The following is a 57,671-nucleotide window of genomic DNA, read 5'->3' on the forward strand; positions in this document are numbered from 1 at the left end:
GAGGGTCCGCGCTCGCGAAGCCCTGGAGCGCGGCGGGACCGTCGAGCTCGACCGTCACCTTCCGGTCGGCGCTCGTGTCCGTCGTTCCCTGCTCGTCGACGAGCGTGAGCGTGACGAAGGCCAGGTCGGACGGGTCCGCGCCGATCTCGTCGCGATCGACCTCCGCGCGCAGTTGCAGTCGCCCTGACGCGGAGCGCAGCGACGCGCGCCCGATCTCCGCACCGCCACGGAACGCGACGGCCTCCAGCGTCCCCGGCTCGTAGCGCGTCTCGATCTCCGCGCGGTACCGGCGAGCGGGACCGACCGCGGCACGGGCGAGCGACCGGCCGTTCACGAGCAGCTCGACCTCGTCGGCGTCCGCGTACACCTCGACGACGACGGGCTCCTGCTCGAACCCCGGCCACGTCCAGCTCGCGACGGCATCGCTCCACGACCACGGCGTCGACGCCGCGATCGGCTCGCCGTGGTGCGCGGGCGGCCGGACCGCGACGTACGGGTCGGCGCGCAGGCCGAAGACGATCTCGCGGTAGTACGACTGCGGTCGCCGGTGACCCGTGATGTCGAGATCACCGCACCACGCCGTGAGCCACGGATAGGCGCCCTGGAACGCCGCCATGCCGAACGCGCTCGGTGGCTCGCCGTACTCGACTCGCCCGATGCCGGCCTCACCGAGGTAGTCCCAGCCGGTCCACGTGAAGTCCCCGATGACCTGAGGAATGCGCGTCACGGCCGACCAGCCGGTGTCGATAGCGGGCGGATGCGTCTCCGTCGCGACGATCACGCGCTGCGGGAAGAGCTCGCGATCCAGCTCGAAGCGCGTCTCCATGTAGTTGTACCCGGCGACGTCGAGGCACGAGAACGCCTCGGCCGTCTTGTCGGTCACGAACTGCGCGCGCATCGCCCGCGTCATCGCGTCGCCGAGCACGGTCGCCATGGTGTTGACGCCCGTCTCCTCGCCCGCGGGCACGGACACGGTTCCGTCCGTGAACGTCCGCCGGATCTCCTCGCCGATCTCGCGCCCCGCGACGAGGAACCCGGTGACGGCTTGCGTCACGAAGCGCGTGTCGTCGAGCGATCGGACCTTCTCGGCGATCGCGCGCCCGCGTCGCGCACCGGCAGGGGCCGAGCCGTCGGGGATCTCGTTGCCGATGCTGTAGAGGATCACGGACGGATGGTTGACGTCCTTGCGCACCATCGCCTCGACGTCGGCCTCCCACCACTGCTCGAACCGCAGCGCGTAGTCGTCGTCGGACTTCGAGACGGTCCACATGTCGAACGTCTCGTCCATGACGAGCATGCCGAGCCGGTCGCACGCGTCGAGCATCGCCGAGCTCATCGGGTTGTGCGCGCTGCGGATCGCGTTGAAGCCGGCCGCCTGCAACAGCTCGACCCGCCGTTCCTCGGCGCGCGCGATCGTCGCGGTGCCGATCGGCCCGTTGTCGTGGTGGATGCACGCGCCGCGCAAGAGGACGGGCTCGCCGTTGATCCGCAGCCCGCGCTCGGGGTCGAGCGCGAGCGAGCGGATCCCGAACGCCGTCGAGTCGTCATCGAAGACGTCACCGCCATCGAGGAGCGTGACGCGGCAACGGTAGAGGTACGGGTCGTCCGGGCTCCATCGGTGGGCGCGCGGGACGAACAGTCGCTGCCTCACCGTGAGGCAGTCGCCGGGGAACGTCGTCACCGGTGTTTCGGCGGTCGTGACGAGCCGACCGTCCGCGTCGATGACGTCCGCGCGCAGCGTCGGGTGCGAGGTCGCGACGGATGCGTTGCGCACGACCGCCGCGACGACCACGACCGCACCGTCGTCGTCGATCTCGGGAGTGCGGACGTCGAGGCCGTCGGGTGTGAGATGCACGCGCCCCGCCTGCAGGAGCCACACGTCGCGGTGGATGCCGGCCCCCGGGTACCAGCGCGAGTCGTCGTGCGCGCGCGCCTCGACGCGGATCTCGTTCGGCTCGCCGACGCGCAGCAGATGCTCGATCGCGACGAAGAAGTTGGAGTACCCGTACGGCCGGTGAGCGGCGACGGTGTCGTTCACGCAGACGACGGCGTCGCGGTACACGCCCTCGAACGCGAGCACGACCGTCGTGCCGGCATCCCCGGCCGGGAGGTGGAGCGTGCGGCGGTACTCCCAGACGCCGGGCCTGAAGAAGCCGGTTGCCGCGCTCGCGGACGGCGACCGCGGGGTTCCGATCATCGCGTCGTGGGGGAGCGTGACCGGCGTCCACGGTGCGGTCTCGCCGGCGAGCTCGGCGAAGCGGTTCGTCTTCGGCCGGACGGACCAGCCGTCGTCGAACGGAGTGCGGCGCACGAGCCGGACGCTACCGGTCCGTGCACGGTTTCGACCAGTGGTCTATATTCCAGCGGTCGAAACACGCCGGGCCGACGTACGAGGACACCCCAGTGCCGGTCACACCGCATGCCACCCGCCGGGCGTTCGTCCCGCCGGACCCGCCCCGCACGCCGAAGTCGGCGTCGACCCGCCGTCGCCTCGTCGACGTCGCCGCGCGCCTGTTCGTCGAGCGCGGCTACAGCGCGGTGTCGACGCGGGACATCGCGGCGGCCGCGAAGCTGACCAAGGGCGCGCTCTACGGGCACTTCCGGTCGAAGGGACAGCTGCTCGTCGAGGTGATCCGCGCGAAGGTCGCCGAGCGGGACCACGCGGTCGACTTCGAGGCGGCGGCGGCCGATCCCGCGGCCGGCATCGCGCTCATGTTCGACGAACCGGGACGCGAGATCCGTGTGCTCGAGGTCGACGCCGCGGCCGCGGCGCGCCACGACCCCGACGTCGCCGCGGGCCTCGCCGCGCTGTACCTCGACCGGCACGCGCGGATACGTGACGCCGCGTCGGAGACACGCGATCCCGACACCGCGGCGTGGCTCATCGCCGCGCTCAACGCCGGGATCGCGATGAAGGAATCGACGGGCGTGCCGTTGCCCGACGCCGACCGCTTGCGCGTCGCGATCGACGACGCGCTGCACGGTCTGCTCTGACTCACGTCTCGCGACGACCTCGGGGGAGGGTCCGCTGATGTCCATTCGATCCGGCCGGCGGTGGGTGGTCGTGCTCGCGCTCGCGCTCGCGGCGCTCGTCGGTGCCGCGTGCTCGAGCAAGAGCTCGAGCCAGGGTTCCTCGAGCGCGACGTCGGGTGCCGTCGCGGCATCGACGTCCGCGACGGGCGTCACCGCGGGCGCGATCCGGATCGGGTTCTCCTATCCGGATCTCGCCGCGCTCGCCAAGACGGGTGTCATCAAGGTCGACAACGGGCCGTACGACAAGGTCATCAAGGCGCTCGTCGACGACGTGAACGAGCGCGGCGGGATCAACGGTCGCAAGCTCGAGCTGTTCACCGCCAAGTACGACGTGCTCTCGAACACGCCGCAGATCACGGCGTGCACGCAGCTCACCGAGGACGACAAGGTGTTCGCGGTGCTGGGCGGCTTCATCGGTGACAACAACCTGTGCGTCACCCAGCAGCACGCGACGATCCTCGTCGGCGCGTACAGCGGGTTCAACCAGGCGACGCTGGCCAAGGCGCGCGCGCCGTGGGTGATCCCGGGCGCGAGCGACGAACGGTCGATCAAGGCCCTCGTCACGCTGCTCGCGCAGCAGGGACGGCTGAAGGGTCACACGGTCGCGATCGAGGGCCAGACGCCCGACTCGAAGCCGCTCGTCGACCTGACCGTCAAGGCGTTGGACGCGGCCGGCACGAAGGCGGTCAGCACCGCGGTCATCGACGTCCTCGCGTCGGACACGCAGGCGTTCAACGCGCAGGAGCGCGTCGTCGCGCAGCGGTTCCGCGACGAGCACGCGGACGCGCTGATCCTCGTCGGCGGCACGCCGCAGGCGGCGAACTACGACGCCGTCGGCTGGCATCCCTCGATCTACGTGCCGAGCACGTCGTACGTCACGCCCGGTGCGTACACGAACCCGTTCGACAAGTTCCCGTTCATCGGGGGCCTGAGCGTGTCGGCGGACCCCGACGCCGGGTTCAACACGCCGGAGATGCAGCGCTGCCGCGCGGTCTACAAGCAGGCGACCGGCATCGATATCAAGACCCAGCGCGAGGAGACCGCGTTGGGCCACTCGACGGGGAACGCCGCGATGCAGGCCGCATGCTCGACGATGCAGATCTTCGTCGACGGCGCGAAGGCGGCCGGCAAGGACCTGAACCAGCAGACGTGGCTGAAGGGCGTGGAGTCGATCGGCAGGTTCTCCTCGCCGGTCGCGCCGGTGGCGTCGTTCGGTCCCGGCAAGCTCGACGCGCAGGACACGTTCCAGCTGGAGCAGCACGACCCCAGGTGGAAGCCGAACTCGAACATCGACGAGTTCATCCCGATCGGCGCGCCGCTCACGCTCCGATGACCGCCCGAGGAGGCCTCATGGTCACGGTCGACTTCCGCACGCGCTTCGACGGCGACGCCGTGGCGCTCGATCCGGCCACGTTCGTACGGGAGCAGCTCCCGCTCCTGCGCGACGCGAACGGCATCGACGCGGCCAGGGCCGCCGACCGGCTCGGGCTGGTCCCGCTGACGCTGGTCGTCGACGAGGAGCCGTTCACGTTCGCGGTGGCGGACGACGGACGGCTCGACCTGCGTCGTGCGGGCGGCGACGCGCTGGTCGTGGCGCTCGACCGGGACGCCTTCTCCGACCTGGTGCAGGACGTCGCGTCGACGTTCGGGCTGCAGATGACGGGTCGGGCCACGATGCGACAGGGCGCGGTCGACGACTTCGTCGCGTGGGAGCCGGTGTTGCGCGCGCTGCTCGACGGCCGCGCCGTCTACGAGACGGGCACGATCGACGTTCGCGACCGCGGCGGTCGAGCGCTCGACCTGGACCGCGCCTTCACGCTCGACGACTCGCCCGAGGAGATTGGTCACTTCCTCGCCCAAGCCGGCTTCCTGCACATCGCGAACGTCTTCACCGAGGCCGAGATGGCCGCGGTCTCCGCCGACCTCGACGACGCGATCGCGAGCGCCGAACGCGACGACGGCGCGTCCTGGTGGGCGCGCACCGCGGACGGGGAGTGGTACGCGTCGCGCATCCTCGGCTTCAACCAGAAGTCGCCCGCGCTCCGTGAGCTGCTGCACGACGAGCGGTTCCGCACGATCGGGACGTTCACCGACGACCGCTTCGTCCCGCGCGACCCCGATGTCGGCGACTCGGCCGAGGGTCTGCACAAGAAGGTCGGCGTCGTCGAGGGCATCTCCGACGTGAGCTGGCACAAGGACTGCGCGATGGGCGGTCACAGCCGGCACTGCTGCGGCCTGACGGTCGGCATCTCGGTGACCGGGGCGACCCAGGAGAACGGCGAGCTCGGCGCGGTCGCGGGTTCGCACCGCGCGAACGTCGCGCCGCTCGGTGTGGACGGGCTCGACCTGCCGCGCGTGCCGCTGCCGACGCGCACCGGCGACCTGACCGTGCACTGCTCGTGCACCCTGCACATGAGCCGCCCGCCGGTCTCGGCCGAACGGCGCGTCGTGTACACGGGCTTCGGTCTCGCGCCGCGCCCCGGCGACCACCGGCCGGACGTCGACGCTGTGCAGGTGCGCCGCGATCGTGCCGCGCTCAACGACCACGTCGTCGGTCGTCAGCGCGAGGGTCACCTGCCCGGGCGGATGGCGACCCACGAGCTCTGACCCACGCCGTCGGGAAGCGTCCCGCCGTGTACGGTGGGCCGATCTCGATCCGGGTGGGAGGCGGACCGTTGCCGAACGTGAGATTCCGCCGGCGGAGTCGTTCGCGTACGGAGCTCGTGCAGGCGGTCCACGACGAGATGGGCCGGGCCCGGGCGGAGATGCGCGCGAGCGTCGTCGACGCGGTCGCGATCGTCGAGGGGCGGCTGCGCAAGGACCTCGACGTGCGCGACCAGATGGCCGATCTCGTCCGGAGGTTCGAGGCATCACGCGCGGAGATCGACGCGCGCGACGCCGATCTCGTCCGCGCGCTCGACCGCTTTTCCGACGCATACGACCTGCTCGCCCGGCGCATCGAGGAGGACCGCGTGGAGCGGCGCGCGCTCAGCGAAGCGATCGAGCACCTGGCGACGACGCTCGACGCCGTCGCGTCGCCGCGTGCCGTCGGTCCGGCGCGTGACCAGGTGCTCGGCGGCACGTTCGATCCGACGCGGGGCCAGGACCGAGAGGTCGACCTCAACGAGGCCGAGCGGCGCGACGCGACCGTCGACGACCCCGAACGAGCCGTCTGGTAGTCGGGCCGCTCAGCTCGCCCGACGCCGGCCCCGGAGCAACGCCTCGTTCGGCTCGTCCGGGAGCTCCGTGAGCGGCTGCGCGATCTCGCCGACCGTCGGCCCGTACTCACGTGCGAGCGGGTCCAGGGCGTCGAGGTCGAACCCGTAGAGGCTTGCTGCGGTAACGGCCAGGACCTGTTGGAGGGCGTCGGGATCCCAGTCGTGGAACTGCTGGCGCAGGTGCTCGCGCGTGTAGGGACCGGTGCCCTCGTTGTGCGGGTAGTCGCTGCCCCACATCATCCGGTCGAGCCCGAGCGTGCGCATCGCGTCGACGTCCGCCGGACCGGGCTGGCTCACGCCGATGTAGCAGCTCTGCGCGAAGTACTCGCTCGCGAGGCGCGGCAGCTTGTGCTCCTCGCCGTACGCGAGCTCGCCCGTGCGTCCGGTCTTGCGGATGCGGTCGATCGTCGCGTCCATCTGCTTGAGCAACGGCGGCACCCACGCGCAGCCGAGCTCGGTCATCACGAACCGCATGCGTGGGAACCGCTCGAACACGCCCGACAGCATCAGCTGCACGAACGGCCGCTGCGAGTAGAAGAGTGCCTCCATCACGTAGAGCAGGTTCGCGACGGGGTAGTCGCCGTAGTCGGGGAGGCCGGTGCCGCCGTGCGAGTGCACGGGGATCTCGAGCTCCTCGCAGGTCCGCCACACGGGGTCGTGCACCGGGTCGTACAGCGGCTTCACGGAGTCGGCGTCCGGCGGGACAGCCGAGATGAGCACGCCGCCACGCAAGCCGTGCTCCTTGATGAAGTGGAGGTCCTCGATGGCGTCGTCGACGTCGTTGAGGAAGATCTGCCCGATGCCCGCGCGCTCGTTCGGGTACTCGGCGCACCAGTCGGCGAGCCAACGGTTGTGCGCGCGGATGCCGGCGAGGCGGTGCTCGTACTGGTCGGGCCGAGGTGGACGCGCGAACAGCACGAAGCTCGGGAAGAAAGGCGGGACGGTGTTCGGGAACACGACCTCCGCGACCTGACCGTCGGCGTGCAGATCGCCGCGGCGGCGCTCGTTGTCCCAGTTGCGCACGCGCCCCCCGTCCTGGAGATCGCGGAACGGGTTCTTGTACCTGGCGCGCCAGGCGTCGAAGTCGTCCAGGTACTTCGACTCGAGGTACGACCGGTACGTCGCGTGGTTGGCGCCGGCGTGACAGTCGGCCGAGATGATCGTGTAGTGGTCGTCCGTCGCCATCACCATGGCGCTACCTCCGAGGGGAGCACATGACCCGCGCGCGGCGTCCATGTCAACGTAGCGGTCCGGATCGGGAGGATGACGGGCCGTGCCGTTGAAGATCGACATGCTGCTCGCGACCTCGGTGCTCGACGCCGCGGAGCGTGCCCGCGCGCTCGAACGCGTCGGGGTCGACGGGGTGTTCACGTTCGAGAACGCGCACGACGTGTTCTTCCCCCTCGTCGCCGCGGCGCCCGTCTGCTCGCTGGACCTGATGACGAACGTCGCGATGGCGTTCCCGCGGAGCCCGATGCACATGGCGCACGCCGCGTACGACCTGCACCTGCTGTCGCAGGGCCGGTTCCGGCTCGGGCTCGGATCGCAGGTCCGCGCGCACGTCGAGAAGCGCTACGGCGCGCGCTGGGGATCGCCCGTCGCGCACATGCGGGAGAGCGTGCAGGCGACGAAGGCGATCCTGCGGAGCTGGCAGGACGGGACCCGGGTCGAGTTCCGCGGCGAGTACACGACGCACACGCTGATGACGCCGGCGTTCGACCCCGGGCCGAACCCGTTCGGCGTCCCCAAGGTGCTCGTCGGCGCGCTGGGACCCCGGATGTGCGAGATGGCGGCCGAGGTCGCCGACGGCGTCCTCGTCATGCCGTTCAACAGCGCCCGGCACATGCGCGAGCGGACCTGGCCCGCGATCGATGCGGGCCTGCGGGCGGCCGGCCGGACGCGCGACGACGTCGAGGTGACGGCGGAGGTGATCGTCGGCGTCGGCCGCGACGACGAAGAGCTCGCCGCCGCGCGCAACGTCCGCTGGCTCCTGGCGTTCTACGGGTCGACACCCGCGTACCGTCCCGTCCTCGACGTCGAGGGATGGGGCGAGCTGCAGCCCGAGCTGAACGCGCGGTCGAAGCGGGGCGAGTGGGCGACGATGCCGTCGCTGATCACCGACGAGATGGTCGCGACGCTCGCCGTCCACGGCACGCCCGACGCCGTGGCGGCCGAGATCGTGGCGCGCTACGGCGACTGCGACCGCGTGTGCGCGTACTTCCCGGGCTACCCGGCCGGCGACGACCTGCTCGCGGACTTCGTCGCGGCGATGAGGGCAGCGTCGTGAGCGGCGCGCAGACCGGGCTGCCCGTCGACGTCGACGACCTGACCGCGGCGTGGTTCTCGCAGGTGCTCGAGCGCGACGTCACCGACGCGACCGTCGTCGACGCCAGCTCGGGCACGACGGGCCGCGCGCGCGTCGCGTTGCGCGGCGAGCCCGGCGTGCCCGCGACGGTGTTCGTGAAGCTCGCGCCGTTCGGCGCGCGGCAGCGCGCGTTCGTGGAGCGGACGGGTATGGGCGTCGCCGAGGCGCGGTTCTACCGCGACGTCGCGGGCGAGGTCCCCGTGCGCGTGCCGGGCGTCTGGTACGCAGAGACCGACGGGCGCGACTACGTGATGGTCCTCGAGGATCTCGTGGCGGCGGGCTGCGCCTTCCCGAGTCCCGACGATCGAGACATCGCCGCGCGTGCGCGCGACATCGTCGAGCAGCTCGCCGCGCTTCACACCCGGTACTGGGAGTCGGCCCGCTTCGACGAAGGGGGCGACCTCGAATGGCTCGCCGGACGCGCGATGCGCGGCGGCGAAGGTGGTGGACGGTTCATCGAGCGCGCGGTCGACGTGCTGGGCGACCGGATCGACGAGTCGTTCCACCGGATCGCGCGCATCTACGTCGCGCGCACGGCCGACATCGTCCAGCTCTGGCGTGAAGGCCCGGGCACGCTCGTGCACGGCGACTCGCACCTCGGGAACCTGTTCGTCGACGGGAGCCGGACCGGCTTCCTGGACTGGGCGGTCGTCTGCCGCGCCCCCGGCGTGCGTGACGTCGCGTACGTCCTGTGCAACTCGATACCGGCCGACGTGCGCGAGGTGATCGAGCGCGAGCTCGTCGATCGCTACTGCGAGCTGCTCGCGCGCGGCGGCGTCGCGCTCGACCCGGCCGTGGCGTGGGACCAGTACCGCCTCCACGCGGTGTACTCCTGGGTCGCGGCGACCTCCACGGCCGGCATGGGCTCGCGATGGCAGCCGATCAGCGTCGGGCTGGGCGGGACCGTCCGCGCGACCGCGGCGTGCGCGCACCTCGACAGCGCGGGGCTGCTCGAGTCGCTCCTCGGCTGACACGGCGCGCGCCGGTGTGGTTACGAGCGGGTGGTGCATCGCCCGGCGGGCACGCGGGTAGAGGGCACCGACACGGATCGCCGGACGAGGGACGAGAGGAGGCGGGCCAGCGCCATGCCTTTCCGTCGCCGTACACGGGACAGGACGTCACGGGTCTCCGCCGACCTCGTCTCCGAGGTCCCCGACCGCGCCTCGACCTCGGTGCGCGTGCTGCGAACGGACGCGGACCTGAACGCCGCGCCCGAACGCGCGCGGGCGGCGGAGACGCTCGTCCGCAACCAGGTCTCGCAGTGGACGAGCCGCTACACGGCCTGAGAGCAGCTCGACGGGTCGCGGTCGGTCAGAGGTCGGGCGGTCGCCACGGGTCGAGCCGGCGCAGCGACAGCGCGCTCGACTGGGCGAACCCCGAGAACAGCACGAGGAAGTTGACGAGCGCGAGCGACGACCCGACCGCGCCGCCGACGATCACCCACCCGGCCCACGCGGGTGCGTGCCATCCCGCGCCGAGGTACGCGCCGAGCACGACCGCCGCGAAGACCGTCGTGCACGCGGCCAGCACGCTGAAGAAGGCGAGCGACCTGATCGCGATGCGGTCCGCGAACGGCATCAGCATGCGGACACCGTGGTTGAGCAGCTTCTCGATGCCCATGTGCGACTGCCCGGCGTAGCGCTCGCCGCGCGCGCACGGCACGTACGTGGGTGACGGGTTGAGGCTGATGAGCGTGGCGGAGTAGCAGAGATCGAAGTACGGGTGCTTGATCATGCGGCGCACGTACTCGCCGTGGAGCGCCGCGTAGTTGCCGGACCGGACCTCGCGGCCGGTGAGGAGGCGGAACAGCATCCGGAACCCGAGGTAGAGCGCCTTGAAGGACGGGCTCTCCTTGCGGTGCGTCCGGCGCGCGATCGACACCGTCCAGGGGTTCTCGGGGTCTTGGAGGAGCGGGCGCACCAGCCGGACGACGTCCTCCGGACGGTCCTCGCCGTCCGAGTCCATCGTGACCACGATCTCGTCGGGCTTCACGTGATCCGCGAGCGAGCGCAGCCCGTACACGATCGCCCGTTGGTGGCCCAGGTTGAACGGAGGCGACACGACGGTCACGTCGTCGAAGTCGGACAGGCGGGCGATCGCGGGGTCGTGGCCGGCGGAGTCGTCGACGACCGTGAAGCTGGTCCGGTCGGGCGCGGGGACGCCGTCGCGTGCCGCCGGGTCCTGCAGCAGCTCCACGAGCCGGGCGCGGAGCTGGAGCAGGCTCTCGACGTCGAAGTACGTCGGGGTGAGCACGCGGAGGCTCCAGCCCGTCGTCATCCCCGGGCCCCCTCCTCGTGACCGCCCGGGCGCGCGAGGGACACGCGACACGCGGTTCGATAGTGTCCCTGCTCCATGGCGCACGTCGTCGGCGTGACCGAGGACGCGGCACCCGACGAGCTCGCGCCAGGCCGGGCCGCACACGGGTTGCCGGATCGGATCGACGTCGCGCTGCTCGGCGTCATCGTGCTCGCCGCCTTCCTCCGGTTCTGGAGGATCGGTGCACAGAGCCTGTGGTTCGACGAGTACCTGACGACGGTCGACGTGTCCCACGGGCTCGGCCGAATGTTGTTCACGACACTAGGGCACGTCGAGGGCACGCCGCCCCTGTACTACGTGCTGGAGTGGGGCTGGGTCCGGGTGGTCGGTCACGGCGACGCGGCGGTGCGCTCGCTCTCGGCCGTCTTCGGCATCGCGACCGTCCCGATGGCGTACCTCGTCGCCCGGCGGCTCCACCAGAGCGCGCGGGTCGCCCGGATCGTCGCCCTCCTCGTGGCGGTGAGCCCGCTGTTCGTCTGGTTCTCCCAGGAGGCCCGCTCCTACGCGCTGCTCGTGTTCCTCGCGTCGGTGTCGCTGTACTTCTGCGCCCGGGCGGTCGAGGCCGAGACGGACACCGACTTCCTCCTCTGGGGGCTCGCGTCCGCCGCGGCGCTCGCGACGCACTACTTCGCGGCCGTCCTGATCGTCCCCGAGGCGGTGTGGCTCCTGCTCGCGCACCGGCCGTGGCGCCGGGTCGCGCTCGGTGCCCTGCCCATCGTGGTGGCCGCGGTCCCGCTCCTCGTGCTCGCCGAGGTCCAGAGCAAGAAGCACAACTGGATCGCGGACTGGCCGCTGAGCCAACGGCTCGCGGAGACGGGCCGGCAGCTCCTGCTGGGCATCCCCGAGCCGCTCGACCACTGGTGGCCGCTCGTCGCCGCGCTCCTCGTGGCTCCGATCGTGCTCGTCGTGTGGAGGGGTCGCCCCCGCGAGCGTTCTACGGCCCTCGTCATGAGCGCGCTCGTGGTGGGCGGGCTCGTGCTCGCGCTCCTGCTCGCCGCGATCGGGACGGACCTCGTGCTCGGCCGGTACCTGATCGCGCTGGTGCTCCCGCTCTTCCTCGCGGCCGCGATCGGGTTCGGCGCCCGTCGCGCCGGCTGGGTCGGCGTCGCCGCGGCGCTCGCGCTGTGCGCGCTGTGGACCGGGCTCGTCGTCGACAGCGCCACCGGCTCGACGCTCCACAAGCCCGACTGGCGCGCGGTGTCGAAGGTGCTCGCCACCGGCGGCGGCGACCGGGTGGTCGTCGTCGACGACTATCTCGGGCAGCCGCTGCTGCGCTACGCCCACCATCCCGACGTCGTCGCCCGGAACAAGACCGTCCGGGTCCGCCGCATCGACCTCCTGTACCACGTCCCGCCGCCGAAGCAGCGGTGCGGTCGGTGGTCCGGCCTCGCGTGCGAGGTGTTCTTCTTCCCGCTGCTGCCGAAGTCGCTCCAGCCCCACTTCCTCCTCGTGGCGAAGATCGAGTTCGACGGCTTCACGCTCAACCGGTACGCGGCGGCGCAGCCCGTGCCGGTGCGGCCGCGCCAGCTGCTCAGCAAGGGGCGCTTCGGCGGCATGGTGTACTTCCCGAACGGGCGATGAGGCTCGTCCCGCCTCCCGAACCTGCGCACGGAGCGCGCGGGCTTGCGACGGCACGTGGTCGGTGTGGGAGCATCGACGACGTTGCGGACCAGAGCCGACGGGGGGCGGACGGCACGATGCGCAGGCGCGATGCACCCGAGATCCAGGCCATCGGCCAGCTCTGCGGGAACCTCGTCGCGCTCGGTGCCGGGCTCGGCGTCGTGTGGTCGACGGCCGTCGCGTTCGCGGGCGGAAGGTTCCCGTTGACCGCCGTCCACGTCGCGGGCGGGATCCGGACCGGGCTGCTGTGGACGTTCGTGGCCGATCCCGTCCTCGTCTCGGTCGCGGTGCTGGTCGCCTACGTCCTGGTCGGTGTGGCGAGCTTCGTCGTACCGGTCGCGGCGACTGCCGACGACGGCGACGGCGTGCTCGAGCGGGGGACGGGCTCCATCCACGGCGTCTCCTGAGGGCCGGCCGGAGCCGGCACCGCGGGGAGCGCGATCGGGGCGACGGTCGACACGAGCGCGCCGAGCGCGGTCGCTCCGACCGCCGCGCCCGTCGCCGTCGCCCATCCCACCGGCCCGAGCGGGGTGCACCCGAAGAACCTGCTGATCCCGGGCGTCTGCACGACCGCGACGAGCGCGGCGGCGGATCCTCCCATCGACGCGATCGCGCGGACGTCGCGGCCCGCGATCGCGGCGGTCTGGGCGAGCTGCGTGCCGACGAGCGCGGCGAGCCCGATCGAGCGCGCACGCGCCGGCCGCCCGGTGAGCCGTCCGATCACGTACGCGGTCGTCGCTCCGAGTGACGTCGTCGCCGCGCGCACGAGGACGTCACGCGTCAGCGCGCCGCCGAGCGACGAGTCGGGACCCTCGCGCAGCAACGTGGACGCTTCGCCGGGCGGCCGCGTCGCGAGCACGAGCGCAGGCGCGAGGTCGGTCAGGAGGTTGACGAGGAGCAGCTGACGCGCATTCAGCGGCGGGCGCCCGCCGACGAGCGCGCCGGCAACGGTGAACGCGATCTCGCCGAGGTTGCCGCCAAGCAGGATCGCGAGCGCGTCGCGCACGGACGCCCACATCGCCCGTCCTTCGACGAGCGCGGCGACGATCGTCTCGAGCCGGTCGTCACCGACCACGACGTCCGCCGCGGCGCGTGCGGCGGATGTCGCATGGGGACCGAGCGCGATCCCGACGTCCGCGAGCCGGATCGCGGGCGCGTCGTTCGCGCCGTCCCCCGTCATCGCGACGGCGCGACCGGTCCGCTGGAACGCGCGCACGATGTCGACCTTCTGGGTCGGGCTCACGCGCGCGAAGACCGCGACGTCGGGGAGGAGCGCGTCGAGCGCCGCGCGGTCGAGCGTCGCGACGTCGGCCCCGGTGAGGACGACTCCGCCGTCGAGCAGGCCGATCTCGCTCGCGATCGCCTGCGCGGTGCTCGGGTGGTCACCGGTGATCATGACGAGCTGCACGCCACCGTCGCGCAGCCGCTGCAGCGCCTTGGTCGCGCTCCGCCGCGGCGCGTCGGCGATCGCCAGGAACCCGAGCAGCTCCAGGTCGCGCGCGTCGTCGTCGGACAGCATGCCGTCGGACGAACTCTCCGGCGATCGTCGCTCGCTCCGCCGGGCCACGGCGAGGACGCGGTGGCCCAGCCGCGCGAGTCGCTCGACCTCGCGACCGACCGTCTGCCGCGCGCGTGTGTCCAGCTCGCGCGTGTCGCCGCGTGTCGTCCATCTCGTGCAGCGCGGCAGGACGACCTCCGGCGCACCCTTCACGAAGACGAACGCACCCGCAGTCGTGCCGACGAGCGTGGCGTGGAACCCGCGCGCGGGTTCGAACGGCAGGACGGCGAGCGGGTGCGTGCCCGCGATGTCGATGCCCGCGCGGCGCCCGCCGTCGACGACGGCCTGGTCGGTCGGGTGCGCGAGGACGTCACTGCCGTCGGGTCGGGGCGTCGCGCACGCCGCGGCGACCAGGATCGTCGCGAAGCTCTCGCGCATCGAGCGTCCGACGCCGACGCTCGTGATCCCGTCCGACACCTCGCGGAGCCGGAGCCGTCCCTCGGTCAGCGTTCCCGTCTTGTCGAAGCACAGGACCTCCGCGCGGCCGAGGGCCTCGATGCTGCGCGGGTTCTTCACCAGCGCGTTCCGGGTCGACAGCCGGCGCGCCGCGGCGAGCTGGGCCGCGGTGACGAGGAAGGGCAGTCCCTCCGGCACGGCCGCGACCGTCAGGCCGACGCCCGTGGCGAGGGTGCGCGCGAGCGACGACCCGCGCAGGATGCCGTTCGCGGCGACCACCGCGCCGGCGCCGAGCGCGACGGGCACCGTCTGCGCAGTGATCGCGTGCAGCCGGCGGTCCACTGCCGACCCCTGCGACGCCCCCCGGCTCATCGCGAGGCTGCGGCCGGCCTCGGTCGCGGTGCCGGTCGCGACGACCACCGCGCGACCGCGCCCGGCTGCGACGGTCGTGCCCTCGTAGAGCATCGAGCGTCGGTCGGCGACGTCCTCGGCCGCGACGGGATCGGACCGCTTCGCGACCGGGCTCGACTCGCCCGTCAGGCTCGACTCGTCCGTCTCGAGACCCGTCGACGACAGGATCCGGCAGTCCGCCGGGACGATGTCGCCGGGGTCGAGCGCGACGACGTCGCCCGCGACGAGCTCGTCGGCGGTGAGCTGCACGGGCCGGCCGTCCCGTTCCACCCACGCGCGGGTCGCGGTCCGCTCCGCGAGCCGCGCGACCGCCCGCTCGGTCGCCGACCGCTGGATGCCGCCGAACAGCGCGCTGAGCCCGGTCACGCTCGCGACGACCGCCGCGTCCGCCAGGGAGCCGATCGCCGCGGACACGCCGGCACCGACCGCGAGGACGGGTGTCAACGGGTTCGACAGCTCGTCGAGAAACGCGCGCCCGAGCGTGACCTGCGGCGGCTGGACGGTCCGCTCGTGCCGCGCTGCAGCAGCCAGGCGACGGCGCGCCTCGGCCGTGGCCAGCCCGTGCTCGGACGACCCGAGGACGTGCAGGACCGCGCTCGGCGGCATCGCGTGCCACGGCGTCCGGTCCACCGGCGGGCTCAGCGGGCGGTGGGACAGCTCGAGCGCGGACCACGTGCCGGACGCGAACGAGAGCACGGCCGCGCCGTTGACGACGGACAGCGTGCGCGCGCCGGCCCGGAACGGCGGCGCGGTGAGCGCGACGGTCGCCGCGACGCTGGCGCCGCCGAGCGCGACGCGGACGCTCCGGCGGCTGACGTCGCGCGCCGTGCCGATCGCCTCCACGACGAACGCACACGTCGCGAGGTCGTCGACGAGCAGGTGCGCGCCCCACGGCGGCGGCGCGCCGGGGACGGTCAGGCCGATCCCGCAGTCGGAGCGCGCGAGCGCGTCGCGCCGCGCGGCGCTCACGACGGCGACCACGTGCCCATCGCGCTGCAGCGACGCGACGACGGAGGCGAGCGCGTCACCGCCTGCGACGACGTCGTCCGCGAACGGGCGCGCGTACTCGTCCGGCTCGCCGGCGAGCACGAGTGCGCACGACGCCCGCCGGGCCGACGCCGCGAGCGTGTCGAACGCGGGGTGGACGTGACGTGTCAGCGGCACGACCGCGACGAGACGCCGTCCGCGCGCGAGCCCGAGCACGTCGCGGTCGGCGACGCCGAGTCGCGTCGTCAGGCCCGCGGCGTCGCGCACGAGTCGGGCGAGCGGCCCGAGCATCCATCCGTCGTCGGCGCGGACGCGGTCCGCTCGTTCCGGGTCGAAGAGCCGGTAGAGCGCACCCGTGATCTCGGAATCGGGGACCTTGGTGAGGGGAACGACGCGCGCGGGCGCAGGGCGCCGAGCCCACGTGGCGTCGACATCGACGACGAGCGTGTCGACACGATCGAGTCGCCGGAGCGCGTCACGGTCGCACACGACCGCGCGCCGCTCGGCCAGGATCCGGCCGAGCTGGGTCGCGAATCCCTCGCGCCCGATCCCCGCGGCCTTCGGCATCGCGGCGAGCGCGACGTCAGACGCGCGCCTCCACCGCCGTGTGGCCGCGAGCGTGGCCGCGAAGCCGGTTCCGGCCGCGATCGTCGCCCGGTCTGCGTAGGTCTCGACCGGGCCGCGGGGGAGGGCCGCCGCGCGTTCGCACGGCACCGCGCCGGCCGCCGCGCGCTGCGGCGTCGCGGCGAGCTCGGGTTCACGCGCCGTCCAGGTCCGGCGCTCGGCCGCCGTCTCGCCCATCGCCGCGACCCGGTGCGCGGCGTCGACGGCGAGTCCGAGCTGTCCTTGCGCGAGCCCCTGCCCGAACGCGTTCGCGAGCGCCAGCAGGGTGTCGGTGGACGCGCCGCCGACGACGTCTGCGACCATCCGACGCAGACGCGGCTGGCTCTCGATGAAGGCCACGAGCGACGCGAGCTCGATCGGGAACGGCACAGCGCGCAACAACGCGCCGGACACCGCGGCGGCGATGCCTCCGACGTCGGCGAGCAGCGCGATCCCGTGCGTCCGGAGCGCGTCGACGTCGCCCGGGAAGGACGGCCGCGTCGGCGAGCGGGTCCGCGCGGCACCCGCGTCGCGTTCGGTCTCGTCGACCACCGTGACGAGTGTCGCGACCGCTACTCGCGAAGGGTCGAACGCGACGACGAGCCGACCGAGGGCGGCGTTGACGCGCGCCCACTGCACACCGGAGACGGCTGCGACGCGCTCCTCGAGGCCGTCCGGCGGTGGCTGCACGATCTCGACGTACGCGCGGTTCGCCGAGCACCACACCCGGGGCCGACGCGCGTACGACGCTCGAACGGCACGGTTGACACGGGCGAGGAGTGGGAGCGCCGGAAGGGTCACGTGCCGTCCACGGGTCGACAGAGTCTGTCTCGCGTGTTACCCGGCGGCGCTCGATGGGGAATCGACCCCGACGTCGCGCCGTCGCCCCGTGGGAACCGCTGCGCGACCATCGCGATAGCAGATCCCGCGCAGGGAGGGGACGGCATGGCGACACCGAAGGCCGCGGCGCGCAGCACGACCCCGAAGAAGACGACCGCGAAGAAGACGACTGCGCCGCAAGCGGCGGCCGGCGACCATGCTCGCGGGCAGCGGGCGGCGGCGCACCGCGCCGTCCGGCGGATCAACCTGGACGTCCACCTGCCGGTGATCGGCGAGGTCGTCCTGCCCGAGCCGGCCCATCTCGCGTGGTACGCCGGTCTCGCGACGCTCGCCGCGCTCGAGATCGTCGAATGGCCGATCGCGGTCGTCCTCGCGATCGGCAAGGCGCTTGCCGACAACCACGGCAACCACGCGTTGGAGGAGTTCGGTCAGGCCCTCGAAGAGGGCGGATGACGAACTGCTCCGACGTCAGGCCGAAGGGCCGCGGCGGCGGACGACGAACACGCAGCAGTCGTCGACCCGCGCGGACCGGTTCGCGAGTCGCGAGACGAGCGCGTCAACGAGCCGCTCGGCGTCCACGTCCGGCGCGGCCCGGGCGAGCTCGACCGCCGTCTCGCGCAGGCGTTCCAAGCCGGTCTCGAGGGGCGTCTCACGGTCCTCGACGAGCCCGTCCGTGTAGAGCACGACCGACGCGTCGTGGGGGAGGACGACGTCGTGCTGGGGGCGCGTCGCCCACGTGACCCCGACGGGTGTGCCGGGGCGACCCTCGAGGAACCGCGCCTCGTCGGCCGTCACGAGCAGCGGCGGGGGGTGGCCCGCCGACACCCACGTGCACGCGCCCGTCGCCGGATCGACCGTCGCGCAGATCGCGGTCGCGAACGTCGACGGGTCGTCGCTCGCCGCGACGACGGCGTCCGTCCCCGCGACGGTCTCGAGGGGCGTGCGATGGTCCAGCGCGAGCGCCCGCATGCTGTTGCGCAACTGCGTCATGACGCGCGCGGCCGCGACGCCGTGACCGGCGACGTCGCCGACGACGACGGCGAGTGACTCGTCGATCCGGAACGCGTCGTACCAGTCACCGCCGACCTCGGCGCCGCGCGCAGCCGGGAGATAGCGCGCCGCGAGCTGCCAGCCCGGCGGCTGCGGGAGCGACTGCGGCAGTGCGGCGTGGGACAGCGTCTCCGCGACGGATCGCTCGAGCTCGTACGCGCGCGCGTGCGACAGGCTGACCGCGACGCGCACGGCGAGCTCCTCGGCGAGCGCGATGTCGTCGTCGTCGAAGGGTCGCCGCCCCGCGAGCCGGGCGAACGTCAGCACGGCGATCGTCCGGCCGCGCACGTTGACGGGCACGAAGAGGCCTGGCCCGAGGCCGAGCGACTCGATGAGGTGCACCGCGTCGTCGGGCAGCACCCGCCTGACGTCGGACAGCGTGTCGCCCGCGAGCAGCGTCCGGCCCGTCCGCCACACACGCATGACCGGCGCGGCGGAGTCGTGCCCGAAGCGCAGGAGGCCGAGCAGTTGGCGCGACGCGGCGTCGGCCTCGGGCGACGACACGCAGCCCGCGACGCGCTCGAGCGCGCCGTCCCGGTCGCGGTAGACGGACGACCAGTCCGCGAACGCGGGAACGACCAGGCGCGCCATGGCGTCGAGCACGGCGTCCTCGTCGAGCGACGCGACCACGCGGCTCGCCTCCGCGAGAAGCGTGATCCGCGCCTGCGCTGCCTCCGCAGACGCGCGTGCGTGCCGCTCGGCCGCGAGGAGCGAGGAGCGCTCGAGGCTCCACGCCACGCGCTCCGCGACCGCGGTCAGCTGCTCGACGCGCTCGTCGTCGAAGCCGGTCGCCTCGCGATTCGTCGCCGTGAGCACGCCGATGACCCGCGCCCCCGCGAGGAGCGGCACCGCTGCGGTCGCCTTGCCGACGACCGCGCGCCGCGTGCGGACCACCTGGGCGGCGACCGTCTCGGCCGCCCTGCGCGCCTCGCTGCCCGTCGACGCCCGCGGGACGAGGACGTCGTCGGACACGACGAACAGCGTGACGTCGTCGGCGTCGACCAGCGTGCAGACGCGCTCCAACACGTCTTCGAGCGCGACCGCGGCGGTGCCGCGACCGTCGTCGCCCACCTCGGCGTCGTCGTTCGCCAGCAGGATCGCTTCGGCCGCGAGGCGTGCCGTCTGCTCGGTCGTGAACCTCCGCTCGAGCTGCTCGCGCGCCCGCGCGGTCGCCGCGAGCGCGGCCAGCGTGCCCGCGTTGAGGTCGACGCGGTGCAGCGCGACCGCGGCCTGGTTCGCCACCGCGGTGAGGAACTCGCGCTCGCGGGGGACGAACCGCCGCGCCGTCCGGAACCCGATGTGCAGCACGCCGAACGGGGGCTGGCCCTCGACGGCCAGCGGGAGGTTGGCGATCGCGTTGGTGTCCGGGTTGACGGGCAGCGAGCGGAACAGGGGATACCGCGTGTACAGCTCGTCGCGTGTCGACACGAAGACCGGCGCGCCGCTGCGGATGACGTCGGTCGTCGGTACGTCGGCGTCAGCGGGGAACTCCGACCATGCCTGCACGACGTCGTCGTGGTAGCCGGCGGTCGCGTGGAGGACGAAGCGGTCGTCGTCGAGGAGCGCCACGCTGGCCGACGCCGCACCCGTCAGCGACAGCGCGTCGACGAAGAGCGTGTGCACCACGTCGTCGCGCGTGCGCGCCGCGGCGAGACCGGCCGTGATGCGCTGGAGGGCGTCGACGTGCGAGCTGCTCGTGTCGACCGAGTCGACGAGCCGCGCGCGGCTGAGCGCCTGCGCGGTGACGTCCCCGATCGCCTCGAGCAGCGTCCGCTCCTCGAGGGCGAGCTGGCGGACGGAGACGAACGCGACGGCGAGCGTGCCCACGCGCCCGCGCTGCGTGCTGAGCGGGACGCTCGCGACGCTCGGCCACCGAGCGCTCACGGGTGCCGCGCCGCTCGACGCAGGGCTCCCCGCGGGCCACCGCGCGTGCACGGCGGTGAGCGCGCCGACGAGGGCGCGGTCGCGCGCCGCGATGACGTCGGCGTCGTCGACGTCACCGGACGCCGCGCGCGCGACGACCTTCCCGTCCGTGTCGAACAGCGCGACCGCGCCGGCGCCCACGGCCTCCAACGTCTCCTTCACCGCGACGTCGCCGACGTCCTCCGCGCTCGACGCGCCGGCGAGACGCGCGCCGACGCGCTGCAACGCGGTGAGCGAGGCCGCGGTGTCCGATGCGCGCAGCGCCGCCGCGTGCTGCGCCACGGCTGCCCGCAGCCATTCGGCCGTCGTCGCGTCCGGTGTCCCCACCGGGCCGTCGACGTCGCCGGCCGGGAGCCCCGCGCCGACCAGCACGGGCGCGCCGTCCTCGAACGCGCGACCGACGCACGTGACGAGCTCGAGGATCGAGCCGTCACGACAGCGGACACGCGTGCGGCGCGGCGTGATGTCGCCCGCGACGCGTAGCGCGGTCACGCGGCGCGCGTCGTCCACGGTGTCGGGCGGTGCGAGTAGCGCGGCGATGTCGGCACCGCGCGCCTCCTGCGCGGTGTACCCGTAGAGTCGCTGCGCCTCCGTGCCCCACCGGCGGATCGTGCCGTGCTCGTCGGTGACCACGACCGCGACGGGCTCGGACGCGAGCCGCCGGGCCCACCACTCGCCGCTTCCCCTCGGTGCTTCGCCGGCGCGGTTGGTCGTCACCTCGGACCAGCATGCCGCGGGCCGGCTGTGATTACTCGTGGCGCGGCCCAGGGCCTCCGGACGGTGAGCGATCGTGACGCGGCGTGGCGAACAGGGTCCGGACGGCTACGCGCGCGACTCCAGGACCTCGCGGACGTGTCGGACGACGCGCAGGCTCGCGCGGACGTCCTGGTCGCGCAGGTCGCCGAGGAGCTCGTCGGCGAAGCGCAGCAGGCCGGTGCGGAAGTCGCGTGTGAGCCGGCGGCCCGACGCCGTCAGCTCGACGAACGTGGCGCGCCGGTCGGACGGGTGCTCGACGCGGCGGGCGAGCCCGTCGCGCTCGAGGGCGTCGACGAGCCCGGTCACCGCACGGGGCGTCACGTCGAGCGCCCGGCTCAGCTCCGACATGACGAGCGGCCCCGAGTCGGCGAGCACGTTGAGTAGCCGGGCCCGGGCCTGGGTGAGACGGCGCCGGCGGAGCGCGTCCGTCCGGAGGTGCTCGAGCAGCGGCGCGAGGTTGACGAGCTCCACGAGCACCTGATCGCGGGCGTCGTCGCGCGCCTCCTCGGGGACGGTTCCGGCCGGCGTCGCGGTGCGCATTAGTGAAGAAGCTACACCATGTTGTAGATTCAGCGTCCGTGTCCGGAGGCGTCGTCGCGGAGCAGCTCGTCAAGCGGTTCGGCACGTTCACCGCGCTCGACCGCGTCGACTTCACGGCGCGCGAGGGCCTCGTCACCGGTCTTCTTGGGCCGAACGGCGCGGGCAAGACGACGACGATCCGCATCCTGACGACGCTGCTGCATCCCGACGGCGGCCGCGCGTCCGTCGCGGGTTACGACGTCGTCACCCAACCGCAGCTCGTCCGGAGCGTGATCGGGTTGACCGGTCAGTACGCGGCCGTCGACGAGGAGCTCACGGGACGCGAGAACCTCGTGCTGATCGGCCGGCTCGGTCGGATGCCGAAGCGTGCCGCGCGCGAGCGCGCCGCCGATCTGCTCGGCATCTTCCAGTTGACGGACGCAGCCGACCGTCTCCTGCGCACGTACTCGGGCGGCATGCGCCGCCGGCTCGACCTCGCGGCGAGCCTGATGTTCGCACCGCCCGTGCTGTTCCTCGACGAGCCGACGACCGGTCTCGATCCCCGCAGCCGGCTCGAGCTGTGGGACGTGATCATCGAGTTGAAGCAGCGTGGCACGACGATCGTGCTGACGACGCAGTACCTGGAGGAGGCCGATCAGCTCGCGGACACGATCAGCGTGATCGACGCGGGCGGGATCATCGCCGAGGGGACGGCGGACGAGCTCAAGACCAAGGTCGGTGGCGACGTGCTCGACCTGCGCGTCGCGGATCGCGCGTCCACGGCACGCGCCGCGCTCGCGCTCGCGCGCGCGTTCGAGGTGTCGGAGGGTGAGCTCACGATCGACCGCGACCTGGGCAGCGTCGTCGTGCCCGTCGCGGCAGGCTCGGCCGCGCTCGTCGAGGCGGTCCGTGCGCTCGACGCCGCCGACGTCGAGGTCGCCGACCTCGGCCTGCGACGCCCGTCGCTCGACGACGTGTTCCTGAGCCTGACCGGTCACGTCGCCGAGGAGCAGCGGTCGGAACCGGCGCCGCCGCGCAAGCGCCGGCCCATGGGGAGCTGAGGCATTCGATGGCAGCAGTCACGACGACGTTCGACGCCGCGACAGCCGAGAAGCGCGCCGCGCTGCCTCCCGCGCGTGTGCTCGCGGACATCGGGCTCGTCGCCGGGCGCAACCTCCGGCGCGTGCTGCGCAACACGGGCCTCATCGTGTTCTCGACGATCCAGCCGCTGATGCAGCTCATCCTCTTCGCGTACGTGTTCGCCGCCGTCGCGCACGTGCCGGGGATCAGCTACAAGGACTTCGTCGTCCCCGCCGTGCTCGTGCAGAGCATGACGTTCGCAGCGATGGGCTCGGGGGTCGGCATCGCCAACGACATGCAGACGGGCATGGTCGACCGGTTCCGCTCGCTGCCGATCGCGCGATCCGCCTTCCTCGTCGGTCGCACGACGAGCGACAGCGCGCGCCTCGCGATCCAGAGCATCATCCTCATCGTCGCCGCGCTCGCCATCGGGTTCCGGTTCCACGCGGGCATCGGCGGCGCGATCGGCATGGCGCTCGTGCTCGTGCTGTTCGGCGTCGCGCTCACCGCGTTCTCGGCGTGGGTCGGGCTCGCGATCGGGGATCCGGAGACCGTCCAGGCAGCGGTGTTCATCCCGATCCTGCCGCTGATGTTCACGAGCAGCGCGTTCGCGCCCGTGCGCGCGCTGCCGGGGTGGATGCAGCCGCTCGCGCGCTGGAACCCGATCACGGCCGCCATCGACACCGCGCGCGGCCTCGCGCTCGGCGACTCGCAGCTGGCCCGCGTCAGTCACACGCACCTGCACACCGCGGCCTGGCACTTCGGCGCATGGTGGATCGTGATCGTCACGGTCTTCACCGCGCTCGCCGTCCGGCGCTACCGCCGGGGCTGACCAGCTTCACGGGCGGACGAAGCCGAGCCGTGCGCGGATGCGCGGGACGGCTCGGCCCGAGGGAGCCGTCGACACGGACGAAGCCGAGCCGTGCGCGGATGCGCGGGACGGCTCGGCCCGAGGGGCGGTCGACGCGGGCCCGGACGCGAGACGAGGCCCCGGAGGGGAAGAACGGGGCCCCGTCTCGAACGCTGCGTGCGCCGGGGGGAGTGCGCCGCAGTGTGTGCAGGCCACCTGATCGGCCGGCCGTGTCCCGATCTGAGGCGTTCGCGGCACGGTTCGTCCGATCCGCGGCGCGTGGTCGGGGTGCCACCGCGCGGCGGCTACCGTTTGGCGCCCAGGATCGCGAGCGCCCGGCGCCGCACCGGGAACGCCGAGGGGACCGGTCGGGAGCCCGACCGGGGACCTGGCCGGGAACGAGGAGCCCTCGCTGCACGACGTGCCGCCGATCGAACCGGTGACGGACGGGGCCCGCTCGGTCCTCGACCGCGCCGTGCTCGACCACGTGCAGCTCGCCGTCCTCGTGATGGATCTCACCGGCACGGTCGTCGACTGCAACCGTCACGCGGCCGAGCTGTTCGGGCTCGCGCGCGCCGAGCTCGTCGGGAGCTCGTCGACCGCGTTCACGCTCGAGGCGATCGACCCGGACCTGCGCCGTGAGATCGGGCACCGCCTCCAGGCCCGCGAGCCGTGGGAGGGCGACTTCCGGCTGCGACGGGCGGACGGGACCGTCGCGGTCGTGCACGCCATCGACTCGGGCGTGTTCGACGACGACGGCCGGCTGACGGGTGTCGTCTCGGTCGCGACCGACGTGACCGAGCGGTGGCGCGCCACCCGGCGCCTCGTCGCGCAGCACGAGATGACGCGTGTGCTCGCGACGGCAGGCGACCTGGACGAGGCGAGCGGCCGCATCGTCGAGCTCCTGCGCGACGAGCTCGAGTGGTCGCTCGGCGCGTTGTGGGAGGGCGCGGCGGACGGCGACGTCCTCCGATGCGTCGCGGTGTCGGCCGCCGACGACGTCGACCCGACGTTCGCGAAGGAGACACTCGCGACGTGCCTCGCGCGCGGCGAGGGTCTTCCCGGACGCGTCTGGGCCGACGGCGAGCCGGCGTGGATCGAGGACGTGACATGCGACGCCAACTTCCCTCGTGCGCGGGCTGCGGCGGGCGCGGGGCTGCATCGCGCGCTAGCCGTCCCCGTCGCGGGTCGCGACGACGTGCTCGGGGTGCTCGAGCTCTTCGGCACCACGACGCAGCCCGTCGACGAGGACCTCGTCGCGACGACGGTCGCGCTCGCGAGCCAGCTCGGTCAGTTCCTCGATCGTCGCCGTGCCGAAGACGCCGCCCGAACGACCGAGGCCCGGCGCGCCGCGATGTTCGAAGCCGCGCTCGACGCCATCGTGTCGATCGACCGTGACGGTCGCGTGATCGAGTGGAACCCGGCGGCGCAGTCGACGTTCGGGTGGACGCGCGACGAGGCGATCGGCACGCCGATGCACGAGCTCGTCGTCCCGCCGGATCTCCGCGAGCACCACGTGCGCGGCTTCGCGCGGCACCTCGCGACCGGGTACCGGTCGATGCTCGGTCGCCGGGTGGAGACGCGGGCAGTGCGGCGCGACGGCGCCGAGCTCCCGGTCGAGCTGACGATCGCGCGCATCGACGCCGGACCGGAGCCGGTCTTCACCGCGTTCATGCGCGACATCTCCGATCGCGTGCGGGCCGAGACCGAGCGCGAGGACCTCGCGCGACGGGAGCAGGCGGCGCGCAGCCGGCTCGAGCTCCTCGCGCAGCTCGGCAACATCCTCACCGTCGAGCGCGACGTGCGCGCGCGCCTGCAGGCCATGGCGGGCGTGCTGCTGCCGGTGTTCGCCGACATGTGCGCGGTCATCACGCGCGATCCCGACGGCAGCGTCCGCCTCGTCGCGCTCGCCCACGCCGACCCGGTGAAGCAGGCGTTGATCGACGCCGTCGGCGACTGGCGCCCATTCGTGCTCGACGACGTTCCCGCGGTCGAGGAAGCCGTCACCCTGGAGCCGCTGCTCCTCGAGCACATCCAACCGGGGATGCTCGACTTCGTGTTCGGCGACGAGCACGAGCGCGAGCTCGTGCGCGCGTTCGACCTGAAGTCGGTGGTGTCCGTCCCGCTCCCCGGCGAGGAGGGCCCGATCGGCGCGATCGCGTTCGCGACGTCCGACCCGTCACGCCGCTACACGGAGGACGACCTCGCGCTCGCCGAGGAGATCGCGCGCCGGTTCGGACCCGCGGTCGAGAGCGCGCTGCAGCTCGAGCGCGAACGACACGTCGCGGAGACGCTGCAGCGGAGCCTCCTGCCCGAGCATCTTCCCGACGTTCCCGAGGTCGACCTCGCCGCGCGCTACCTGCCCGCGACGGCGGGAGTCAGCGTCGGCGGTGACTGGTACGACGTGCTCGCGCTCTCCGACGGCCGTGTGCTCTTCGCCATCGGGGACGTCGTCGGTCACGGCGTGCGGGCCGCGGCGGTGATGGGCCGCGCGCGTGCGGCACTCCAATTCTGCGCGCTCGCGGAGCTCGAGCCGTCGGAGGTCCTGACGCGCCTCAACGCGTTCTTCTCGGCCGCGGCCGACGGCAGCATGTCGACGCTGTTCGTGATGGTCTACGACCCCGCGACGACCACCGCGCACTACGCGAGCGCGGGACACCCGCCCGCGCTGGTGCGCGAGGCGAGCGGCGAGGTACGGGCGCTCGAGGGCGCGCGCGGCACGCCGCTCGCCGCGGACGCCGTGCACACGTTCGTGCAGTGCACCGAGACGCTCTCGCCCGGCGCGACCGTGTTGCTGTACACGGACGGGCTCGTCGAGCGGCGACGCGAGTCGCTCGATGTCGGCTTCGCCCGGCTGCACGAAACGTTCCGCGACGGTCCCCGCGATCTCGAGGCCCTGGTCGACCACGTCGTCGCGGAGCTGGTCGGGCCCGGCGGGGGAGCGGACGACGTCGCGGTGCTCGCGTTCCGTCCCGCCCCCGAGAACGAGCGGCTGTCGCTCACCCTCCCGACCGACCCCCGGCAGCTGCGCGTCCTGCGGTCGCGGCTCGCGGGGTGGCTGACACGGCGAGGCGTCGACGCCGAGACGGTCTTCGACCTCAACCTCGCGGTGACCGAGGCGGCGGGCAACGCGATCGCGCACGCGTACGGGCTCGGCGACGGCGAGTTCGGGGTCGACGTCCACCTCGAGGACGACGTCGTGGTGTGCACGGTCACCGACCGCGGTCACTGGCGTGTCGAGCGCCGCGACGGCTACGGCCGCGGGCTGATGCTCATGCGCGCGCTCACCGAGCAGGTCGAGATCGAGACGAGCGACGACGGCACCCGTGTCGAGATGCGCCGTCGCGTCGCGGTCAGGTGTGCCGGCTGATGTAGCCGCGCCGCCGGAACACGGCGAGCATGTGCACGAGCAGGAACGTCGACGCGATCGCGAGCACGACCGCGCCGAACGCGCCCCAGCCCACCTGGCTCCACGGCAACGAGTGCCCGGCGACGACCTCGTGCGCGGCGGCGAACACGTGCGTCGTGGGAAGCGCGCGCGAGATGGGTTGGATGGCGCCCGGCAGCGCGCTGACCGGATAGAAGATCCCCGACAGCGGCATCACCATCGCGAGCAGGCCCCACGCGAGGATCTCCGCGCCCTGGCCGACCCGCAGGATCAGCGAGATCACGATCAGACCGACCGACCAGCCGACGACGAGCAGGATCGCGACCAGCGGCACGAGCGCCAACCCGAGGGTCGTCACGTCGAACGCGAACAGCGCCCACGCCGCGAGCGCGACGGTCCCGACACCGAGCGCGAGCTTGACCAGACCGAAGAGGACGACGCCGGCCACGTACTCGACCTCCGTCAGCGGTGTGACGAGGAGGTTGAGCAGGTTCCGCGACCACGTCTCCTCCATGAAGCCCGTCGAGAGGCTGATCTCGGCCTGGAACACGACGTGGAACAGGAGGATGCCGGCGAGGAGGTACGCGACGCCGGCCGCCCCCGCGCTCGACTGGCGCGAGAAGTAGACGCCGAGCGAGCCGAAGAGCAGCGCGTCGACGACGGGCCAGAACACGACGTCGAACCAGCGTTGCGGCGCGCGTTGCAGCACGTAGGCGTGACGGCGCGCGACGGCGGACACGCGCAGCCATCGGGTCTTCGTGATCACGTCACCCGCTCCCGCTCCTCGGCAAGGTGCAGGAACACGCCCTCGAGGTCGTCGCGACCGAAGCTGGCCGCCACGGCGTCGGGCGTGCCGTCCGCGACGACGCGGCCGGACGAGATGAACACGACCCGTTCGCACAGCCGCGACACCTCGACCATGTCGTGACTCGTGACGAGCAACGCGGTGTGATCGGCCGCGCACAGCTCGGCGAGCCCCGTGCGGACGCGCAGCGCGACGTCGGGGTCGAGCGACGCGGTCGGCTCGTCGAGGATCAGCAACCGCGGCCGGTGCAACGTGGCCTTGATGATCCCGATGAGGGTGCGCTGTCCCGACGACAGCTCGTTGCCCATCGCGGTCGCGAGGTGCGTCACGCCGAAGCGCTCGAGGCCCAGCGTGATCTGGGGCTCGGGATCGGCGATCCCGTAGAGCCGCCCGAACATGTGGAGGAACTCGCGCACTCGGAGCCGCTCGGGGAGCGGCAGGTAGCCCGCCGCGAACCCGACCCGCTCCGCGGCTCGGCTGCGCTCGCGTGGCAGCCGGTGACCGGCGATCTCCACGAAGCCGTCGTCGGGCGTGACGACGCCGAGCAGCATGAGCAGCGTCGTGGTCTTCCCGGCGCCGTTCGGTCCGAGCAGCGCGACGCGCTCGCCGACGCCGACGGTCAGGTCCACGCCGTCGACGGCCCGGACCCGCCGGTACTGCTTCGTGAGACCGCGGGCGCGCAGGACGACGGACTCGGCGCCACCGGGCGCGTGACCGTCCTGCACGCCGGAATGCTCGCTCACCTGCGGAGTGTCGCAGACGGCGTGCACGGGACGGAACCGATTTCGTGCGCGACACGCCGGCGACGCCGGGTGCCGCGTCGCGGCTGGGGTAACGTCTCGGGCTTCGAGCGTCGTCGCCAGGCGGGCGCGGGTTGGCGGGGGATGCTCTCGGTGACAAGCCTCGCGGTGAGAAGCCTCTCGTTGAGACTCGAGGAGAGCCGACGTGATCGCAACCTGCGCCCGATCCCGCGGCGTGCGGCCGCGGATGCGTGGCGAGCACCCCGCGGAGTTCGCACCGTGAGGGCGCCCGACGTCCGGACGGAGCACCGGGGCTCGACGCTCCTCGCGACGCTCTCGGGTGACGTCGACCTGTCCAACGTGGCGACGGTGCGCGCCCGCCTGGTCGCGGCGCTCGGCGACGACGTCGACTCGCTCGTGCTCGATCTGACCGGCGCCGGCTACATCGACAGCACGGGCGTGCGGCTGCTGTTCGACATGGCCGAGCGGTTCGCCCGGAGTGGCGAGCGAGTCCGCGCCGTCATCCCCTCCGACGCGCTCGTGCGGCGCGTCGCGTCGCTCACGAACCTCGACCAGGTCGTCGACATCCACGAGACCGTCGACGCGGCGCTCGCGTCCCTCAATTCACGATCTTGAAGACGGTGCGCAGGCTGGTGATCTCGAGCAGCTCGCTGCACTGACGGGTCGGCGACGCGAGGACGAACTCGGTGCCGGCCGCCTCCGCCGCGTTGTGCCCGTGGACGAGCGTCGCGAGGCCGGCGGAGTCGACGAAGTCGAGCTCGGCGAGGTCCACGACGAGCCGGTCGGGGCCGTGCGCCAGGATCGCCTCGATCTCCTCCGCGAGCGTCGACGCGCCCACGACGTCGAGCTCGCCGGCGAGCTCCAACACGACGTCCCGCTCGCCGCGCGCGGACATCGTGAACGCCGCCGCGTCGGGATCCATGACGGTCAGCATGCCATGAGGGCCGCTCCGCGGAACGTGCGCGCCACCTGACCTGCACAACTAGCGTTCCCGCCGTGCGTGAGGCCCGGCGGTTCCCCGAGTGCGCGGTCGCGTCGCCGCACTATCTCGCGTCGGCGGCCGGGCTCGCAGCGTTCGCGCGCGGCGGCAACGCGATGGACGCGGTGCTCGCCGCCAACCTCGCGCTCGGCGTCGTCGCGCCGTACTTCTGCGGCTACGGCGGCGACGTGTTCGCGATCGTGTGGGACGGCCGCGTCCACGGGTACCTCGGCAGCGGCCGCTCCGCGAGCGCGACGTCGATCGACCACGTCCGCGCGGCGACGGGCGGAACCGACATGCCGTGGATCGGTCCGCACACGGTCACCGTCCCCGGCGCGATCGCGGGCTGGTTCGAGCTGCTCGAGCGCTGGGGCACGCGATCGTTCGGCGACGTCGCGACGGACGCGCTGCGGCTCGCGCGCGACGGGTTCTCGGTGACCGCCAAGGCGTCCGAGCTCTTCGAGGGGTCGCGCGCGCTCTACACGGAGTACCCGGACTGGCAGGCCGTGTACGGCGACGCGCGCGCAGACGTCGTGCTGCGCCAACCCGCGCTCGCCCGGACGATCGAGGCGCTCGCCGAGCACGGGCCCGACGCCTACTACCGCGGTCCGATCGCCGACGCGATCGAGGACGCCGTGCACCGGGCCGGCGGTGCGCTCACCGCGCGCGACCTCGCCGCGCACGCGGGGGAGTGGACCGAGGCGTTGCGCGCGGCGTACCGCGACGTCGAGGTGTGCGAGCTCCCACCCCCGACGCAAGGTGTGACCGCGCTCGAGATCCTGCGCGTGCTCGACGGGTTCACGCTCCCTGCCGACGGCGTGGAGCGCCAGCACCTGTTGATCGAGGCGTGCAAGGCGGCGCTCGCCGACCGTGAGGAGTTCGTCACCGACCCGCAGTGGATGACGCGCGCACCCGAGTCGCTTCTCGACGACGCGTGGATCGCGTCGCGCCGTGACGCCATCGACATGGAGCGCGCGCACGTGCCCGCGTCGGCGCACGCCCAGCGCGGCGGGACGGCGTACCTCTGCGCGGCCGACCGCGACGGATTGATGGTGAGCCTCATCCAGTCGAACTTCCTGGCGTTCGGGTCCGGCATCCACGTCTCCGAGTGGGGCATCAACCTCAACAACCGCGGATCGTCGTTCACGCTCGACGACGCGCACGCCAACGCGCTCGCGCCGTCCAAGCGGCCGATGCACACGCTCATCCCGGCGCTCGCGCTGCGAGAGAGCGAGCCGTGGCTCGTGTTCGGCTCGATGGGCGGCGACGCGCAGGCGCAGGTGCACGCGCAGCTCCTCGCGCACGTCGTCGACGACGGTGCCGACGTGCAGTGCGCGCTCGACGCGCCCCGCTGGCAGGTCGACCCCGTGCGCTGGCACGTGCTCGCCGAGACCGGGTTCGCGGACGACGTGTTGCGCGGCCTCGAGACCCGCGGGCACGCCGTCGACCGCACGAAGGCGCTCGACTCGCGGATGGGGCACGCACACGCGATCGCGCCGACGGCCGGCGGCTACGCCGTCGGGACCGATCCGCGCGCCGAGGGCGCCGCGCTCGGCCTGTAGCAGCGCGGCCCGCAGGTACGATCGTCGTGATGATCTCGACCGTCGACGACGTGACGCGCGGGCTCGAGGCGAACCGCTACCTGGCCGACGAAGGGCTCGCGACGGCGGTGTTCCTCGCCATGACGCTCCCGCGACCCCTGCTGCTGGAGGGCGACGCCGGCGTCGGCAAGACCGAGGTCGCGAAGGCGATCGCACGCTGGACGGGCGGCCGGCTGCTGCGCCTGCAGTGCTACGAGGGGATCGACGTCGCGCAGGCCGTCTACGAGTGGGACTACGCGCGCCAGCTGCTGCACCTGCGGGCGATGGAGGCGGGCGGCCACGAGGTCGTCGAGGACGAGGTGTACTCCGAGCGGTTCCTCGTGCGGCGTCCGCTGCTGCAGGCGATCGACCACCACGGCGACGTCCCACCCGTGCTGCTCGTCGACGAGGTCGACCGCGCCGACGACGAGTTCGAGGCGTTCCTGCTCGAGATCCTGTCGGACTTCGAGGTGACGGTCCCCGAGCTCGGCACGTTCCGCACCGACATCCCCCCGATCGTCGTGCTGACGTCGAACCGGACGCGCGACGTGCACGACGCGTTGAAGCGACGGTGCCTCTATCACTGGATCGCGCACCCGAGCTTCGAGCGGGAGCTCGCGATCCTCCGGGTGCGCGCGCCCGGGGTGCCGGAGCAGCTCGCCGCGCAGGTGGCGGCGGCGGTCGCGGTGTTGCGTGACCTCGAGCTGTACAAGCCGCCCGGTGTCGCGGAGACGATCGACTGGGCGGAAGCTCTTGCCGCGCTCGGCCATCGGGTCCTCGACGAGGAGGCCGTGCGCACCACCCTCGGGACGATCCTGAAGTACCGGGAGGACCAGGAGCGCGTCGCCGAGCACGGGCTCCCCGCGATCCTCCAGGCGGCCGCCGCGCAGCATGGCTGAGCCGAGCGCGGATCGCGCCGTCGTCGCGTTCTCGCGTCTGCTGCGCGCGGAAGGCCTGGACGTCGCGGTCGGTGCGACGGTGACGTTCGCGGAGGCCGCCGCGCGCGTCGGGTTCGCGTCGCGCGAGCGGCTGTACTGGGCGGCGCGCGCAACGCTCGTCCACCGCCCGGAGGACGTCGGTGCGTTCGACGCCGCCTTCGACGCGTTCTGGGCCGGTCGGGGCGCGCGTGCCGGCAGCGCGCCCGTGGAACGGGTCTCCCTGACGCTCGCGCACGACGCGCCCGACGACGGGTCCGCCCCTGACGGCGCGACGGTCGACCACGACGAGCCCGACGGGCCCCTGCTGAGCGTCCGGTGGAGCCGCGCGGAGGTGCTCCGTCATCGCGACTTCGCCGCGTACACACCCGAGGAGCACGCCGAGGCGCGGCGCCTGATGAGCGACCTGCGCCTGGCCGGCGCGCTCCGCCGGTCGCGCCGGCTGCGTCCGACGTCGCGGGCGCGCGGGCGTCCGGACGTGCGCCGCACCGTGCGCCGCGCGCTGCGGACGGGCGGCGAGCCGCTCCGGCGGTCGTTCACCGAACCGGGCGAGCGGCCCCGGCGGATCGTGCTGCTGTGCGACGTCAGCGGGTCGATGGAGCCGTACGCGCGGTCGTTGGTGCGCTTCCTCCACGCCGCGGTCGTTGGCCGCACGCGCGTCGAGGCGTTCGCGCTCGGCACCCGTCTGACGCGCGTGACGCGGGAGCTGTCGTCGCACGATGCCGACGCCGCGATCGCGGCGGCGGCGCGTCGCGTCGTCGACTGGTCGGGCGGGACGCGGCTCGGCGACGGGTTGCGCGAGTTCAACGACCGCTGGGGTGTCGCCGGCATGGCGCGCGGCGCGGTCGTCGTCGTGCTCTCCGACGGGTGGGACCGGGGCGACCCCGACGTGCTCGCCGAGCAGATGGCGCGGCTCGCGCGCGTCGCGCACCGCGTCGTGTGGGTGAACCCGTTGAAGGCGACGCCCGGGTATGCGCCGCTCGCGCGGGGGATGGCAGCCGCGCTCCCGTACGTCGACGAGTTCGTCGAGGGCCACTCGCTCGCGTCGCTGGAAGCTCTGGCGAAGGTGGTGACGAGACGATGAAGGAAGTGCTCGACGACATCGAACGGTGGCGCGCGGCCGGACGGCGTGTCGCGGTCGCGCGCGTCGTCGGGGTGGAGGGCTCGGGCCCGCGCGATCCCGGTGCGACGATGGTGGTGAGCGAGGACGGCGAGGTCGCGGGGTCCGTCTCGGGCGGATGCGTCGAGGGTGCGGTCGTGCAGGAGGCGCTCGCGGTCCTCGCCGGCGAGAAGCCGCGGGGCGTCGTGACGTTCGGGTACTCCGACGACGAGGCGTTCGCGGTCGGCCTGACGTGCGGCGGCACGGTGCACGTGTTCGTCGAGCCGCTCGACTGGTAGCCGGTGTCGATCTACGAGGAGCTGCGCGACGCCATCCGGGCCGAGGAGCCGGTCGCGCTCGTGACCGTCGTCGAGGGGCCCGAACCCGGGGCGAAGCTGCTCGTCGGCCCCCAGCGTGCGGTGTCGGGGACGCTCGGCGACCCGGACCTCGACCGTGTGGTCGCGCGCGACGCGCTCGGTGAGCTCGCGGCCGGGCTCACGTCGACGCGGCACTACGGGCGGCACGGCGAGGCGCGCGAGCGGGACGTGTCCGTGTTCGTCGAGTCGTTCGCGCCCCCACCGCGCATGATCATCTTCGGCGCGGTCGACTTCACGGCGGCGCTCGCGAAGGCCGGCAAGCTCCTCGGCTACCGCGTCACGGTCTGCGACGCGCGCGCCGTGTTCGCGACACGTCAGCGGTTCCCGATGGCCGACGAGGTCGTGAACGACTGGCCGGACCGGTACCTCGCGAAGGTGGGGGAGGACCTCGGCCCACGCGACGCCGTGTGCGTCCTGACCCACGACACGAAGTTCGACGTGCCCGCGATCGTGGCCGCGCTCGCGACCGACGTCGGATACCTGGGCGCGATGGGCTCCCGGCGCACGCACGAGAAGCGGGTCGCGCGACTGCACGAAGCGGGTGTCGACGACGAGGGACTGGCGCGCATCCACGCGCCGATCGGCGTCGACATCGGTGCCCGCACCCCCGAGGAGACCGCGATGTCGATCTGCGCGGAGATCATCGCGACGCGTACGGGGCGAACGGTCCCGTCGCTCCGGGACCGCACCGGCCCGATTCATTGACAACCGGTCCGTTCTGTGAAGCGTCAAGCACACACTGTGTGGCTGACGCTTCACAGAACGCTCGGGGAAGGAGCACGAACGCATGAACCTCGGGATCGCAGGTCGTAGGGCCGCGGTCGCGGCGGCGTCGTCGGGGCTCGGTCTCGCGGTGGCACGCGCCCTGGCGGAGGAAGGCGTGGCGGTCGCGATGTGCAGCCGCACGCGCGAGCGGATCGAGCAGGCCGCGCGCGACGTCGGCCACGACGCGATCCCGATCGTCGCCGACGTCGCGCACGCCGACGGCGCGCGTGGGTTCGTGCGCGACGCCCGCGACGCGCTCGGCGGGGTCGACATCCTCGTCACGAACGCGGGCGGTCCGCCCCCGGGTGACTTCTCGTCGGTCGCGCTCGACCAGTACGAGCCCGCGTTCGAGCTCAACTGCCTCTCGACGATCGCGATGTGCACGGAGGCCGTGCCCGGGATGCGTCAGCGCGGCTGGGGACGGGTCGTCGCGATCACCTCGATCGCGGTGCGGCAGCCCATCGCGAACCTCATCCTGTCGAACACGGCGCGTGCGGGCGTCACCGGCTTCCTGAAGACGCTCGCGCGCGAGGTCGCGTCCGAGGGTGTCACCGTGAACTCGCTCCAACCCGGGTTCCACGCGACCGATCGGGTCACGTCGCTGCACGACGACCCGTCGCGCCTCGCGGACGGCGTGCCCGCCGGCGAGATCGGACGTCCCGAGGACCTCGCGGCCGTCGCCACGTTCCTCTGCTCGGAGTCCGCCCGCTACGTGACGGGCGCGGCGATCCCCGTGGACGGCGGCGCCTACGCAGGCCTGCTCTGACGCCCCCAACGGCCGGTTGGTACACAAGTCGCGGTCAGGGGCGCGACTTGTGTACCAACGCGGGTTCTGTGTGTCCGCGCTCGGCGTCGCTCTAAGGTCGCCGGTATGACCGCTTCCGTCGCGCCCCGGGCCGCCGCTGCGCGCGGTCGGGTCGCCACGGTGCCGAACGTCATCTCGCTGGTCCGCCTCCTGTGCGTGCCGGTGTTCGTCTGGCTCCTCTTCGCGACGGGCGAGCCGCGCGTCGGCGCGATCGTGCTGCTCGCCCTGCTCGGGGTGACCGACTGGGTCGACGGGTGGATCGCACGCCACTTCGACCAGGGCAGCGAGGTGGGGAAGGTGCTCGACCCGACCGCCGACCGGGTGCTGCTGTTCACCGCGGTGGTCGCGCTGCTCGTCGACGGCAGCGTGCCGCTGTGGGTCGGGATCCTCGTGCTCGTGCGCGAGGCCCTGGTGAGCGTGGCGGTCGTCGCGCTCGCGGTCGCGGGCGCCCGCCGCATCGACGTGCTGTGGGCGGGCAAGGCGGGAACACTCGCACTGATGTTCGCCTTCCCGGGCTTCCTGATCGCTCACGACACGGCCTCGGGGTCGGCCGTGCACGACGGGTTCCTCGCGGCCGCGTGGGTGTTCACCGTCGGCGGTCTCGTGCTCGGGTACTACGCCGCGGTCACCTACATCCCCCAGGCCCGCGCCGCGCTGCGCGAAGGGCGTCACGCGCGGGCCGGACGTGAGAACGAGGTGCGATCGTGAAGGCAGTGATCCTGGCCGGGGGAGAGGGCACCCGGCTCCGGCCGCTGACGAGCAACCAGCCCAAGCCGATGCTCCCGATGGCGAACCGGCCGATGATGGAGCACATCGTCGCGTTGCTCGCCGAGCACGGCTTCGACGACATCGTCGTGACCGTCGCGTTCCTCGCGAACCAGATCCGCAACCACTTCGGCGACGGGTCGGACTACGGCGTGCGGCTCCGCTACGCCACCGAGGAGACGCCGCTCGGCACCGCAGGCTCGGTGCGGAACGCGGCGGACGAGCTCGACGACACGTTCCTCGTCATCGCGGGCGACGTGCTCACCGACATCGACCTCACCGAGGTCGTGAAGGCGCACCAGGCCGCCAACGCGTTCGGCACGATCGCGCTGAAGCGGGTCGACAACCCACTCGAGTTCGGCATCGTGATCACCCGCGAGGACGGGCACATCGAGCGGTTCCTCGAGAAGCCCACGTGGGGCCAGGTGTTCTCCGACACGATCAACACCGGCATCTACGTGCTCGAGCCGGGGATCTTCGACTTCATCCCGTACGGCGAGCAGGTCGACTTCTCGGGCGACGTCTTCCCCGCGGTGCTCGAGCGCGAGCTGCCACTCCTCGGCCACGTCGCCGACGGCTACTGGGAGGACGTCGGTACGCTCGAGGCATACCAACGCGCGCACCACGACATCCTCGACGGGCGCGTGCGCGTCGAGATCGCGGGGTTCGAGATGGCGCAGGGCGTCTGGCTCGGCGAAGACGCCGACGTCGACCCCGACGCGCGTGTCGAGGGTCCCGTCGTCATCGGTGACAACTGCCGCGTCGAGGCGGGCGCGCACCTGCGCGAGTACACGGTGCTCGGGACGGACGTCGTCGTGAAGCACGACGCGTACCTCGAACGGGCGGTGTGCCACGACCACGTGTACGTCGGGCCGAACGTCCGGCTACGCGGCGCGGTCGTCGGTCGGTCGACCGACCTGCGCAGCCACGCCCGCGCCGAGGAGGGCGTCGTCATCGGCGACGAGTGCTTCGTCGGCGAGCACGCGGTGATCAACCCGGGCGTCAAGGTCTACCCGTTCAAGACGGTCGAGTCGGGTGCGATCATCAACTCGTCGATCGTGTGGGAGAGCCGCGGCGCGCGCACCCTGTTCGGACGCCGGGGCGTGCGCGGGCTCGCGAACGTCGACATCACCCCCGAGGTCGCGGTGCGCATCGCGATGGCGTACGGGACGTCGCTCCGCAAGGGCGTGACGGTCACGACGAGTCGCGACACGAGCCGGGTCAGCCGCGCGTTGAAGCGGGCGATCATCGGCGGGCTCAACCTCGCCGCGGTGGGCGTCGACGACATCGAGCTCGCGACCGTCCCGCTCACGCGCTTCCAGATCCGCAACGGCCAGTCGCAGGGTGGCATCACCGTACGGCTCGCCCCCGGTGACCCGAACACCGTCGAGATCCGCTTCTTCGATGCCAACGGGCGGGACATCGACGAGGGGACGCAACGGAAGATCGAGCGGCTGCTCTACCGCGAGGACTACCGGCGCGCGTTCGCCGGCGACATCGGCGACATCGTGTTCCCGCCCCGGGCGATCGAGTTCTACAGCGCCGCGATCGAGAACCTCGTCGACGCGCCGCGCGTCCGCGAGAACGGCTACAAGGTCGTCCTCGATTACTCGTTCGGCGCGAGCTCACTCGTGCTGCCGACGGTGCTGTCGCGCTTCGGTGCCGACGTCCTCGCGGTCAACCCGTACGCAAGCACCGCGTCCGCTGCTGCCGCGCTCGACGACCGGCGCGCGCGCATCGGCCGCATCGTCGACCTCGTGCGGGCGTCGGGGAGTCACCTGGGTGTCGTCATCGATCCCGACGGCGAGACCGCGACGTTGATCGACGACGAGGGTCACGTGCTTTCGGCCGACCAGGCTCTGCTCGCGCTCCTCACGCTCGTCGTGGAGGTCACGCCGAACGCGCGCATCGGCCTGCCGGTGTCGGTCTCGTGCGAGGCAGAGCGCATCGCGGAGGCGCACGGCGCCGAGATCGTGTGGACCAAGCTGTCGAACGCGCACATCATGGAGGTGGCGTCGAACGACAGCGTCGACTTCGCGGCGTCGCAGGAGGGCGGGTTCATCTGGCCCGAGTTCCTGCCCGCGTTCGACGCCATCGCGACGTTGGCGAAGACGCTCGACCTCATGGCCGCGACCGGTCACACGTTGTCGTCGATCGTGCGTCGGCTCCCGGCGGTGCACGTCGCGCACGAGGCGGTCGCGACGCCGTGGGACCGCAAGGGCGCCGTCATGCGCGAGGTCGTCGAGCGGGCGAAGGACCGCGAGATGATCCTCGTCGACGGCGTCAAGCTCCTCCATCAGGACGGCTGGGCGCTCGTCCTCCCCGATCCGGAGGAGGCGGTGACGCACGTGTGGGCCGAGGGCCCGTCGGACCACGACGCCCGTCAGCTCGCGCAGGAGTACGCGCGCAGGATCCGTCAAGCGCTGCGCTGACCGGTCAGCGATATCTCTGACGCGCTCGCTGCGGGCCGGGATACCCGGCCCGCGGACGCTCGCCGCTCCAGCCGGCCAACAGCGTCTTGCACGGGAGGTGCCTCTTGCGCGCCTGTGGTTGCGGTCCTCACTGGTTCTGAGCCGCGTTCGCCACGAGGTCGGCGAGGTAGGCCGGGAGCCGGCCGGCGCCGAAGTCGTACAGCCGCGCCCATCGGGGCTCCACCGAGATCCGCGCCATCGCGTCGTAGGTCGCACGAACCTGACGCTCGAACTCGGCGAATCCCTCCTCGCCGAGCTCCTCGGCCAGTCCCTTGCGCGACATCGCGAGGTACTCGTCGGCGACGCCGTCGACGATGTCGACCGTTGCGACGCCGCGCATCAGCAACGCCTTCGCGCCGTCCGGTGTGTCGCCGACGTCGATGGTGAGCGCGACCTCCGGACGCTCCGAGATCGCCCGAACCTTCGGCGCGGTGGTCCCCGTGCACACGACGACGTTCTCGCCGTTCCAGAGGAACCCGACGGGCACGACGCGCGGCAGGCCGTCGGGACCGTTGTACGCGAGGCGGGCGAGGCCCGCGTGCTGCAGGAGCTGCTGCGCGGCGGGCTGGTCGAGCTCCTGCCTGACCTCGTGTCGATCCATGCCAGCGCGCGTACCCGTTCCCCCGGGCGCGCACGCTCGTCCTCCGGTGCGCTCGGCGCGTACGATCCCGCCGGCCGCGAGCCATCCGACCGACGAGCGAGGTGCGTCCATGGAGTTCCCCGATGACGTCCGCTACACGCGCGAGCACGAGTGGGTGCGCGTCGAGGGCGGGGGCAGGGCGCGCGTCGGCATCACGGACTACGCGCAGGACGCGCTCGGCGACGTCGTGTACGTGCAGCTCCCGGACACCGGCACGAACGCGGTCGCGAACAGCAGCGTGTGCGAGGTCGAGTCGACGAAGTCCGTGTCCGAGGTGTACGCGCCGCTGACCGGGACCGTCGTGGAGGTGAACGACGCGCTCGCGCAGACACCGGAGCTCGTGAACCAGGACCCCTACGGCGACGGTTGGCTGTTCGTGCTCGAGCTCGCGGACGCCGGCGAGGTCGACCGCCTGCTCGACGCTACGGCGTATCGCTCGTTCGTCGACGAGCAGTGACCCGCACCTGGCGTCTCGTCGACGACGTCGGTCGGGATCTCACCGCGGCCGAACAGATGGCCGCCGACGTCGTGCTGCTCGACGACGTCGCGCGCGGTGCCGAGCCCGCGCTGCGGCTCTACACGTGGCGGCAGCCCACGCTCACGCTCGGCCGGTTCCAACCACGCGACGACGTCGACGAGAACGCGTGCGCGCACCTCGGTGTCGACGTCGTAGCGCGTCCGACCGGCGGACGCGCGCTCCTGCACGGCGCCGACGTGACGTACGCGGTCGCGATGCCGCGGCCCGAAGGACGGGCCGGCACGGTCGCCGAGCTCTACGAGCGTCTCGCGGCCGTGCTCGTCGCGGCGCTCGCCGATCTCGGCGTCGACGCCGCGGTGGCGCACGGCGAAGGTCGTGCCGGAGCGGCGTGCTTCGCGGCCGCGCAGGGCGCCGACCTGCGCGTCCGAGGCCGCAAGCTGTGCGGGTCGGCGCAGCTGCAGCGCGACGGCTGCGTGCTCCAGCACGGCTCGTTGCGGTGCGAGCCACTCCCGGTCACCGAGGCGGACGTCCTGCGCTTCGAGGACGACCGGGCGCGGGCGGCGATGCGGGAGCGCCTCGCGGCGTCGACCGTGACGCTGGCCGACCTCGGCGCGCCGCACGACGTCGCCACGGTCGCGAGCGCGTTGACCAGCGCCTTCGAGCGAACCCTCGACGTCACGTGGAGGTCGAGCGTCGTGGTCGAGGGCATCGCCAAGAGCCGCGCGGTCGTCGTCCACGGCTGACGGGCTCAACGTGCGCGTGACGTCCACGGTTCGTTGCCGCACGCGCGCGCCGTCGGTACCCTGAATGCGTGATCTGTCCCCGATGCGGTCATCCCAACGAGGAAGGCGCGAACTTCTGTTCCTCGTGTGGTTCGCCGCTGCCCGGTGACGACACCACGGTCTCGTTGTCGCCGGTGCCCGAGCGCGGCGAGGCGGCGGAGACGTCGATCGCCCTGGGCGAGCTGCCGGACGGGATGGGGATGCTCGTCGTGCGCCGAGGGCCGAACGCCGGGAGCACGTACGTGCTCGACCGGGCGTCCACGACCGCCGGGCGCCACCCCGACTCCGACATCTTCCTGGACGACATCACCGTGTCGCGCCGGCACGCGGTCTTCGAGCGCCGTGAGGGCGGCTACGTGCTGCGCGACGTCGGCTCGCTCAACGGTACGTACGTCAACCGCGAGCGCGTGGAGGAGCGGCCCCTGCGCAGCGGCGACGAGCTGCAGATCGGGCGGTACGTCCTGACGTTCCTCCTCGCCGGGCGCGAGGGCTGAGCGATGGCCGAGCACCGCGCGCCGGGCACCACGTCACGTTCCGCCAACGGGACGCACCAGTCGATCGGCGAGGTGCTGACGGCACTGCGCGACGAGTTCCCGGACATCACGATCTCGAAGATCCGCTTCCTCGAGAGCCAGGGGCTGATCGATCCCGAGCGCACGCCGTCGGGCTACCGCAAGTTCTACGCGTCGGACGTCGACCGGTTGCGCTGGATCCTCCGCCAGCAGAAGGAGCACTTCCTGCCGCTCAAGGTGATCCGCGGCCGGCTCGAGGAGCTCGACGCGTCCGGCGGCGCCCTCGACGACCTCGTCGCCAGCGAGGCGGCGGTGGACGAGATCGCGCCGGCCGACGGCGAAGAGCCCGCGCGGCTCGTGGACGTCGCGCCGAGCGCGCCGTCCGCGCCGGAACCGCCCGCGCCGGAGCCGGTCGCGCCGGAGACGAGGCGCGTCAGCCGTCGCAGCGGTCCCGACCTCCCGCTCGACGACGGCACCGCCGAGCAGCTGACGACGAGCGCGAGCGGCGCGAGCCTCACCCGCGCCGAGCTCGCGCGCGCGGCCGGTCTCGACGACGCGCAGCTCGCGGAGCTCGAGGCGTACGGCCTCCTCACGCCGTCGCTCCAGACCGGCGACCGCGTCCTGTTCGACGAGGACGGACTGGCGATCGCACGCCTGGCGTCGGGGTTCTTCCGGCACGGCGTCGAGGCCCGGCACCTGCGGATGTACCGCACGTTCGCGGAGCGCGAGGCGGTGCTGTTCGAGCAGGTGCTCCTCGGCTACCTCAGGCAGCGCAACCCCGAGGCACGCGCCCGCGCGCAGGAGCAGCTCGAGGAGCTCGCCCGTCTCGGACGTGGGCTGCGCACCGCGTACCTGCGCCGCGCGGTCCGCGAAGCACTGAGCGAGTGACCGCGACCGGCGCGCACGCGGCGGCCCCGGATTGGCGGCCGCTGCTGTCGCGCGCGGACATCGCAGCGCGCGTCACACGGCTCGGGACGCGGATCGAGGACGACCATCCCGACGGCGTCGTGCTCGTCGGTGTGCTCAAGGGCGCGCTGATCTTCCTGGCGGACCTCGCGCGCGCGATCACGCGCGTCCCCGTGGAGGTCGACTTCATCGCGATCTCGCGCTACGCGCCCGACTCCGGCCGCGTGCGCATCCTCAAGGACCTCGAGGCCGACGTCGCGGGCCGTGACGTCGTGCTGGTCGAGGACATCGTCGACACCGGTCTCACACTCTCGTACCTCATTCGCCAGCTCGAGTCGCGCGCGCCGCGACGCGTCGACGTGTGCGCGCTGCTCGACCGTCCCGTGCGCCGCATCGTGCCGCTCGACGTGCGCTACCGCGGCGAGCAGATCGACGACGTCTTCGTCCTCGGCTACGGACTCCACCACGCGGACCTCTTCCGCAACCTCGGCGACGTCGTCGAGGCGGACCGGCGCGCGCTGCGTCGTGATCCGGCCGCGCTCGTTGCCGCGCTGTACGCACGCGCGCGTGGTGAGCGCGAGCACGACGAACGCGACCACGAGGGGTAGCGGCGCATCCGCGGCGGGTACGCGGACCGCAGCGTTGCTCGCCGACTGCGCTGCGGAGGCCTGGTGGTAGGGTGGCGCCCGAGTGTCGGGAGGCGAGCCGTGATCCGTGTTTCGCTGGTCGGTGTCCGAGTGGAAGTCCCGACGAACCAGCCGATCGTCCTGCTGCGCGAGCAGGACGGGCAGCGCCATCTCCCGATCTTCATCGGGCCGCCCGAGGCCACCGCGATCGTGTACGCGCTGCAGGGCATGGAGACGCCCCGGCCCCTCACCCACGACCTGTTCAAGTCGGTGCTCGACGAGCTCGCCGCGCGCATGGAGCGCGTCGTGATCACCGAGCTCCACGAGGGCACGTTCTACGCCGAGATCGAGATCGTGCAGAACGGTGAGACGCACCGCATCTCGTCACGCCCGTCCGACGCGATCGCGCTCGCGGTGCGCTACGACGAGCAGGTGCCGATCTTCGTCGAGGAGGCGGTCCTCGACGAAGCGGGGGTCCTCTTCGAGGCCGAGGAGGAAGAGGAGCAGATCGAGGAGTTCCGCGAGTTCCTCGACCAGGTCCGCCCCGAGGACTTCGCCCAGTAGGGCCGTTCGCCCGGGCAGCCCGTTCCTCGACCGCAGCTGGACCTCCAGGTCCCGTACGTTGACGTGGAGGTCGAGGCAGGCTAGGTTCGACATCCCCGTAACTACGAGCCTGCAACTTCCAGGGCGGACGACCACCGGGGCGGAGAACCATGGCGGACGCGCACGACAGGACCCCTGAGGGCGGCAACGGCCAGCTGTGGGCAGAGTCCTCGAGCGAGGAGGGCTTCCGCGGCCCGCAGGTGTGCAAGCTCGTCGGGATCTCGTACCGGCAGCTCGATTACTGGGCCCGCACCGATCTGATCCGCCCGTCGCTCGCCGACGCGCAGGGGAGCGGCACGCAGCGGCGGTACTCGTACCGCGACCTCGTCGCGCTCAAGGTCATCAAGAGCCTGCTCGACGCGGGCGTGTCGTTGCAGACCGCCCGCAAGGCGATCGAGTACCTGCGCGCGCAGCTCGGCGAGGAGATCGCGTCCGCGAGTCTCGTCCTCAACGGGACGCGCTCGGTGCTCGCGAGCACCGGCGAGGAGCTCGTCGACCTCGTGCGCCAGGGCCAGGGCGTGCTGAACATCGTCCCGCTCGGCACGGTCGTCGAGGAGCTCGACGCGCGCATCCACGAGCTCGAGCAGACGCGTGCGCGCCCCGCGAAGCGTGCCGGGGGCGCGGTGACCGCGCGGGCCGGAGGCTGACATCGAGCGGCTGCCCCACGAGCACGTGCGCTTCGCGCACAACTCCGAGCGGCAGTTCGCGAAGCTGCTCGACTTCTACGACATCGCGTGGGAGTACGAGCCGCGCACCTTCGTCCTCGAGCGCGACCGCGACGGCAACCCCGCGCAGGCGTTCACGCCCGACTTCTTCCTGCCCGCGTACGACCTCTTCATCGAGATCACGACGCTCAACCAGAAGCTCGTCACGAAGAAGAACCGCAAGGCTCGACGTCTGCGTGAGCTGCATCCCGAGGTCCGCATCAAGGTCCTCTACCAGCGCGACTACCTGCGCCTGCTCGTGAAGTACGGCCTCGAGCCGCCGTCGCAGCTCAGCGGCGACGTGACGGACGCCGACGTCCCGCCGTTGCGCTTCGACGTCGAGGACGACGACGACGGCCGCGGCGACAGCGACACCGACGACGAGCGCCGAGCGCGCCGGAGCGCTCCGCCGCGGGCCCGGCGACGCAGGACGCGCGCCCAGGCCGAACCCGCGTGACCGAGGCGCTGCGGCACAGCCCACTCGACGAACGCCATCGCGAGCTCGGCGCGCGCATGGCCGAGTTCGGCGGCTGGGAGATGCCGATCCAGTACACCGGCGTGCTCGAGGAGCACCGCGCCTGCCGCCAGCGTGCCGTCGTGTTCGACGTGTCGCACCTGGGCTCGGTCGCCGTGCGCGGCCCAGGCGCGTTCGACGCGCTGCAGTGGGCCTTCACGAACGACCTCCGACGCATCGGCCCGGGGCGGGCGCAGTACACGCACCTGCTCGACGAGGTGGACGCGCACGTCGTGGACGACGTGATCGTGTGGTGGGTCGCGGACGACGAGTTCCTCGTCATGCCGAACGCGTCGAACACCGCACCCCTCGTCGACGCGCTCCGCGACGCGGCCCGGCAGGCCGGCGGCGAGGAGTGCACGGTCGACGACGTCACGGGCGAGCGGGCCGTCCTCGCCGTCCAGGGCCCGGCCGCCCGCGAGCTGCTCGCGGAGGTCGCGCCGGATGCCGCCGGGACGGCACGGTTCGCGGTGCGGCCGTTGGTGTGGCACGGCGAGGCCGGCTGGGTCGCGGGCACGGGCTACACGGGTGAGGACGGCGTCGAGCTGCACGTGCCCGTTGCCGTCGCTGGCTCGTGCTGGGACGCGCTGCTCGCCGCCGGCATCACCCCGGCGGGGCTCGGCGCCCGCGACACGTTGCGCCTCGAGATGGGCCTCCCGCTCCACGGCCACGAGCTCGGGCCCGGGATCACGCCGTACCAGGCCGGCCTGGGCTGGGTCGTCCGGCCCGACAAGGGCCCCTTCCGCGGTCACGAGGCGTTGCAGGCCGAGGAACGGGCCGGCGTGTCACGGCGGCTCCGTGGCCTGCTGCTCGACGGCCGCCAGATCCCGCGGTCGGGCTACCGCGTGTCGCGGCACGGGGAGCGGGTCGGCGAGGTCACGAGCGGGAACTTCTCGCCGACGCTCGAGCGGGGCATCGCGCTCGCGTTCCTGCATCCCGACATCGGCATCGGCGAGGTGGTCGACGTCGACGTGCGCGGGCGGAGCGTCCCGGCAGCCGTGACCAAACCTCCGTTCGTGCACAGGTAGGCGGGATCGCCGTTCGGCGGGAGTAGGCGGGGTCGCCGTTCAGCGGGAGCAGGCGAGCGAGCGGAGCACGGGATCGCGGGTTGCGGGCGTTGGTCCGCGAGACTGGGCAGGCGGACCCACGAGAGGGAGGCGGATGGGCCACTACGTCCCGCACACCGACGCCGAGATCGCGGCGATGCTCGAGTTCCTCGGCCTCGCGTCGCTCGACGACCTCTACGCGCACATCCCCGACGCCGTCCGCCTCGCCGGTGGCCTCGATGTCGCGCCGGGCGCGTCGGAGTCCGACGTCCTGCGCGCGATGGAGGATCTCGCCGGGGCGAACCGGCCCGCGGTGGGCGGGCTGGTGTCGTTCGCCGGGTTCGGCGCGTACGAGCACGAGCTGCCGGCGGCCGTGCGCGCGCTCACGTTCCGCAGCGAGTTCGTCACGTCGTACACGCCGTACCAGGCCGAGCTCTCCCAGGGCGTGCTCCAGGCGCTGTTCGAGTACCAGACGATGGTGTGCGCGCTGTTCGGGCTCGACGTCGCGAACGCGTCGCTCTACGACGCCGCGTCCGCGGCGGTCGAAGGCCTCAACCTCGCGGCCGCGGCGACGAAGCGGCGGGTCGCGTGGGTGTCGGCCGCGGTGCATCCGCACGTGCGCGACGTCGTACGGACGCTGACCGGCCCGCGGCTCGAGATCCGCGAGGCGCCCGTGGTCGACGGCGTGACGCGCTGGCCCGACGAGCTCGGCGAGCCGGCCGCGCTGCTCGTCGCGCACCCGAACGTGTTCGGCTGCATCGAGGACGTGGGCGACGCCGCCCGTCGCGCGCACGACGCCGGGGCGCTGCTCGTCGCGCAGGCGGATCCGGTCGCCGCGGGCCTGTTGCGGTCGGTCGGTGACCTCGGCGCGGACGTCGCGGTGGGGGAGGGGCAGCCGTTCGGAACCCCGGTCGGGTTCGGCGGCCCGTACGTCGGTCTGTTCGCGACGCGCCACGCGCCGTACGTGCGGCGCTGGCTCCCCGGTCGTCTCGTCGGCGAGACGACCGACGAGGACGGGCGGCGCGCGTTCGTCCTGACGCTGTCGACCCGCGAGCAGCACATCCGGCGCGCGGAGGCGTCGTCGAACGTCTGCACGAACCAGACGCTGATCGCGATCGCGGCCGCGATCCATCTCGCGTGGCTCGGACCGCATGGCCTGCGCGAGCTCGCACTGCGATGCGCGCGTGGCGCGCGGTACGCGCGCGAGCAGCTGCTGCGGATCCCCGCGGTCGAGCCGGCAACGAGCGCACCGACGTTGTACGAGTTCGCGCTGCGCACGCCCGTTGCCGCCGACCTCGTGCTCGAGCGTCTCGCGGAGGAGGGCTACCTCGGCGGCGTCGCGCTCGGCGAGCACTACCCGGGCATGGACGACTGCGTGCTGCTCGCGGTGACCGAGACGCGCACGCGTGCGGAGGTCGACGACTTCGCGACCGCGTTCGAGAAGGCGGTGCGGTCATGACGCGCAACGCGCCCGAGATCCTGCGCGACGCGAACGCGGGGCAGGCGTGGTCGGCGTCGGTGATGGGACGTCACGACGAGCCGGTGGTGTTCGAGCTGTCGTCGCCCGGCCGGCGCGCGTGGTCGTTCCGCGAGACCGGCATGCCCGAGTGGGATGCCGGCGATCTGGTCCCTGCGGGCCACCTCGCGGACGATCCTCCCGCGCTGCCCGAGGTGTCGGAGCGGGACCTCGTCGCGCACGTCACCCGTCTCACCCAGCGCAACTACTCGGTCGACCTCGGCGCGTACCCGCTCGGCTCGTGCACGATGAAGTACAACCCGAAGCTGTGCGACGTCGCGTCGTCGCTGCCGGGGCTGACGGGCGTGCATCCCGCGCAGCCCGCGGAGCAGACCCAGGGTTGGATGCGGCTGCTCGTCGAGCTCGAGGACGTCTTGTGCCGCATCACGGGGATGGCGGCCGCCACGCTGCAACCCGCCGCGGGCGCGCAAGGCGAGCTCACCGGTCTGCTGCTGATGCGCGCCTGGCACGAGGCGCAGGGCGCGGCGCGCAGCAAGGTCCTGATCCCGGACTCCGCGCACGGCACGAACCCGGCGTCGGTCACGCTCGGCGGGTACCGGACGGTCGAGGTGCCGTCCGACGGGCGCGGGCTCGTCGACCTCGACGCGCTGCGCGCGCTCGTCGACGACGACGTCGCCGGCCTGATGCTCACCAACCCGAACACGCTCGGGCTCTTCGAGACCGACATCGTCGAGATCGCGCGCGCCGTCCACGAGGCCGGCGGGCTCCTCTACTACGACGGCGCCAATCTCAACGCGATCCTCGGCGAGGTGCGGCCCGGCGACATGGGCTTCGACATCGTGCACATGAACCTGCACAAGACGTTCGCGGTGCCGCACGGTGGGGGAGGGCCGGGCGCCGGTCCGGTGGCGGTCGCGCCGCGGCTGGTCGAGTTCCTGCCGGGCCCGCGACCGGTGCTCGACGAGCCGACGAACCGGTACGTGTGGACGACACCACCGCGCTCGATCGGCCGCATCCACGGCTGGCACGGCAACGCGCTCGCGCTGGCGCGCGCCTACTCGTACATCCTCGCCAACGGCGGCGACGGCTTGCAGCGCGTCGCGCAGGCCGCGGTGTTGAACGCGCGGTACCTGAAGGAGCGTGTACGCGACGTGTTCGAGCTCCCGTACGACGAGCCGTGCATGCACGAGTTCGTCGCGTCGGCGTCGAACGTCAAGCGCGACACCGGCGTGAAGGCCCTCGATCTCGCGAAGCGGCTCATCGAGGAGGGCTTCCACCCGCCGACGATGTACTTCCCGCTCATCGTCGACGAGGCGCTCATGGTCGAGCCGACCGAGACCGAGAGCCCGCAGACCGTTGAGGCGATGGCACAGGCGTTCGAGCACATCGTGGAGGAGGCGCGACGCGACGGCGGCGAAGCCGCGCGTGCGGCACCGCGCACGACGCCCGTCTCACGCGTCGACGAGGTCCGGGCCGCCAAGGAGCTCAGGCTGCGCTGGACGCCGTAAGCGTCGAGATGCGGCACTCACGTACGCAATGCGTACGTGAGTGCCGCATGTTCACGTTGGGAGCGCGTCGACGGACGAGTCGACGGGGACCGACACGAGCAGCGGCTCGCGCAGCTCGAGGCGCGTCGGCCAGTTGCGCAGGCGCTCGCGCATCCCTGCGGTGAACGGCTGTCCGCGCGCCGCGAGCAGCATGCCGTTCGCGGCGACGAGATCACGCGCGAGCACGGCACCGACCGGGACGTCGTCGAGCTCGTCGAGCGCGATCTCGACGACACGGGTGCGCGCGTTCGCAGCGCGCCGCTCGGCCAGGCGCGCAAGCAGCTCAGCGTCATACGCGCCGGTCCGGCGTCGCAGGAGCTCCACACCCTCGACCGGTGACCAGCCGCCGCTGCTCTCGATCTCCTCGAGGTCCCGCGCGATCTTCAGCACGCGCGCGCCGAGCGGGATGCCCGCGCCGACGGGTCCACCCGCCGCGTCCAGCCCGTCGTAGCGGCGGTCCTGGTGGCGGAGGATCGCGCGGACCGCATCCAGGCGGGGGATCGGGCCGAGCACGCGCTCCGCGACCTCGGGCACCCGGTCGACCATCACCCACTCGCTCGGCGTGAGCGGCGTGCCGCCGTACAGCTTGTCGACGACGTCGGGCGGCAACGTGACGACACCGATGTCCGCGACCATCGCGGCGACCTCGATCGGCCACCTCTCGTTCTCCGGCAGCCCGTCGACGAGCTCTCCGACGATCTCGGCGCGGCGGACCGCGTGCGCGAACGCCTTCGGATGCGACAGCGCGAGCGCTTCCGAGAGCGCCCGTATCGTGCCGCGCAACGTCTGCTCGAGCAGCTCCCGCTCGGCGACGACGAGCCGGTACTGCTCGACGGCGGCGCGCAGGGTGTCGCGCAGCTCGTCCGTCGAGCACGGCTTGCAGAGGAACCGGAACGTGCCCGCGTGGTTGACTGCGTCGATCGCGGCGTCGACGTCGGCATAGCCGGTCAGCAGGACGCGGACGACGTCGGGGTGCTCGTCCCGCGCGCGTGCCAGGAGCTCTGTGCCCCGCATGCCGGGCATCATCATGTCCGCCACGACGACCGCGCAGCCGTCGAGCGCGCGCAGAGACCCGAGCGCGGCGTCGCCGTCGCTCGCGGTGTGCACGTCGAACTCCTGGCGCAGGTGACGGCGCAGGCCGTCGAGCAGCGCGACGTCGTCGTCGACGAGCAGTACGGTCGGGCGGGTCGCGTCGGTCACGCGACCCTCCGATCGAGCGATGCCGCGGTGCGCGCCGCGAGCGTCTCCAGCTCGGCGGTACGGGCACCGAGCCCGAACGCGTCCAGCGGGTCGTCAGCCTCGTGGGGGAGCGGGGCGTCGCCGTCGAGACGGCGGACGAGCGTGTCGGCGAGATACACGGCGTCGGTGATCTCGATGACGGGGATCTCGTCGCCACCCGCGATGAGCGGCGCCATGTGCTGGCGGGCGACGGCCTCGACGATCGGCTGGGGCAGGCCCCACATCGCGAGCAGCGAGGCGCCGATCTGGTTCAGTGTCGCGCCGAGCACCTCGTCGTCATCGTCGCGGGCCGTGGACGTCGTCTCGTCCGACGCGACGACCAGCCGGCCGACGTCGAGCATCAACCCGGCCGCGAACGCGGCGTGCGCGCTCGTCGGATCGGAGACGAGCTCGCGCGCGAGCGTGGCGACGACCAGTGACCGGCGTGCGACGCGCGTGAGCGTCGTCTCGTCGAGGCCGGGGCCGTCCGCGCGCACCAGCAGCCCCTCGCCGAGGAAGATCGCGCGCAACGCCTCGACCCCGAGGTAGCGGACCGCGGTGCGCACATCGGCGCGTCCGCCACCCGGCAGGCCGAAGAACGACGAGTTGACGATCTGCAGCAGCTTCGCGGTCGCGGCGACGTCCTCGACGAGCGCGGCGGCGATCGCGTCCGTCGTCGGCGCGGGCCCGTCGAGGAGCGCGACGAGCGCGTCGGCGGTGTGCGCGGGCGTCGGGAGCGCGGCGATGCGCCCGACGCCCCGGCGCAGCGACGCGTCGACCACGAGATCGTGGAACATCAGGCCCCGCCCGATCGTGCTCTTCAGGTCCGCGCCGTTGCACGGCTTCGACCGGAACTGGTGCGCGACGGGGAGCGCGCGCAGCGCGAGATCGCGGTCGGTGTGCCCGGAGAGGACGATGCGCAGGGTCTCGGGCCGGCGCTCGCGCGCGATCGCGAGCAGCTCGGCGCCGTCCATCCCGGGCATGAGCATGTCGGTGACGATCGCGTCGAACGGCTCGTCGTCGAGCTGCGCGACCGCGTCGTCGCCCGTCGTCGCGGTGGTCACCGACCACCAGCGTCGCTCGCTGCGCAATGTGCGGTGCATGGCATCGACGACGCGCGACTCGTCGTCGACGACGAGGACACGCTTCACGGCGCGACCGCCGTCGTCGGGAGGCCGGCGACCGGGAGGCGCACGACGAACGTCGCGCCGTGCCCGGGCGTCGACCGCACGTCGACCGAGCCACCGTGGTTCTCCGCCACGACCCCGTGCACGAGCGCGAGGCCCTGGCCCGTGCCCTTGCCGATCTCCTTGGTGGTGAAGAAGGGCTCGAAGATGCGGGAGCGGAGCGCCGACGGCACGCCCGGCCCGTCGTCGGACACCTCGATGACCGCGTCGTCGCCGTCGACGAAGGTCCGTACCGCGACGCGCCCGCGCCCGCCGTCGTGCGCGACGCGCTCCTCGACGGCCTCCGCCGCGTTCACGATCAGGTTCAGCAGGGCCTGGTTGACGTCGCCGGGGTAGCAGCGCACGAGCGGCAGGTCGCCGAGATCGGTCTCGACGTCGGCGACGTACTTCACCTGGTTGTGCGCGACCGTCAGGGCCGACTCGATCGCGCGGTTGACGTCGTAGGCCTTCTGCTCCTGCGCCTCGGGATGCCCGAACGCCTTCATCGCCTTCACGATGCGAGCGACGCGCTCCACGCCGTCGAGCGTCTGCTCGACCGCGCGGGGAACCTCGTCGCGGAGGTAGTCGACGTCGGCGTCCTGCTGCGCGGCACGCAGCTCGACGCCGTGCTCGCACAGCGCGGCGAGCCGGTCCGCCAGGGTCACGAGGTTGCGGCAGGCCTCGTCGAGGAAGTGGACGTTGTCGCCGATGAACTGGATCGGTGTGTTCAGCTCGTGCGCGATGCCCGCGGCCAGACGGCCGACGGCCTCCATCTTCGCCCCGTGCTGGCGCTCGAGCTCGAGGCGCTTGGTCACCGTCACGTCCTTCAGCAGCCCCACGAGGCCGGGCGGCTCGCCGTCCGAGCCCCGGACGTACACGAGCGACACGTCGGCCCACACCGGGGTGCCGTCCGGGCGGCTCAGGCGCAGCTCGGTGTCGAACGAGCCGGGTCCATCGGCGACGAGACGGTCGATCTCGTCCTCCAGCCGGCGGGCGTGGACCGCGCCGGCGAGCTCGGTCAGCCGGCGCCCCTCGAGGTCGCCGGCCGTCCGGCCGAGCATCGCCGCGAGACGCGGGTTGGCTCGCCGGATGCGGCCGTGGACGTCGAGCTCGACGATGCCCGTCGCGGCGCGCGTGAACAAGGCGCGGAACGCCGCCGCGTCGTCGCGAGCCGGTTTGCCGAGCCCGGCGCTGGTCATCGTTGTCTGATCGGCGCCGCGACCAGCCGCTTGAGAGCGGGGAGCGTGCGTCACCCACGCCCGGGTTGGTGACTTGACATAACGGGGATTATGGGCTCTCGGGTTTGCCGACGCCCATAAGCCCGACCCCGCCCGCGCTCAGCGAAGCGTGGGTCGGGCTGGGGCCTACTGATGCTTCGGTGAAGCGTGACTGACCTTTGGCGCGCCCCGCTCAGAGCTCGAGCTCCAGGTCGGTGAGGACTTCGTGTTCGGTGAGGAACTCGTAGAGGCCGTCGACGAGCATCAGGTCGGAGAGCTCGTCGAAGCGGAACCAGGCGGCTTCGGTGGCGTCGTCGCCGGCTACGGGGGTTCCGGGGTCGAGGACGTCGACGACGAAGTCGAGGATGACGAAGTGGTACGGCTCCGGGTCGGTGCCGATCCGCTCGACCCAGCCGAGGAAGCGTGAGACGACGCCTTCGAGGCCGGTCTCCTCGAGGAGCTCGCGCACGACGGCCTCGCGCAGGTCCTCGCCGAACTCGACGCGCCCGCCGGGGACCGACCAGCAGCCCTGCGCCGGGCCTCGTCCCCGCCGGACGAGCAACAGCTCGCGGCCGCGCACGGCGACCGCACCGACCGCGAGCTCGGGTACGTGGTCGACGGCCGTCACGACCTCACCCGGCCGGCCGGTGCATGACGATCGCCCGAGCCGTGAAACCGGAGCCTTCGAAGAAGTTCTTCGCCGCGCGGTGGCCCGGCAGCGCGAGCGCGTCGACGCCGACACAGCGCTGCTCGGCGGTGAACGCGAGCACGCACTCGATCAGCGACTCGCCGACGCCGACGGCGCGCGCGCCGTCCTCGACGAACAGGTCGGTGACGACGCCGAGGCGCGCGCCGTCGTGCAACGACTCGACGACGACGGCGCCGTAGCCGACGACCACGTCGCCGATCGTCCCGACGAAGAGACGCGCGTCGTCACGTTCGAGCAGCGACGCGTACACGTCCTCGAGCGGCTCGGCCCACGCTTCGCGCTCGGACCACAGTGCCCCGCCGCGCATCGATCGCAGCTCGGCGCGCATCGCGCGCGCGAGCTCGGCGACGCGCGCGACGTCGTCTCGCGTCGCGCGCCGAGCGGACTCCATGGTCCGCTCAGTGCGCGAGCTGGTCGATCTTGCCGAGGATCGTCCGACGGCCACGACCGCGCGTCTCGTAGACCCGGATCGCCTCGAGCTCGTCGTGCCCGAGCCCGGGCAGGCGCTGCACGACCTGCGACGCGGACAGCTCGTCGTAGTCGGGGATCGGCAGCGCGGCATGGAACGCGTCGTCGATCGCGGGCTCCGGCGCGCCGTTGACGACCGTCAGGTCCTCGCGGTCGCCGTTCGCGGCGCTCGAGGTTGAGGGCGGCGGCGACGGCGCGGCGGCCGGCTCGGAGGGCTCCGCCTCCGCCTGCGCGAGGTCCACGACGTCCGCGACGTCCGCCGGACGGGCGACGACGAGGCCCTCGTCGCCTGGAGCCGACGTGTCGAGACCACCGCGGTGCACGACGAGCCCGCTGAAGGTCTGCTCGGCGCGCTCGCGTGCCTCGCCGAGGCGTTGCTCGACCTTCTGGCGCACCATCGGCGCGCCGTAGTCGACGGCGAACCGTCCGATCGTCTTGGCCTGGCCGATCCTGGACTCGGCCGCGCCACGCTGGTGCTCGATCTCCGCGCGGCCGCGCGCAGCGAGCGTGTTCCACACCGTGGGAACGGTGTCGCGCGCGAACAGCGCGAGACCGATCGGCGCGTACACCAGGACGTCGAGCGCGCGTTCCACCGGGTTCTTCTGCTGGTCGTCCGTCACGTCCGCTCCGTCGGGTGGATGACCGGCTCCTCGCCGGCGGCGTCTCCGGGCGCGGCGAGTCTACGACGCCTGATCGCGACCGCCACCGTTGCCGCGACCGCCAGCGCGCTCCCCCACACCACCCAGTCGCCGTACCGGACGTACGGCGTCTGGCCCGTCGTCGTCGTCACCGTCCCGGTCACGACGGCGTCATGGAACAGCCGCGTGTGCCGCAGCTCGTGGCCCGACGCGTCGAACACCGCGGTGATCCCCGAGATCGACGCGTGCAGGACGGGGCGGGCCGTCTCGGCCGCGCGCATCTGGCTCGTCTCGATGTGCTGCGCCGAGTTCGACGACCGCCGATACGAGCGGTTGTTCGTCGTCACGACGATCGCCTGCGCGCCCTTGCGCACGTAGCCCCGCACGAGCGGCCCGAACGCGGACTCGAAGCAGATGATCGAACCGATCGGCTTGCCGGCGACGTGGAAGACGTGGTCGCCGTGTCCGTGGGTGAACAGCGTCTGGATCTGACGCGTCGCACCGATGTGCCCGAACACGCTCTTGAACGGGATGTACTCACCGAACGGCACGAGGTGCTGCTTCGAGTACGTCCCCTGCAGCGTCCCGTCCGGCTCGTACAGCAGGTTCGTGTTGAACGACCGACCACTCGCGTCCGTGGTGATCGCGTTCGCGAGGACGTCGGCACCGTGCGCGCGCGCGACGTCGACGAGCGCGGCGCGCGTGGGTGGGTCCTCTTCGGGATCGTTGTCGAGCGACGACTCGGGGAACACGATCAGGTCGTAGTGGCCGTGCAGCGTCGCCGCGAGCCTGAGATGGCTCTGCGTCAGGAACTCGGAGTCGATCTCCCGCTGGGTCAGATCGCGGTCCTTGTCGTTGCCCTGCAACAGCGCGTACCGCAACGTGCCCGTGGGCCGGGGCGTGAAGCGCGTGACGTCCGCGACCACGACGACGGCGACGAGGACCACGGCACCGATCGCGACGCCGCGTACGGCCGAGAGCCGGCGGGTGCGCGCGGCGACGACGACGTCGACGACGAGCGCGCTGCACGCGACCGCGACATACGACACGAACAGCACGCCGCCCCAGCTCGCCAGCGCGCGGCCGAACCCGACGCCGTGCAGCGTGTAGCCGACCTCGCCCCACGACAGGCCGCCGACGGGCCACCGCCCGATGACGGTCTCGAACAGCACCCAGACCGCGGCGAGGAGGAACGGCGACCGGACGCCCCGCCGGGCGAGCCACGCGACGACCGCGCCCGCGCCGGCCCACGATGCCGCGAGGACGAGCACGAGCGGCACGATCGCGACCGCGCCGAAGTACCACACCCACGAGACGAGTACGCCGTAGTACGCCGCACCCGCGACGAGCCCGAGGAGCGCGGCGCGGCCCGGGGACACGTCGCGCCACGCCCACCAGAGCGGCGCGAGCGCGACGAGGCCGAGCAGGCCGACGTCGAGCGGTGGACGCGCGCACGACAGGAGCAGCCCGGCCGCGACCGCGGCGGCGAAGCGCGTCCACGCTTGCACCTCCGTGCGCGTGCGCGCGTCACGCGACGGGACGCGGCCGCCGGCCGTCGGGTCGGGCGCGTCCGCTCGGCGTTCGGGCGCGGGAGCGGCGGCGGAGGTCGACAGCGGGGCGTCCCCTCGGCTCGGCAGGCGGTGCGGTCGGGTGCGGGCGACCGGGCGCGGCGCCGCAACGTCGCGTCAGGCGCAGTCCCGGCAGACCATCTTGGCCTCGTCCGCGAGCTGGGTGCGAGGCAGGACGAGGAAGCACGACGAGCAGAGGAACTCGTCGGCCCGGCGGGGCAGGATCCGACCGGAGCCGTCGCCGCGGTCGTCCGTCTCGGCCTCGTCGTCCTCCAGCTCCTCGTCGTCCTCGAGGCTGCCGCTCGCGGTCCGCTCGAGCAGCAGGACGTCGAGCGGCTCCTCGACGTCGTCGGGGTGCAGCTCCTCGTCGAGGTCGACGATCTCGTCGTCTTCTTCGTCGGTCGTCGTCAGCGCGGCGGGCGAGGTCGGGACCTCGATGTCGGTCTCCTCGACGGCCTCCTCGTCGTCGATGACGTCGACGTCGAGGTCGTCGTCGTCCTCGTCGAGCTCGAGCGCCTCGTCGTCCTCGTCGAGCTCGAGGTCCTCGTCGTCCAGATCTGGTTCTTCGTCGTCGAATTCGTCTTCGGCCATGGGTGTGCTCCACCGCGACGCGTCGGGCAGTGCGCGACTCCCCTACCCGACCTTCGCTCGCGACAACTCGGGGGGCGGAAACGTCTCTCGGGCGAGCGGGGTGCGGGAGTATAACCCCGGCCCCCACGCCCAATTGCACGCGCCTGAACACCGCGCGACGCGTTCGCATTCCGGGCGCGTGCCCGCGTTTGGAAGAGGCACCTCGCGTGCAAGCAGCCGTTGGCCGCCCGTAGCGGCGAGCGTCCGCGGGCCGGGTATCCCGGCCCGCAGCGAGCGCGTCAGACAAGCAAGAGCGCGTCCAAAGAAACGAGAGGCCCAGGAGGCCGTTGGGGCCGCTGTGTGGCCCGCGCCGGAGACCGGCCGGGTTGTCGCAGCGTTCTCTACTTGGCCTCCTGGACCCCCGGTCCCTCATGCCCCCTTCCCGCGGGGCTCAGGGCCTCGCCGGAAGGCCCACGACCGGCAACAGGGTGCGGGGACGCTCAGTAGTGAGCCCGAGAAGAGGCCCTCGTGTCAAGCGGGGCGCGGGCCGCCCGCGACGCGCTGACCTGCGTGGTCGCGCATCCCTGCAGGTCATGCCGTCCGAGAATTTCTCGGGGTCGCGCGCACGCGCCGCCGGAGTCCGCGCGCGCAGCGCGCGGCACACCGCTCGGCTCAGCTGCCCGGCTCAGCTGCTCGGCGCGGTGCGTCGCCGCTCGGCCGCTCGTTCGGACTCGAGCCGCTCGAGGTCGTACGCGCCGTGGTCGACGAACTGCATGGCTTCCGCGATCACCCGGTGACCGGCCTCCTCCGCGATCAGCCGGTGCATCTCCTGTGCGACCCGCCGGTACGCGGGGTGACCCTGCGGTGAGCTGCGCAGCTCGAGGAGATGGAACGCCTCGCGCGCGTTCATCTGCATCACGAACCGGATCCGGTACGCGAGTGACACCGCGTACGGCGCGTGCTCGGGGAAGTGCGGTGCGAGCGCGTCGTACAGCGTCGCGCTGCGTTGCATCGCGTCGTCGAAGTGATCGACGACGCCGGCTTCGTGCACCGCGTCCGGCACCTCGTACCCGTGCTGTGGTGTGAGCGGCTGCCACTCGATCGTCAGCATGCGGTGTCGTTGCAGGTCGCGGAACGCGCCGTAGTCCGACAGCACGTCGAAGCGGTACGACGTCCGCTCGAACGCGCGTCCCGGCTTGTGCCTGCGGTTCGTCCGCTCCCCCACCGCCGCGCGCATGATCGCGAGCTTGTCCTCCGCGCCGAGCCTCCGGACGCGTGCGAGCACCTGGTCCTCGGGGAGGTTCGTGTACGGGTAGCAGATCGCGGCGAGCACCTTGTCCTCGCCGTCGGGATCGAAGTCCGTGAGGGTCACCGCCGGGCGCGGCTCCGGCGGCTCGGCGCCGAAGATCCGGTACGCGACGTCGGCCGCGTCGACCCGCACGTCCTCGAGGTACCGGCTCCACGCCACGCCGCGTTCGGGGCGGTCGACGCGGCTCAGGAACGACGGGATCACCTTGCGCAGCTCGTGCAGCATCATGTCCGCGTAGCTGCGGGCCTCGGGGAGCGGGTGCGCGCGCATCCGGAGGAGCAGTGCCTCGAACGCCTGGCCCGTGCCGTAGATGCCGACGTTGGAGAGCGTCGCCGCGGGGAGGATCCCGCGGATCGCGTCGCAGGCCTTCGCCTTGATCGTCTGCTTGTAGACGAAGTCGGAGTCGCCGGGTTCCTTCGGGTAGCGGTCGCGCGCCCACTCGAGCATGACGGGCAACAGCGAGCGGTACGTGTCGAAGAAGCCGTCCATGTCGGCGACGTAGCGCGCGCCGACTGCGGAGCTGGTGATGGCCGGGTCGCGCCAGTAGCGGTAGCGGCCGCCGAGCCGGACGTCGTAGGGGATGTAGCGCGTCGACTGCTCGAGGTACGCCATGAGCCGGCCCCACTCGAGCACCTTCGTCAGGAGGTTCGACGCCTGCTCGCACGCGAGGTGCACGCCGCCGAGCTGCGCGACCGAGTCGTCGCCGTACTCGACGAAG

Annotated in this window: 51 protein-coding genes and 1 pseudogene (1 of these 52 running past the window's edge); 33 read left to right on the forward strand and 19 right to left on the reverse strand. The window is 72.6% G+C overall.

Annotated features, from left to right (window positions below):
• The coding region (locus tag VFC33_08425; GenBank protein ID HZR13261.1) for a glycoside hydrolase family 2 TIM barrel-domain containing protein at positions 1 to 2,311 on the reverse strand (2,311 nt) is incomplete at its 3' end.
• A 20-nt stretch (positions 2,312 to 2,331) separates the two neighbouring features.
• Between VFC33_08425 and VFC33_08430 the strand changes: the two genes are divergently transcribed.
• From VFC33_08430 to VFC33_08445, 4 genes are all read left to right on the forward strand, one after another.
• Complete coding sequence (locus VFC33_08430) at positions 2,332 to 2,994, forward strand: TetR/AcrR family transcriptional regulator (GenBank protein ID HZR13262.1); 663 nt, start codon at positions 2,332 to 2,334, stop codon at positions 2,992 to 2,994.
• A gap of 37 nt (positions 2,995 to 3,031) precedes the next feature.
• On the forward strand, positions 3,032 to 4,366 hold the full coding sequence (locus tag VFC33_08435; GenBank protein HZR13263.1) for an ABC transporter substrate-binding protein: 1,335 nt from the start codon (positions 3,032 to 3,034) through the stop codon (positions 4,364 to 4,366).
• A gap of 17 nt (positions 4,367 to 4,383) precedes the next feature.
• Positions 4,384 to 5,640 (forward strand): phytanoyl-CoA dioxygenase family protein, encoded by a 1,257-nt coding sequence (locus tag VFC33_08440; protein HZR13264.1) that lies wholly within the window; start codon positions 4,384 to 4,386, stop codon positions 5,638 to 5,640.
• A gap of 116 nt (positions 5,641 to 5,756) precedes the next feature.
• A complete protein-coding gene (locus tag VFC33_08445) occupies positions 5,757 to 6,212 on the forward strand; it encodes a hypothetical protein (protein HZR13265.1) in 456 nt (151 codons plus the stop codon).
• 9 nt (positions 6,213 to 6,221) lie between these two features.
• Here the strand turns inward: VFC33_08445 and VFC33_08450 are convergent, their stop codons facing one another.
• Complete coding sequence (locus tag VFC33_08450; protein ID HZR13266.1) at positions 6,222 to 7,436, reverse strand: amidohydrolase family protein; 1,215 nt, start codon at positions 7,434 to 7,436, stop codon at positions 6,222 to 6,224.
• An 88-nt stretch (positions 7,437 to 7,524) separates the two neighbouring features.
• Between VFC33_08450 and VFC33_08455 the strand changes: the two genes are divergently transcribed.
• Both VFC33_08455 and VFC33_08460 read left to right on the forward strand, forming a co-directional pair.
• Positions 7,525 to 8,538, forward strand: a complete 1,014-nt coding sequence (locus VFC33_08455) for a TIGR03617 family F420-dependent LLM class oxidoreductase (GenBank protein ID HZR13267.1) — start codon at positions 7,525 to 7,527, stop codon at positions 8,536 to 8,538.
• Positions 8,535 to 9,587, forward strand: a complete 1,053-nt coding sequence (locus VFC33_08460) for a phosphotransferase (GenBank protein HZR13268.1) — start codon at positions 8,535 to 8,537, stop codon at positions 9,585 to 9,587. The genes VFC33_08455 and VFC33_08460 overlap by 4 nt, the downstream gene beginning before the upstream one ends.
• Before the next feature lie 340 nt (positions 9,588 to 9,927).
• Here the strand turns inward: VFC33_08460 and VFC33_08465 are convergent, their stop codons facing one another.
• Positions 9,928 to 10,893 carry a glycosyltransferase gene (locus VFC33_08465; GenBank protein ID HZR13269.1) on the reverse strand — a complete coding sequence of 322 codons (966 nt, stop codon included), beginning with the start codon at positions 10,891 to 10,893 and terminating at the stop codon, positions 9,928 to 9,930.
• 75 nt (positions 10,894 to 10,968) lie between these two features.
• Here VFC33_08465 and VFC33_08470 point away from each other — a divergent pair, with 75 nt between their 5' ends.
• Together VFC33_08470 and VFC33_08475 are read left to right on the forward strand one after the other, a co-directional pair.
• Positions 10,969 to 12,513, forward strand: a complete 1,545-nt coding sequence (locus VFC33_08470; protein HZR13270.1) for a glycosyltransferase family 39 protein — start codon at positions 10,969 to 10,971, stop codon at positions 12,511 to 12,513.
• A gap of 116 nt (positions 12,514 to 12,629) precedes the next feature.
• A complete protein-coding gene (locus tag VFC33_08475; protein HZR13271.1) occupies positions 12,630 to 12,959 on the forward strand; it encodes a hypothetical protein in 330 nt (109 codons plus the stop codon).
• Here VFC33_08475 and VFC33_08480 read toward each other — a convergent pair.
• Positions 12,851 to 17,197 carry a cation-transporting P-type ATPase gene (locus tag VFC33_08480; protein ID HZR13272.1) on the reverse strand — a complete coding sequence of 1,449 codons (4,347 nt, stop codon included), beginning with the start codon at positions 17,195 to 17,197 and terminating at the stop codon, positions 12,851 to 12,853. The two genes, VFC33_08475 and VFC33_08480, sit on opposite strands and share 109 nt — an antisense overlap.
• A gap of 255 nt (positions 17,198 to 17,452) precedes the next feature.
• Between VFC33_08480 and VFC33_08485 the strand changes: the two genes are divergently transcribed.
• Entirely contained in the window at positions 17,453 to 17,800 is a 348-nt protein-coding gene (locus VFC33_08485; protein HZR13273.1) for a hypothetical protein, read from the forward strand.
• A 15-nt stretch (positions 17,801 to 17,815) separates the two neighbouring features.
• Here VFC33_08485 and VFC33_08490 read toward each other — a convergent pair whose 3' ends face one another.
• Both VFC33_08490 and VFC33_08495 read right to left on the reverse strand, forming a co-directional pair.
• The gene (locus VFC33_08490; protein HZR13274.1) at positions 17,816 to 21,037 is read right to left on the reverse strand and encodes a SpoIIE family protein phosphatase; all 3,222 of its coding nucleotides are present in this window, start codon (positions 21,035 to 21,037) and stop codon (positions 17,816 to 17,818) included.
• 105 nt (positions 21,038 to 21,142) lie between these two features.
• Complete coding sequence (locus tag VFC33_08495) at positions 21,143 to 21,616, reverse strand: MarR family transcriptional regulator (GenBank protein HZR13275.1); 474 nt, start codon at positions 21,614 to 21,616, stop codon at positions 21,143 to 21,145.
• A gap of 38 nt (positions 21,617 to 21,654) precedes the next feature.
• On the opposite strand from VFC33_08495, the gene VFC33_08500 reads away from it, so the two are divergent.
• From VFC33_08500 to VFC33_08510, 3 genes are all read left to right on the forward strand, one after another.
• Positions 21,655 to 22,656, forward strand: coding sequence for an ATP-binding cassette domain-containing protein (locus VFC33_08500; GenBank protein HZR13276.1), 1,002 nt, complete (start codon positions 21,655 to 21,657; stop codon positions 22,654 to 22,656).
• A gap of 8 nt (positions 22,657 to 22,664) precedes the next feature.
• The gene (locus VFC33_08505) at positions 22,665 to 23,507 is read left to right on the forward strand and encodes an ABC transporter permease (protein ID HZR13277.1); all 843 of its coding nucleotides are present in this window, start codon (positions 22,665 to 22,667) and stop codon (positions 23,505 to 23,507) included.
• 457 nt (positions 23,508 to 23,964) lie between these two features.
• Entirely contained in the window at positions 23,965 to 26,895 is a 2,931-nt protein-coding gene (locus VFC33_08510) for a PAS domain S-box protein (GenBank protein HZR13278.1), read from the forward strand.
• On the opposite strand, the gene VFC33_08515 is transcribed toward VFC33_08510, so the two are convergent.
• Complete coding sequence (locus VFC33_08515) at positions 26,879 to 27,679, reverse strand: ABC transporter permease (GenBank protein ID HZR13279.1); 801 nt, start codon at positions 27,677 to 27,679, stop codon at positions 26,879 to 26,881. The two genes, VFC33_08510 and VFC33_08515, sit on opposite strands and share 17 nt — an antisense overlap.
• Positions 27,676 to 28,461: an ABC transporter ATP-binding protein gene (locus VFC33_08520; GenBank protein HZR13280.1), complete on the reverse strand. Its 786-nt coding sequence runs from the start codon at positions 28,459 to 28,461 to the stop codon at positions 27,676 to 27,678. Before VFC33_08520 ends, VFC33_08515 begins: the two co-directional genes overlap by 4 nt.
• A gap of 276 nt (positions 28,462 to 28,737) precedes the next feature.
• Here VFC33_08520 and VFC33_08525 point away from each other — a divergent pair, with 276 nt between their 5' ends.
• Positions 28,738 to 29,094, forward strand: a complete 357-nt coding sequence (locus VFC33_08525) for an STAS domain-containing protein (protein ID HZR13281.1) — start codon at positions 28,738 to 28,740, stop codon at positions 29,092 to 29,094.
• Here the strand turns inward: VFC33_08525 and VFC33_08530 are convergent.
• Positions 29,078 to 29,401: an STAS domain-containing protein gene (locus tag VFC33_08530; GenBank protein ID HZR13282.1), complete on the reverse strand. Its 324-nt coding sequence runs from the start codon at positions 29,399 to 29,401 to the stop codon at positions 29,078 to 29,080. The genes VFC33_08525 and VFC33_08530 overlap by 17 nt on opposite strands.
• A gap of 74 nt (positions 29,402 to 29,475) precedes the next feature.
• Here VFC33_08530 and VFC33_08535 point away from each other — a divergent pair, with 74 nt between their 5' ends.
• From VFC33_08535 to VFC33_08570, 8 genes are all read left to right on the forward strand, one after another.
• Positions 29,476 to 31,020 (forward strand): gamma-glutamyltransferase family protein, encoded by a 1,545-nt coding sequence (locus VFC33_08535; GenBank protein HZR13283.1) that lies wholly within the window; start codon positions 29,476 to 29,478, stop codon positions 31,018 to 31,020.
• 29 nt (positions 31,021 to 31,049) lie between these two features.
• Positions 31,050 to 31,937 (forward strand): MoxR family ATPase, encoded by an 888-nt coding sequence (locus VFC33_08540; protein ID HZR13284.1) that lies wholly within the window; start codon positions 31,050 to 31,052, stop codon positions 31,935 to 31,937.
• A complete protein-coding gene (locus VFC33_08545) occupies positions 31,930 to 33,057 on the forward strand; it encodes a VWA domain-containing protein (GenBank protein HZR13285.1) in 1,128 nt (375 codons plus the stop codon). Before VFC33_08540 ends, VFC33_08545 begins: the two co-directional genes overlap by 8 nt.
• Positions 33,054 to 33,371: an XdhC family protein gene (locus VFC33_08550; GenBank protein ID HZR13286.1), complete on the forward strand. Its 318-nt coding sequence runs from the start codon at positions 33,054 to 33,056 to the stop codon at positions 33,369 to 33,371. Before VFC33_08545 ends, VFC33_08550 begins: the two co-directional genes overlap by 4 nt.
• A 3-nt stretch (positions 33,372 to 33,374) precedes the next feature.
• A complete protein-coding gene (locus VFC33_08555; GenBank protein HZR13287.1) occupies positions 33,375 to 34,154 on the forward strand; it encodes an XdhC/CoxI family protein in 780 nt (259 codons plus the stop codon).
• Positions 34,155 to 34,236: 82 nt separating this feature from the next.
• On the forward strand, positions 34,237 to 34,980 hold the full coding sequence (locus VFC33_08560; protein ID HZR13288.1) for an SDR family oxidoreductase: 744 nt from the start codon (positions 34,237 to 34,239) through the stop codon (positions 34,978 to 34,980).
• A 105-nt stretch (positions 34,981 to 35,085) separates the two neighbouring features.
• Positions 35,086 to 35,727, forward strand: a complete 642-nt coding sequence (locus VFC33_08565; GenBank protein ID HZR13289.1) for a CDP-alcohol phosphatidyltransferase family protein — start codon at positions 35,086 to 35,088, stop codon at positions 35,725 to 35,727.
• On the forward strand, positions 35,724 to 38,216 hold the full coding sequence (locus tag VFC33_08570; GenBank protein ID HZR13290.1) for a sugar phosphate nucleotidyltransferase: 2,493 nt from the start codon (positions 35,724 to 35,726) through the stop codon (positions 38,214 to 38,216). The genes VFC33_08565 and VFC33_08570 overlap by 4 nt, the downstream gene beginning before the upstream one ends.
• A gap of 127 nt (positions 38,217 to 38,343) precedes the next feature.
• Here VFC33_08570 and VFC33_08575 read toward each other — a convergent pair whose 3' ends face one another.
• Positions 38,344 to 38,856, reverse strand: a complete 513-nt coding sequence (locus VFC33_08575; GenBank protein ID HZR13291.1) for a pyridoxamine 5'-phosphate oxidase family protein — start codon at positions 38,854 to 38,856, stop codon at positions 38,344 to 38,346.
• A gap of 109 nt (positions 38,857 to 38,965) precedes the next feature.
• Here VFC33_08575 and gcvH point away from each other — a divergent pair, with 109 nt between their 5' ends.
• From gcvH to gcvPB, 12 genes and pseudogenes are all read left to right on the forward strand, one after another.
• A complete protein-coding gene (gcvH, locus tag VFC33_08580) occupies positions 38,966 to 39,352 on the forward strand; it encodes a glycine cleavage system protein GcvH (protein HZR13292.1) in 387 nt (128 codons plus the stop codon).
• Positions 39,349 to 40,116, forward strand: a complete 768-nt coding sequence (locus tag VFC33_08585) for a biotin/lipoate A/B protein ligase family protein (protein HZR13293.1) — start codon at positions 39,349 to 39,351, stop codon at positions 40,114 to 40,116. The genes gcvH and VFC33_08585 overlap by 4 nt, the downstream gene beginning before the upstream one ends.
• A gap of 68 nt (positions 40,117 to 40,184) precedes the next feature.
• Positions 40,185 to 40,252: pseudogene (locus VFC33_08590) on the forward strand (zinc-ribbon domain-containing protein).
• A gap of 37 nt (positions 40,253 to 40,289) precedes the next feature.
• Positions 40,290 to 40,649, forward strand: coding sequence for an FHA domain-containing protein (locus tag VFC33_08595; protein HZR13294.1), 360 nt, complete (start codon positions 40,290 to 40,292; stop codon positions 40,647 to 40,649).
• Between the two features lie 3 nt (positions 40,650 to 40,652).
• Positions 40,653 to 41,555 (forward strand): MerR family transcriptional regulator, encoded by a 903-nt coding sequence (locus VFC33_08600; GenBank protein HZR13295.1) that lies wholly within the window; start codon positions 40,653 to 40,655, stop codon positions 41,553 to 41,555.
• Complete coding sequence (gene hpt, locus VFC33_08605; protein HZR13296.1) at positions 41,552 to 42,181, forward strand: hypoxanthine phosphoribosyltransferase; 630 nt, start codon at positions 41,552 to 41,554, stop codon at positions 42,179 to 42,181. The genes VFC33_08600 and hpt overlap by 4 nt, the downstream gene beginning before the upstream one ends.
• A gap of 99 nt (positions 42,182 to 42,280) precedes the next feature.
• Entirely contained in the window at positions 42,281 to 42,763 is a 483-nt protein-coding gene (locus tag VFC33_08610; GenBank protein ID HZR13297.1) for a bifunctional nuclease family protein, read from the forward strand.
• 149 nt (positions 42,764 to 42,912) lie between these two features.
• Positions 42,913 to 43,449 (forward strand): MerR family transcriptional regulator, encoded by a 537-nt coding sequence (locus tag VFC33_08615; protein ID HZR13298.1) that lies wholly within the window; start codon positions 42,913 to 42,915, stop codon positions 43,447 to 43,449.
• A 25-nt stretch (positions 43,450 to 43,474) separates the two neighbouring features.
• Complete coding sequence (locus VFC33_08620) at positions 43,475 to 43,963, forward strand: hypothetical protein (protein ID HZR13299.1); 489 nt, start codon at positions 43,475 to 43,477, stop codon at positions 43,961 to 43,963.
• Positions 43,960 to 45,048 carry a glycine cleavage system aminomethyltransferase GcvT gene (gene gcvT / locus VFC33_08625; GenBank protein ID HZR13300.1) on the forward strand — a complete coding sequence of 363 codons (1,089 nt, stop codon included), beginning with the start codon at positions 43,960 to 43,962 and terminating at the stop codon, positions 45,046 to 45,048. The genes VFC33_08620 and gcvT overlap by 4 nt, the downstream gene beginning before the upstream one ends.
• 133 nt (positions 45,049 to 45,181) lie before the next feature.
• Positions 45,182 to 46,525: an aminomethyl-transferring glycine dehydrogenase subunit GcvPA gene (gene gcvPA, locus VFC33_08630; protein HZR13301.1), complete on the forward strand. Its 1,344-nt coding sequence runs from the start codon at positions 45,182 to 45,184 to the stop codon at positions 46,523 to 46,525.
• Positions 46,522 to 48,051 (forward strand): aminomethyl-transferring glycine dehydrogenase subunit GcvPB, encoded by a 1,530-nt coding sequence (gene gcvPB, locus VFC33_08635; GenBank protein ID HZR13302.1) that lies wholly within the window; start codon positions 46,522 to 46,524, stop codon positions 48,049 to 48,051. The genes gcvPA and gcvPB overlap by 4 nt, the downstream gene beginning before the upstream one ends.
• Positions 48,052 to 48,102: 51 nt before the next feature.
• Here gcvPB and VFC33_08640 read toward each other — a convergent pair whose 3' ends face one another.
• From VFC33_08640 to VFC33_08680, 9 genes are all read right to left on the reverse strand, one after another.
• Positions 48,103 to 49,290, reverse strand: coding sequence for an HD domain-containing phosphohydrolase (locus tag VFC33_08640; GenBank protein HZR13303.1), 1,188 nt, complete (start codon positions 49,288 to 49,290; stop codon positions 48,103 to 48,105).
• Positions 49,287 to 50,459, reverse strand: a complete 1,173-nt coding sequence (locus VFC33_08645) for an HDOD domain-containing protein (GenBank protein ID HZR13304.1) — start codon at positions 50,457 to 50,459, stop codon at positions 49,287 to 49,289. Before VFC33_08645 ends, VFC33_08640 begins: the two co-directional genes overlap by 4 nt.
• A complete protein-coding gene (locus tag VFC33_08650; GenBank protein HZR13305.1) occupies positions 50,456 to 51,673 on the reverse strand; it encodes an ATP-binding protein in 1,218 nt (405 codons plus the stop codon). Before VFC33_08650 ends, VFC33_08645 begins: the two co-directional genes overlap by 4 nt.
• A gap of 211 nt (positions 51,674 to 51,884) precedes the next feature.
• Positions 51,885 to 52,319 (reverse strand): NUDIX hydrolase, encoded by a 435-nt coding sequence (locus VFC33_08655; GenBank protein HZR13306.1) that lies wholly within the window; start codon positions 52,317 to 52,319, stop codon positions 51,885 to 51,887.
• Between the two features lie 4 nt (positions 52,320 to 52,323).
• On the reverse strand, positions 52,324 to 52,791 hold the full coding sequence (locus tag VFC33_08660; protein ID HZR13307.1) for a GNAT family N-acetyltransferase: 468 nt from the start codon (positions 52,789 to 52,791) through the stop codon (positions 52,324 to 52,326).
• A 7-nt stretch (positions 52,792 to 52,798) separates the two neighbouring features.
• Complete coding sequence (locus tag VFC33_08665; protein HZR13308.1) at positions 52,799 to 53,488, reverse strand: hypothetical protein; 690 nt, start codon at positions 53,486 to 53,488, stop codon at positions 52,799 to 52,801.
• On the reverse strand, positions 53,485 to 55,014 hold the full coding sequence (gene lnt / locus VFC33_08670; GenBank protein HZR13309.1) for an apolipoprotein N-acyltransferase: 1,530 nt from the start codon (positions 55,012 to 55,014) through the stop codon (positions 53,485 to 53,487). The genes VFC33_08665 and lnt overlap by 4 nt, the downstream gene beginning before the upstream one ends.
• 177 nt (positions 55,015 to 55,191) lie before the next feature.
• Positions 55,192 to 55,455 (reverse strand): DUF4193 family protein, encoded by a 264-nt coding sequence (locus VFC33_08675; protein HZR13310.1) that lies wholly within the window; start codon positions 55,453 to 55,455, stop codon positions 55,192 to 55,194.
• Positions 55,456 to 56,329: 874 nt separating this feature from the next.
• Positions 56,330 to 57,671, reverse strand: partial view of an FAD-dependent thymidylate synthase gene (locus VFC33_08680; GenBank protein ID HZR13311.1) — the 3' portion only. It continues 263 nt past the right edge of the window; only the last 1,342 of its 1,605 coding nucleotides appear in the window; the start codon falls outside the window, past its right edge — the gene reads right to left on this strand; it ends in the stop codon at positions 56,330 to 56,332.

The organism is Acidimicrobiia bacterium (assembly GCA_035651955.1).
GTDB lineage: Bacteria > Actinomycetota > Acidimicrobiia > IMCC26256 > JAMXLJ01 > JAMXLJ01.

Bases quoted from the DNA above. Each gene is read 5' to 3' on its own strand.
- gcvH (HZR13292.1), top strand. From the start codon at position 38,966: ATGGAGTTCCCCGATGACGTCCGCTACACGCGCGAGCACGAGTGGGTG.
- VFC33_08475 (HZR13271.1), top strand. From the start codon at position 12,630: ATGCGCAGGCGCGATGCACCCGAGATCCAGGCCATCGGCCAGCTCTGC.
- VFC33_08505 (HZR13277.1), top strand. From the start codon at position 22,665: ATGGCAGCAGTCACGACGACGTTCGACGCCGCGACAGCCGAGAAGCGC.
- gcvPA (HZR13301.1), top strand. From the start codon at position 45,182: ATGGGCCACTACGTCCCGCACACCGACGCCGAGATCGCGGCGATGCTC.
- VFC33_08470 (HZR13270.1), top strand. From the start codon at position 10,969: ATGGCGCACGTCGTCGGCGTGACCGAGGACGCGGCACCCGACGAGCTC.
- VFC33_08545 (HZR13285.1), top strand. From the start codon at position 31,930: ATGGCTGAGCCGAGCGCGGATCGCGCCGTCGTCGCGTTCTCGCGTCTG.
- VFC33_08550 (HZR13286.1), top strand. From the start codon at position 33,054: ATGAAGGAAGTGCTCGACGACATCGAACGGTGGCGCGCGGCCGGACGG.
- VFC33_08435 (HZR13263.1), top strand. From the start codon at position 3,032: ATGTCCATTCGATCCGGCCGGCGGTGGGTGGTCGTGCTCGCGCTCGCG.
- VFC33_08560 (HZR13288.1), top strand. From the start codon at position 34,237: ATGAACCTCGGGATCGCAGGTCGTAGGGCCGCGGTCGCGGCGGCGTCG.
- VFC33_08530 (HZR13282.1), bottom strand. From the start codon at position 29,401: ATGGATCCCGACGCGGCGGCGTTCACGATGTCCGCGCGCGGCGAGCGG.
- VFC33_08485 (HZR13273.1), top strand. From the start codon at position 17,453: ATGGCGACACCGAAGGCCGCGGCGCGCAGCACGACCCCGAAGAAGACG.
- VFC33_08450 (HZR13266.1), bottom strand. From the start codon at position 7,436: ATGGCGACGGACGACCACTACACGATCATCTCGGCCGACTGTCACGCC.
- VFC33_08600 (HZR13295.1), top strand. From the start codon at position 40,653: ATGGCCGAGCACCGCGCGCCGGGCACCACGTCACGTTCCGCCAACGGG.
- gcvPB (HZR13302.1), top strand. From the start codon at position 46,522: ATGACGCGCAACGCGCCCGAGATCCTGCGCGACGCGAACGCGGGGCAG.
- VFC33_08575 (HZR13291.1), bottom strand. From the start codon at position 38,856: ATGGATCGACACGAGGTCAGGCAGGAGCTCGACCAGCCCGCCGCGCAG.
- VFC33_08495 (HZR13275.1), bottom strand. From the start codon at position 21,616: ATGCGCACCGCGACGCCGGCCGGAACCGTCCCCGAGGAGGCGCGCGAC.
- VFC33_08650 (HZR13305.1), bottom strand. From the start codon at position 51,673: ATGACCAGCGCCGGGCTCGGCAAACCGGCTCGCGACGACGCGGCGGCG.
- VFC33_08565 (HZR13289.1), top strand. From the start codon at position 35,086: ATGACCGCTTCCGTCGCGCCCCGGGCCGCCGCTGCGCGCGGTCGGGTC.
- VFC33_08540 (HZR13284.1), top strand. From the start codon at position 31,050: ATGATCTCGACCGTCGACGACGTGACGCGCGGGCTCGAGGCGAACCGC.
- VFC33_08615 (HZR13298.1), top strand. From the start codon at position 42,913: ATGGCGGACGCGCACGACAGGACCCCTGAGGGCGGCAACGGCCAGCTG.
- VFC33_08440 (HZR13264.1), top strand. From the start codon at position 4,384: ATGGTCACGGTCGACTTCCGCACGCGCTTCGACGGCGACGCCGTGGCG.
- VFC33_08660 (HZR13307.1), bottom strand. From the start codon at position 52,791: ATGGAGTCCGCTCGGCGCGCGACGCGAGACGACGTCGCGCGCGTCGCC.
- VFC33_08465 (HZR13269.1), bottom strand. From the start codon at position 10,893: ATGACGACGGGCTGGAGCCTCCGCGTGCTCACCCCGACGTACTTCGAC.